We start from the raw sequence: 56,567 nt of genomic DNA, 5'->3' as shown, positions 1-56,567 counted from the left end.
TGGGGCTGACTACGTTTGGTGTCGACACCTCTTCCGCGATGGTCGAGTTGGCTCGACAGGCCTATCCGGGCCTGCGGTTCGACCTGGGCTCGATGGCCGCGTTGGACATCGCGGACGGCGTGCTGGGCGGCGTACTCTCACGTTGGTCCATCATCCACACGCCGCCGCAGGAACTCCCGGCCATCCTGGCGGAGTTCCATCGGGTGCTGGCACCTGGCGGCCACCTTCTGATCGGCTTTTCGGCAAGCGCTGGCCCGTCTCACCCGACGCAGGTCTTCGATCATGCAGTTGCGCCGGCCTATCGGTGGTCGCCTGATCACCTCGCCGCGATGCTGCGCAAGTCCGGGTTGGCCGAGGTGGCTCGCCTGGTTCGCGAGCCTCAGCCGACCGACCGACGGCAGTTCCAGGAGATTCAACTGCTCGCCCGCAAGGCCTGAACAGGGACTGCCTGGCCGAACACACGGGGGCCGACCTGCCGGACAGGGGTCTGCCAGGTTCCAGGCGTCGATTCGTGATCAGGGCTCTCCCTCGTCCGCACTCCGATGTGGGGCGAACGAGGGAGAGCCCGAGGCGTGGTTCGGGGTCGGGACCGTTGGCGGGACGCGGGACGACGACCCTCGTGATGACGGCGAACTGCACCAGCCGACTCATGAAGGTGCCACGTTCGGCCACTCAGTCGAGACAGAACTCGTTGCCCTCGATGTCCTGCATCACGAGGCACGACTCGTTGAATCCATCGGCAAGCAGCAGTTGCCCACGTACAGCGCCGAGTGCGACCAGTCGTGTGCACTCGGCCTCAAGTGCGGCCAGGCGCTCTTCACCCACGAGCCCAGTGGCGACGCGCACGTCGAGATGCAGCCGATTCTTGACGACCTTGCCTTCGGGAACGCGCTGGAAGAACAGTCGAGGGCCCACACCTGAGGGATCCTTGCATGCGAACGCCGAACCCTGACGCTCAGGTGGCAGTGCGCGATCGAAGTCGTCCCACGTGGCAAACCCGTCCGGTGGCGGCGGTACGACGTACCCCAACACCTCGCACCAGAAACGGGCAACACGCTCAGGTTCCGTGCAGTCGAAGGTTATTTGGATCTGCTTGATCGACGCCATCGGTCCACTATAGAGACGGGGCCTTTCGTCGTCTCCACAGGCCGGCCCCCTGGCCAGTGCCATGTGATGTCGTCCGTGGCCCTCGCCAGGGACCGGATGCAGATCAGCAACAACTGTGGCTGCGTCAACGGCTGGATCAGCCACGGTCGTGTCTCTGGACCAGCCACGGTCGTGTCTTGGGGTATCTGTGTGGCAGTCGACGGCGTCACCCGGTGGATCCCCGGCGGCGCGCGCAGGCGGTGCTGCTGCCCGCTCGGGGCATGCCGGTCACGAGGATCGGTTGGCGAGCCGTCCCCGAGCTGCGGCTATGCCCCAGCTGGTCGGCCTCGGCATACCGGTCCTCACCGACCCCGCACCCCTGCCAGGAGCAGTCGAACCCGGCCCTGCGCCCGATTCTCGTTCGGGTACGTCCACCTCCTCGCACGCCCGGACAGCACTCCGGCCGCCGATGCCGCCGAGCAGTAGGATCATCCCGCAACACGACGCGAAGGGGAGCTCAATGGCGCGGGTTGCAATAATCGGTGGGGGCATCAGCGGGCTGGGCGCCGCGCTCATGCTCGGCCGACGGGGCCACACGGTCGCGGTGTTCGAGCAGGACGTACGGCAGGCCGGAGACGACCTGAACCGGGACTTCTTCCACTGGCACAGGCCCCGAGTTCCGCAGGCGGTCCAACCTCACTCGTTCCTCGCCCCCGTACGCACGGTGTTGCGCACCGAAGCCCCTGATGTCTACGAGGACCTGCTGACGCGCGGAGCCCAGGAATACCACGACTTCGACTGGTTCGATGAGCATCCGCCCCACCGTTCCGGGGACGAGGACTTGGTGACCCTGCGCACCCGCCGCATCGTGCTGGAGGCCGCCTTGACCGCGGCTGTGCGGCGGGAACACACCGTTGACGTGCGACGAGGCCGACGGGTGAGCGCTCTCACCTTCGAGGAGGGCCGCCCTGCCCGGGTCTCCGGTGTGCGGGTGGGGGCGGAAACGCACCAGGCGGATCTTGTGGTCGATGCGTCCGGTCGCCGCTCGCCGGTTCCCGGCTGGCTGACCGCGGCCGGCTGCCGCCCGCCCGTGGTCGACAGCCATCGGACCGGGATCGCCTATCTGTGTCGCTGGTACCGCCTGCGTGCCGACGGTCCGCGTGACCCCGGTCGGGTGCAGACCGGCTCCTCCGCTCCGTTCGCGCTCGCCGGTGTCTTCCCTTCCGACAACGACACCTTCGCGCTGCACCTGGCGCTCTCCACCGGCGACCCGACCCGCGGCGCGCTCACCGACCCCGCAGTGTTCGAGGCCGCCGCGCGCCGCTTCCCCGCCACTGCCGCCTGGCTCGACCTGGCCCCCGAACCTCAGTCGGCCGTCCTCGCGATGGCCGGCCTGGACAACCGATGGACCTCCCTCACCGACGATGACGGCCCCGTCGTCACCGGCCTGGTCAACGCCGGGGACAGCCTCATCCACACCAACCCCACCCTGGGCCACGGCGCAGCCCTGGGACTGCGCGCCGCCCAGCACCTCGCCACCCATGTCGACCAGATCACCGCGGATCCTGTCGTTTACCACGACTGGACAGCACAAGCCCTCCGCCCGTGGTTCGACGCGCAGGTAACGGCCGACCGTGCCAACGAGCAACGCCTCGCCGAGGCCTCACCCCGCTCGGATCGGCGGGCTGCCGCCCTGGCGGCCTGCGCCTTCGATGATCCTGTCGTGATGCGGGCCCGAGCCCAGGTACGCCATCTCCTGCAACCGGCCCACGACGCCTACGGAACCGACGAGGTGGACCGACACCTCACCGCCTGGCTGGATGCCCGCCCGGACTTCTCGCCGACGTACGACGGTCCGACCCGGGATCAGTGGGAAGCGCTCATCCCGGGCCGGGTACTTGCCTGACACCTCGGCAAGACAAGGACGGCGCCCCGGAAGTTCAAGCGGTGTGGCGCCACGGACGTCTTCGGTGTCGACATCTCCGTCGAGATGACCACCGCCGCGCGGGAGTTCGAGCAGCGTGCCCCGCTGGGTGTGAGCTACGAGGTCGGTGACGTGGCCGAGTTGCGGCCTCCCGACCGGCGCTTCGACATCGCGGTCGGGGTTCAGTGCCTCAACTACGTCGAGAACACCGCGTCGATGGAGCGGTGCCGCAACATCCACCGGCGTCTGGTGCCGGGTGGCGAGTTCTTCGTGGGAGATGCTGCGCTGCCGCACCCGACCGCCGCCCGGCGCGTCGTCGTACAAAGGCGGCGCCCTGTCCGCAGCGAAGGCGGCCTGAACTCTGTTCTGCTGCCCGGTAGGCCCGCCGTTGCCCGAGGTTTCGCGGCTGGTGGTCCGGCGTGCGAGGACCGGCGCCGGAAGGGCCTGACGGCCGCCCACCCCCTCGGTCTTACCGGTCCAGCTGACACCGCTGTTGCCGGGCGGCGCATCATGGACGTCTCCGAGTGAGGGAGGGATGGCATCCACAATGACCGATGCGACCGATGAGCAGGGACACGCTGGCGCGCCCACTGTCCCCGGAAGTGCGGTGTGGCTCAAAGGGGAGCTGCTGGAGATCACTTCCGCGCTGTATCCGGACCGCCGACCGATGGTGGTCCGCGAGTGGACTGATCCGGTACGGCTGCGTGACCCCGCGCCGGTCGGCCACCGCTTCTTGTTCCTCCTCTGCGCCGACGGGGACGATCGCCCCACGTCTCCAGGATTCGACGACGCCCTGAACGCCTTCTCCGCGGCCGGCTGGACCGTACAGCGACGGCCCTCGGACCACCCCGGGGAGAGGGGTGCGACAGTACACCGCGAAGAGTTCGAGGTGAGGGTCTACGAGGGCAGCGGGCGGGGAATCGTGACGTTCACCGGCTGGACACCGGTCGTGTACACCGAGCGGCATCTGCGCCAGCCGCCCTTCACTCCGAGCACGGCCCATGGGGTGTTGTGCGATGACTGCCACGGCTGGGGAATGTGCCTGGAGTGTGAGGGCAGGCCCTACAGCGGTGGCAGCGGCGGCTACGGGCGATGTCTGTGCGCCGCGAACAACGCGGGGCCGGGCAGATGTGTGGAATGCGGCGGGTCGGGCCTTCTCACCGCCGAGGAGACATCGTGGAAGCGGAGGCAGTACGGACTGCCCGATACCGACGGTGGTGACGCCTTGCGGCAGATGCCGCCTGAGGGCGGTCACGACTCCAACACCAGCGCGTTCATCAGCGTCAGCCAACGGTCTTGCGGGTGCGGGGAGTTCCGCTGCTTCTGGCGCAACATCCTTACCGAGGCCGACGATCACTTCCTCTCCCGGTTCGTCGGCACCTGCCAGGGATGCGCCGCACAGCGCTCCTACACGTTCACCTTCCCCTTGCGGGGGCTTGCCGCCTCTGCGGATCCGCCGTCACCTCCGCCAGGCCCGCGCAGTCGACGGTCGCCCCAAGTGCCGGGCGGTGCCTGAGAGTGGCGGAGCGGCCTTCCGACCGAGAGACCGCGAAACGTGTCTCGCTGTCCTGAGCTCCTGTGCCCCTGTTCTGCGGGACATCGCCGGGGCAGACTTCGGGCGACAGGTAGCGACGACGCTCTCCGATGTGCACCGCTGGCGGCCATGACAGGCGTCGGGCGGGATCGCAGCCGCTCGGTCGAGGATCATCAGCCTCTCCCCCGGTACGGCGTGCCCGGCTTCTTCCACCTCGTCGGGGTCAACTCACGTTGCCCGCCAACCGGTTTCGGCGGCCCATCGTTCGGCCCCAGCCATCAGGACTTCCGTGGCAGGGGCCTTGATCTGCCCATTCTCCAAGAGATCCGGGACGCTCACGGCCGGTCTCTGCTTGAACGCGCCCCAGCGGCGAAGCCGCGCGAGGAACCGGTGATGAACCAGGTGCGGATGTGTGTACTCACATCTATACCGAAACACGGTTGCACTAATCGCAGGACCGGCCACCCGCAGCAAGACCGCGGTTGCGTCATTACCAAAACCATGTTTCGTTACACTGAGCTCATGGCCAAAGCTGAATTCCTGCGCGCCCGCAGTCCCGAGACCAAGCGCGCCCGCGAGAACGCGATCCTCGCGGCGGCGGAACACCTCGCTACGTCGAAGGGAGTCCGGGAGGTGACCGTGACAGCCATCGCCGACGAGGTCGGCATGCACAAGTCGGCCATGCTCCGTTACTTCGAGACGCGCGAGGACATCTTCCTGCGTCTTGCGGCAAGTGCCTGGGAGGACTGGTCAGCCGACGTACGCAGCCGCCTTGAGGCCGTCACCCCCTGCCCCGCCGCCGGCGATCGCGCGTGGGATCGCACGGCGCGCTCGATCGCCGACACGCTGGCCCGGTCGCTGGTGGCGCGCCCGCTGTTCTGCGACCTACTGGCCCACACCCCGCTCAACCTGGAGCGCAACGTCTCCACCGGCATCGTCCGGGTCTTCAAGAAGGGCGCCATCGCGGAGGTCGCGAAGATCAGTGCCACGCTGGCCACGATCGCTCCCCTCGATGTCGACCAGGCGCACGACGTCGTGACGACCGCCACCTCGATGGCCGGGGCCCTGTGGCAAATGGCCGCCCCTGGCACGCAGTTGCGTGCCTTCTACGAGACAGACCCCGAGCTGTCCCACACCATCGTCGACGTCGAACCGCGGCTGGCCGACATCCTTGCAGCGCTGCTCGTCGGGTACGCCGTCGCCCGGAACGGTTGAGGCCGCGGCTCCGGCCCCGCGGGCTCCGTACCGGTTCGCCCCCGCCAACCCCGGGCAGCCGGTGAACCCGGACCCGCCGCCGGCCTGGCGCAGGGGACTGCGGCTGCCTGCCCGTCGGGCGGACCAGGAAAATGATGTTCGTCGGCGAGGTTCCCCGATCCGCCATCGCCGACTGCCGGGCTCGGCCGAAAGCACCCCTGTGCCGATGAGTTCCGGCCCGGTCGCGAGTCTGCCCCGGTGGCCGTCGTACGCCGTGCGACGCTGCCCGGTACGAGACGCCAAGGAGCACAGCATGACGATCACGCCCGGCAACACGAGCAGCGACCTCCCCGGCAAGCCACCAGTCGTCGACCTGGCCACCTGGCAGGCTGCGCGCGAGGAGTTGCTGGTCCGCGAGAAGGCACACACCCATGAGGGTGACGCGATCGCCGCGGCCCGGCGGCGGCTGCCGATGGTCGAGCTCGACGGCACGGTCGAAGTCACCGGCGCTGACGGGCCGGTCCCGTTCCTCGACCTGTTCCAGGGCCGCGACGAGCTCGTGGTCTACCAGCACATGTGGTACGACGGCGCACCTCACCAGGGTCAGTGCGAAGGCTGTACCACCATGGCCTGGCAGGTGAAGGACGCCGTCTACCTCAACGCCCGGGGCGTCTCGTTCGCCATCCTGACCTCGGGGTCGTGGGGCGAGGTGGCTCCCTACGTCGAGTTCATGGGCTACACCCAGCCCTGGTACTCGGTGCGGGACGTGGAAGCGCCGGTCGGCGGGGAAATGGGGCACATCACCTGTTTCCTGCGCGACGGCGATCGCGTGTTCCTCACCTACTCCACGACGGGCCGTGGCAACGAGCCTGTCTCCGGATTCTTCGCGCTTCTCGACATGACACCGTACGGCCGCGGCGAGGCGTGGGAGGACCAGCCCGAGGGCCGTCACCTGACCGGCGGTGGCAGCGAGGCCCCCTCGCCCGAGGGCCACCACGCCTGCTGGTACTGGCGCTCGGACGCCGATGGCGTCGCCACCTGGGGCCCGACCAGCCGACCCGTGCCGCAGTGGACCCGCCCCGGCGCGACCCCCGTGGAAACGCTCGGCCGGCACGGCAACCACCGCTGACGCGCTTCGTCGACGGCGGTGGTTCGGCGGCTGCGGCTCCGGCTCCGGCTGTAAAAGGTGTTGGCGCCCTCAGCCGGTGTGAAGGACCCGAAAACGATCCGGTTCCGCCGGATCGCGGTCGACGACCTGGACCGGCGTCCAAGCCCATTGCCACACGCTGATACCTGGTACGCGGGAGAACTGGATCTGCCCGCGGGTGCCTTCGACTGCGACGCGCGGCCAGGATTCGGCCGTGCGCACCCGGTCCACGCCGTGAGAACGCAGCACATCGGCGAGGACCGCGACTGTGTCGTAGCCCTCGAAAGCGACGAAGGAGGGCGCTTCGGCCAGCTCCTCGCGAAGGGCCCTCTCGACTCGTTCACCAAGGGGGGTGAGCCGCTCGGGCAGGTAGCGCAAGAACGGGACCGCTGCGCCGTCCTTGCCCAGCGACGTCGCCCATTCGGCGAACTCCGGCTGCCCGGCCGGAGCACCGATCATGATCGCGGCGAGGCGCGGGTCACGGCGGACGGACTTGACGATCGACACGGCCGGCTCAGGGTGGCCGACCAGAAGGAGGAGGGCAGTTGCGCGATTTTCGACGAGTTCGTCGCACACGTCCGCAGGAGCGAGCGCGCTCATGTCGATTTCGATGACGTTGCCGCCACGTGGAGCGAGGTAGTCCCGCAGGATGCGCGCCCCGGATGCCCAGTAGACACTCGGCTGGGTCGCTACGGCGATGCGGCTGTGGCCCGCGCCGAGGAGGAAGTCTGCGTAGATCTGCCAGCCGTGGGACTGCGCCGGGGCGAGACGCGCGACCCATTCCGTCGGCTGTTCGGTGAGCGCGTCGAGAACCGCTGACGAGCAGAGGAACGGTAGGCCGAGGGCGTCGGCCCTGGCGGCAGCGGCGCGAGCGACGACGCTGTGGTACTCCCCCGCCAAGGCAGCCACGCCCAGGCGAGCCAATTCGTCCACGGCCGCCGCGGCCCTCCGAGGATCAGCGGCGGTGTCTCGGACCACCAGTTCAAGTGGCCTTCCGCCGATCCCGCCGACGTCATTGACTTCACGAACGGCCAACTCGAGTCCAGCGAGCAGGTGTTGACCCGCCTCGCCCCAGCCAGGACGGGTCAGGGGAAGGAGAGCGCCGATCTGGACGGATACCCCGTCAGTCCGCTCCGCCCCAGGTGGCGATGGTGGCGTATTCATACGTCGGCGTCCCCTTTGTGAAGATTTGATTGCCGTGTGCCCGGCTCACGGAGCGGCAAGGCCAGGCCAGGCAGTACGTTGTCATCGCATCACGCCGCGGTGGGCGCATCCGGACGACCCTGCCGGACATTGCATACACCACCATCGCCAACGGGCAACCGATTATCTGTTCGCTGAGCTGTCGGGCTCAAAGAGTCTTCCCGGACGATCGCCAACTCGACGCCCCGTCTCCGGCACCCGCGCGGGCCCTGGACGCTGCCGCCCCGGATCACGGCCGGCGTGTTCACCACCGGGCAGTCCGTGGAGTGCCGTCCGCGGTGCCGCACGCCGCGCCGTGCCACCCGCCGGACACGCGGAGCACCTCACTGGTCCCGGTGGTTCGGGGTGAGAACGGCCAGCACCGTGGCGGCCAGTGCCCAGCCGGCGAGGACGGTCCAGGCTCCGGTGGTCGTCCACTGCCACGGGTCGGTGGGAGAGGGGTCGAAGCTCAGGCGCCGCCAGGCTTGAAGGACCGTCGTGTGGAGGATGGTGACCGTGAGGTGCTTCCGGCTGCTCAGCAGAGACGGCAGGACGAAGAGCAGCACGACCGTGGCCACGATGGTCAGCACGCTGTGCCGGATCACTGCGGCCATCCCCATACCCACGAGTGCGGACACCGGCGACAGCGCCGCGGATGCCGCGAGCAGGCGAAGTACGCCGTGATGGCCGAGGCCGGCGTCGGCGCCCCGGCCGGAAAGGATCAGCTGGGCCACACCGAACGAGAACAGCGCCACGAGCACGCCGAGAACGCCTGTGGCGGCGGCGACCACCCCGACCTTCGCGACCATCACCGAGCGGCGGGCCGGAACGGCCGTGAAGGTCGTGCGGATCAGGCCGGTCGTGTACTCCCCGAGAACGGTGATGGCGCCAATGGCACCGGCACCGAGAACCAACAGAGTGGCACTGCCCATGGGGAACGAGTCACCCACCGCCCCGAACATGCGGAAGTACTGCTGGTGCTGCGCGCCATACCCTGGCCAGTTCTGGTAATCGGCGTAGGCAGCACTGGCGGTGACGCCAAGGACCGCCAGCATGGTGGCCGTAAAGGCCCAGATGGTCGAGCGCAGCGACCACAGTTTGATCCACTCCGCGGCGAGCAGATCGGCGAACCGGGCTCGGGGTTCCAGGTCCGGCACCTCGGCCGCCACGGTCATCGGCGTCGCCGGTGCGGGTGTCGATTCCGGTGCGGGTGTGGGCGTCGGCTCAGTCACTGGGTCTCTCCTGCGAGGTACTCGATGCTGTCGGCGGTCAGTTCGATGAACGCCTCCTCCAGCGAGCCGGTGCGCTTGGTCAACTCGTTCAGCAGAATGCGGTGTTGGAAGGCGATCTCGGCGATCCGGTCCGCATGGAGTCCGACCACCGTGAGCCGCCCGTCGGCCTCGTGCTGGACCGACGCGCCCTCGGCACTCAGCAGCGGCGACAGACTCGCGGGAGCCGGCGTACGAACCAACACGCTTCGGCCGGCCCCGCGGCCCGCGAACTCCGCCACGCTCTCCGCGGCGATCAACTCACCACGGCCGAGGACGATGAGCTGGTCGGCGGTGTGCTCCATCTCGGACATCAGGTGGCTGGAGACGAAGACCGTGCGTCCCTCACCGGCCAGTCGGCGGAACAGGCCACGCATCCAGTACACGCCCTCCGGGTCCAGCCCGTTGAGCGGCTCGTCGAACAGGAGAACCGGTGGATCTCCGAGCAGCGCGGTCGCGATGCCGAGCCGCTGCTTCATGCCCAGCGAGTACCCGCCGATCAGACGGTCCGCCGCACCGGTCAGCCCGACCTCGCGCAACACCTCCTCCACCCGGCTCCGCGGGATGCCGTTGCTGCGGGCCAGGGCGCGCAGGTGGGCCCGCGCGCTGCGACCGCCGTGCACGTCGCCGGCGTCCAGCAGCGCCCCGACATGCCGCAGGCCCCTGGGCAGCGAGCGGAACGAGCGGCCACCGATGGTGACGGACCCACTGGTGGGGGTGTGCAGACCGAGGATCAACCGCAGTGTGGTGCTCTTGCCGGCTCCGTTGGGGCCGAGGAACCCAGTGACGTGGCCGGGATTCACGGTGAAACTCAGATGGTTGACCGCCGGCTTCCCGCCGTAGCGCTTCGTCAGTTCGTGGACTTCGATCATGCCCTCAACGGTGCCCCGTTCGAGGCCGACGGGCATCGAACCAGAACCGACACCCGCCGCACCGCCTGTCGACCCTGGTTGTACAACCGTGGTCCGATGCCCGCGGGAAGGCACCTCGTTACGATCACGACATGTCCGTGACCCCGGCCCTGCCGTTGCTCAAGCGCGTGCCACCGAGCGCCTGGACCGCTCTGGCCTGGTGCGTGTCGGTCGCGTACCCCACGGTCGTTCTCGGTGGGACGCCGGACCGTTCCCTCTCCCACGCGGGAGGCACCGCCGGGCACCGGGACTGGGCGCTCCTCGGCGCAGCGTCCCTCATCGCGTTCAGCGCTGCCGCCCTGCTGAACCGGCGGCCACTGCTCTCGATCGCCCTGCTGACCGTGGCCACCCTCGCGGCGACGGATGCGACGCGCTCGAACGTACAGCTGCCACTGACCGCGCTTCTGTCCGTCGACGTGGCGCTCTGTCTGGTCACGGCCGCCCAGCCGCGCCGGACCTCCCGCGCCGCCCTGGCCATGGTGCTGGTCGTGCTGTTCCTGCACCTGGGTCTGACGCCCGCCAACACCTTCGGGCTGACGACTGCCACGTACGACGGTGCTCCGGCGCCGGGAACCCTGTTCGTCGTCGATCATTTCCAGGTGACCACCAGCCTGCCGCACATCGGCGTCTCGGACGAGGGCGTCCTGGCCGCCGTCATCGCCTGGCTGGTGGGCCGGTCGATACGCCAGTCCCGTGAGCACACCGAGATGTTGAGCACCCAACTGGCCGCGCAGGCGGTCACCGCCGAGAGGTTGCGGATCGCCCGGGAGATGCACGACACGGTGGCGCACAGCATCGGCATCGTCGCCCTGCAGGCCGGCGCGGCGCGGCGAGTCATCGACAGTCGGCCGGACCGGGCACGCGACGCGTTGACCGAGATCGAGACCGCGGGGCGGGAGACGCTGTCGGGGCTGCGGCGGATGCTCGGCGCGCTGCGCCGGGCCGAGCAGGACGCCGGCGCCGGGACCACCGCGTCGCGTCGGCCGCCGGGCCTGGCCGACCTCGACCGGCTGGCCGCCGCGACGACCGCGGCGGGCGTGCGGGTCGACGTCCGGTGGCGGGGCGAGCGGCGCCCGCTGCGGCCGGAGGTCGGCCTGGCGGTGTTCCGCATCGTCCAGGAGTCGGTCGCCAACGTGGTGCGCCATGCCGAGACCACCTCCTGCCAGGTGTCCATAGACTGCCGGACGGGCGACGAGGTGGCCGTCGAGATCACCGACCGGGGCGGCAGCCACGGCGCGACGCCGGGAAGTGGCTACGGCCTCGCCGGACTGCGCGAGCGGGTCGCCCTGCTGCACGGGGAGTTCCACGCAGGTCCCCGGACCGGTGGCGGCTTCCGGGTCTCGGCCCGCCTGCCCACGGTGGGCGAAGCGCCATGAGCATCCGCGTCCTGCTGGTCGACGACCAGCCGCTGGTGCGCGCTGCCCTGGAGATGGTCATCTCCGGCACACCCGGCGTCGAGGTCGCCGGGGAGGCCGGAACCGGCAGGGAGGCGGTTCGGCTGGCCGAGGAGCTGCACCCCGACGTGGTGGTGATGGACATCCGTATGCCCGGCATGGACGGCATCGAGGCAACCCGGTTGGTCACTGCGGGCCCGCGAGACACCCGCGTGGTCGTGCTGACCACCTTCGACGACGACGATTACGTCTACGCCGCGCTACGCGCGGGGGCGTCCGGTTTCCTGGTCAAGGACATGGCACTGGACGACATCCTCACCGCGATCCGGGTCGTCGCCGCCGGAGACGCCCTGATCGCTCCGAGCGTCACCCGCCGCCTGATTGCCGAGTTCGCCGGACGGCCCGAGACCGCCCCGTCCGCTCCTGCTCCCGCCTCCCGGAGAATCAGTGGCATCACCGGACGGGAGCGGGAGATCCTCACCCTCATCGGACGCGGCCTGTCCAACACCGAGATCGCCGCCGAGTCGGTCATCAGCGTGGCCACCGTCAAGACGTACGTGACACGGCTGCTCGCCAAGCTCGACGCCCGCGACCGCGTTCAGCTCGTCATCCTCGCGTACGAGACGGGCCTGGTGACGCTGCCCCGCTGACCACCGCACCCTGTCCGTCACGGGCCGAGCGGGCCGCAGACGGGAACAGTGGTGTCCCTGACGGCCTGAACTGGTCGTGGCCACGCGGCGGAAAGCAGGGCGAGGCCGGTCGAACGGGTGCTGATGGGCTCGCCGGGCCCGCTGGAGACGGGGATGATCCGGATATGGATATCCGCCTGTCCACGGCCCAGGGCCGCTGGGTCATCCTCACGACCGTGCTGGGCTCCAGCATGGCGCTGCTGGACTCCACCGTCGTCAATGTCGCGTTGCCTCACATCGGCGACGACCTGCACGCCCCACTGGCGTCCTTGCAGTGGATCAGTAACGCGTACACGGTCACGCTGGCCGGGCTGATTCTCCTGGGTGGCTCGCTCGGCGACCGTTACGGCCGCCGCAGGGTCTTCGTCATCGGGGTGGTCTGGTTCGCGCTCGGCTCGCTGTTGTGCGGTCTCGCGCCGACCACAGGAGTGCTGATCTTCGCGCGTGCCCTGCAAGGTATCGGCGGCGCGCTGCTGACGCCGGGCTCTCTCGCCATCATCCAGGCCAGCTTTCATCCCGACGAGCGATCGAGGGCCGTCGGCATGTGGTCGGGCCTCGGTGGCATCGGATCGGCGATCGGCCCGTTCGTCGGCGGCTGGCTCGTCGACGGACCCGGCTGGCGCTGGGTGTTCCTGATCAACCTTCCGCTCGCGGCGCTGTGCGTGCCGGTCGCCCTGCGACACGTGCCGGAGACGAGCGATCCACGGCACCACGGCAGGTTCGACGTGGGTGGGGCCTCGCTCGGCGCGCTCGCGCTGGCACTCCTGGCCTACTCGCTCATCGCGCAGAACGGGTGGGCCGGGGCGCTCGGTGTCGTAGGAGCGGTGTCGTTCGTGCTGGTGGAGAAGCGGCGATCGGACCCGATGCTGCCGCTGTCGATCTTCTCCTCCCACCTGTTCTCCATGGTCAACATCGTGACCCTCTGCGTGTACGCGGCTCTGGGCGGCTTCTTCTTCCTCGGCACACTGCAACTTCAGGTCGTGTCCGGCTACTCACCGCTGGCGGCCGGCACGGCCCTGCTGCCGACAACGGTGCTCCTGTTGCTGTTCTCGGCGCGGTCCGGGCAACTCGCGGACCGCATCGGCCCGCGGCTCCCGCTGACCGTGGGGCCTCTGCTGTGCGCAGGGGGCATGCTCCTGATGCTGAGGGTCGGCAGACACGCCTTCTATCCCACCGACGTGCTCCCCGCGCTGGTGGTGCTCGGCGCGGGCCTGGTCACACTCATCGCCCCGTTGACCTCGACGGTGCTGTCCTCCGTCGAGACTGCGCGGGCGGGCCTCGCGAGTGGCGTGAACAACGCGGCGGCGCGGGCGGCCGGCCTGATCGCGGTCGCTGCGCTGCCGTTCCTCACGGGGATGGGACCAGAGGCGTACCACTCCGCCACCGCCTTCGACCGGTCGTTCGACAAGGCCATGCCGATCTGCGCGGGCATCCTGATCGTGGGCGCACTCGTCGCCTTCCTCACCATCCGAAGGCCGACCCCCGCGGACCTGGCCCAGGTGCGCGCGGAGCCCGAGTGCCGGATGAGTTGCGGGCTGTCGGCGCCCCCACTGGAACCGGTCACTGCCGACGCACCTCCCGAACGACGGTAGGCCAGGTTGTAGGCGGCGTATCTCGTGGCGGTACCGGAGTCGCTCGAACCGGTGGAGCCAGGCGATGGTCGGCTCGACGCTCCAACGGGACGTTCCCAACCAGGAGCTGTGGGCGGCGCCCGGACCTGCGCCCGTTCGGCGCAACCTCCAACAGCCTTGCTCAGACGCCGGCTTCGACCCGGAACAAGCGTCAATTACAGGTTGACGACCCTCAATCGTCAACTTAAGATTGACGCATGAGTCCACTCGACATCAGTCTCGCCGACCTGATCGCCCGCCTCGACGAGGAACTCCCCGACGCCAACGGACTGTCCCGCATCAGCGAGGCGCGACTGCGCGCCCAGACCCTCTCCGACCTCGGTGACCAGCTCATCGACCACTACGTCAGCAAGGCCAAGCAGACCGGCGCGTCGTGGACCGCGATCGGCGACGCCATCGGGGTGTCCAAGCAGGCCGCCCAGCAACGCCACGCACCCGGCCCTTTCGAGCGGTACACCAACCTGAACCGGCACAGCATCGTGCTGGCACAGGAGGCCGCCCGCACACACAAGCACGACTTCATCGGCACCGAACACATCCTGCTCGGCCTGCTCGGCGAGCCGCGGGGCCTGGCATACGAGGTGCTGATCGCGAGGACCGAGTCGGAACAACTCATCCGCGACGCCATCGAGGAAGCGATGCCGCCGGCCGGCGAAAAGGCGCTGCGGGGTCACATCGCGTTCCGGCCGGAGAGCAAGGAGGCCATCGAGCAGGCGCGCCGCGCGTCGGCCGACCTCGGCCACGACTGGGTCGGCACGGAACACACGCTCCTCGGCCTGATCCAGGCCGAGGAGAGCCCAGCCGCGCAGATCCTGCGCAACCTCGGCTTCACGTCGGACGAGTTGCGCGAGACGATCAAGACCGAGATCACCAAGCGGTCCACCGCGCGCGACAAGCAGTGACGAACGAGCGGGCGGTCCGCACTCGATGGGACGCCCGCCCCCGCCCGCCGGTTCGAGGAGGCCGCGCCCGAGACGCCGCCAGCCTGACCGTCCAGGAGCTCGACGTCACCGGACCTGGCAATCGGTACATGTTGTCCCGCTGCACACTGACCTGACCTGCTCAAGGGGTGGGGTCGGGGCGGGAGACCCTGACATCACGGTCGATCAGCCGCGAGGGCTGCTGATCCGTTCGGGCTGGATCACATAGATCACCCGGACTTGCTCACGGCCGCCGAACCACGGGTAGGGCCCGCCGAGGTACTTCTGCGCGAGCGCCTCGATGTGGTCGACCGCCCCCTCAGTGGTCATACGCACCACACGGCCACGGATCTGCACGTAGGAGGTGGGATCCGAGGGGTCGGCGAGCGCGACGGCCACCCGCGGGTCGCGCGCGATGTTCCGGGTCTTCTGGTGCGACTCAACACTGTTGATCAGGACGTGCTCGCCGTCGGTGTCGACCCACGTCTGGGTGAGTTGGGGCGAGCCGTCGGGCATCGTGGTAGCGATGTAGCAGGTGATGGGGCGGCGCAGCAGCGCCACCACGTCCTCGCCGAGGTCTACGGGCACGGGGTTCTCCAGGGGTCGCTTCGCTGGGGTGCTGGGGCAACGGTAGCCACAGCGGGGAACCCGTTCCCCACCCCCTGGGGGCTTCGCGAACAACCCCCGTACGCTGCCCGGCCGTCAGCGCAGGACGACGCGACATGCGCCGGTCAGGTTCACGGCGCGCGTAAGTCGCCGGCAAAGGGCCACAGCATCGTGCAGGAGGGTCAGGCCCCCGCATCGTTTCTCCGCGGGGGCCTGACGCCTGCGTATCCGGAGTCAGTCGAGCGGGGCACTCTCTACCTGTGTGCCCGCCTCCACCTGAACAATGCCGAGCGCGGGTCAGGGACAGCCGGAGGAGATCTCCTGGAAGTTGTCGTAGTGGTCGCCCGTGTACCAGACGGTGCGGGTGTCGGGATCACGGACGAGGCGTTCCGCGTCGCGATGGGTGCCGGGGGTGCGGGGGTTGACGTCGTATTCGCGGTAATGGCCGTTCATGGGGAGGTCGTGGGAGCGGTTGCCGTAGACATTGCTGCCACGGATCACGAGCGGGGTGTTCACCACGGGGTAGTCGGTGGGTCGTTTCGCTGCCGGCCAGTCCATCTCCTTCCAGATCTCGCAGGCCTTCTTGACCTGCCCCGGAAACGCCTCGACCGGCTGCGGCGGGTCGATGACACCGACGACTCGGAGAGTCTGGCTCGACGGAGCACCGCTGGGTGTCCCGGCCGTCGCGGAAGAGACGGCCGGGAGAACGAGCCCGGTCACGAACAGAGCGGCGGCTACCGCAGCGCGCCGATTACGGATGAGAGTCATACCGACTCAAACCGGAAAGTGGCTGCCTTGGTAACGGCCGCCGCCGACGCGGAGCTTGGTCCCGGACCGGCCGTGCGAAACCGCCTTCTGCCGAAGGAAGATCCGGCAGGAGCCCAGCGTCAGCGGGCAGGACACCGTCGCGAACCCCCTTGTACGAGGCGAGCCGCCTGCTGAGTGCGGTCGGCTGCCGGTCAGGACAGGAGCCAGGCCTGGTTCTGACGACCACTGCACGGCTCGTTGTGGACCTTGTCGGAGTTGGTCACGTTGGCGAGGCAGTACGCCTGTGCGTAGCCGAGTTTGATCGTCGCGTTGCGGTTGCCGGTGGCCGACACCAGCCACGCCTGGTTCTGCCTACCGGTGCACGGCGCCGTATGGATCTTGTCCGTCTTCGTGTCGTTGGTCAGGCAGTAGCCCTGCGCGTAGCCGAGCCGGATCGTGGCGTTGCGGTCTCCTGTACGGGTGACGAGCCACGCCTGGTTCTGCTTACCGGTACACAGAGCGGTGTGGACCTTGTCAGTGTTCGTGTCGTTGGTCAGGCAGTAGCTCTGCGCGTATCCGAGCCGGATCGTCTCGTTGGGGTCGCCGGTGCCGGCGGCGGCGCTGCCGGTCAGGGCCGTGGAAGCCAGAGTCAGAACCGCCGCGGCCGTTGCGGCGACGCGAGTACTGGCGCGAAAGGTGGCGGTGCGGATGGTGACGGACACAGGGCAACTCCCGGAAGCAGACAGGGCCGTGTCCGCGCGGCGGAGGGGCACGCCCTCCCCCGCGCGGATGGGGATGGGGATGGGGATGGGGATGCACGTCAACCTAGCCACCACGTCGGGCCGTGCCCGGTCGAGACCCGACGATCTCACCCGCACGGCGCATTGCTGGGGCCTGTCAGGTCCGCTCCGCAGTCCCGGATCCCCGTCGGAGACGGCCCGGCCGTGTGTGTCCGTGGAGCCGATGTCAGAGGTAGGTCCTAGCCTCGTCCTCAGAAGGCTGACGCCGATACCCGGAGGGCTGCACCATGGCCGTGACGCCGCAGAAGATCACCACTTTCCTCATGTTCGAAGGCAGGGCGGAGGAGGCGATGACCTTCTACACGTCGCTGTTCGACGACGCGGAGGTCGTCGACATCTCCCGCTACGGCGCTGACGGCCCCGGTCCGGCGGGCACCGTTCAGCACGCCACGTTCTCCCTCGCCGGACAGCAGTTCATGTGTATCGACAGTCACGTCACACACGATTTCGGGTTCACCCCGTCGATGTCGCTGTTCGTCGGGTGCGACACCGAGGCCGAGCTCGACCGGCTCTACGCTGCCCTCGCCGAACAGGGCACGGAGCTCATGCCGCTGGGCTCGTACGGCTTCAGCGCCAAGTTCGGCTGGGTGAACGACCGCTTCGGCGTCTCCTGGCAGCTGAACCTGCCCGAGTGACAGTGAACTTGGCGCAGGAACCGGAGAGAGAAGGGGGACACGCTGCCACGCCACCCCGAACGTCGTGGCAACGTGCGTTTCTCCGGCGCCCCGGGCCGCCCGCTATCTCTCCTTCGGCGTCGCGTAGGCCCGCAGCCGCTCCTCACGGCTCGTCAGACAGCAGCTCGCACAGCGCACCGCCTCCGCGCTCGTGTAGTACAGACAGCAGGTGTTACGCAGATAGACCAGCCGCTCCGGACCGTCCGGAGACCGCCGGACCCGTGCCACCTCGCCCAGCGCCGCGAGTCCGCCGGGTGCGGTGTCCGCGAACTGCCGCCAGCGGGCGGCCAGCAGATCCACCTGGGCGCCGTACGCGCACAGCGCGGTGGCGCAGCCGTGGGCGATCCCGCCGCGCAACTGCCTGAGCCCGGCGCGGGTACGGCGGTGCAGCGCATCGGCGATCGGCAGCAGATGCCCGTCGAGCACGGTGCGGTGCAGCAGCCGTACGGGGTCCTCCCCGGCCCGGGGCACCAGCAGCCGGGACCGGCGCACCCGGACCCCGGCGATCCCGTGCGCGGCGGGGCGCAGCAGCCCATTGCCGGACCGCATGTCCGGGACCTCGTCGTACAGCGCCCAGTGGAGCACGGCGGCAGCGGTGACCCGGCCCGCGTACACCGCCATCAGGGTCAGCGCGGTCGCATGGCCGGTGCGGTGGCCGCTGCCGGCGCGCTCGCTCTCCAGCAGCCTGGACAGCTCGTCGCCCGCCGGGTCGGCCAGTCGGTCGGCCGCCAGCCACGGCCCGGCTCGGCCCGTGGACGGTTCGCCTTCGGTGACCTGCCAGCGTGGCCCGTGCGGCAGAGGCGTCCAGACAGGGAACGTGTTGTCGCTCATGACAGCGGGAGGTAGACGACGTGGGGAGCGCCGGTGACCGGGTGGACGCCGATCCGGGACCGCACCCCGTAGACCTCGGCCAGCAGTTCTTCCGTCAGCACCGCGTGCGGGGAGCCGGACGCCACCACCCGTCCGGCGCTGAGGACGAACAGCCGGTCGCAGTAGGAAGCGGCCAGGTTGAGATCGTGCAGCACCAGCAGATTGGTGGTGCCCAGCGTCCTCACCAGGCCGAGGATCTCCAACTGGTAGCGGATGTCCAGATGGTTCGTGGGCTCGTCGAGCGCCAGCAGTCCCGGGTCCTGGACCAGGGCGCGGGCGATCAGGGCCCGTTGCCGTTCCCCGCCGGACAGTTCCTCGAAGCGCCGGTCGGCCAGGGCCGCCGCGCCGACACGCCGCAGCGCCCGGTCGATGCGGTGGGCGTCGTCGGCGTCGTCCTGCTCCCAGAACCGCTTGTGCGGGCTGCGGCCCATCGCCACCACTTCTCGCACGGTCAGGCCGAAGGCACCGGGGCTGTCCTGCGGTACGACGGCGACGTGCCGGGCCCGTTCCTTCACACCGAGGGCCGCGGCGTCCGCCCCGTCCAGCAGGACCCGCCCCGCCACGGGGCGCAGGGCGCCGTACACGCAGCGCAGAAAGGTGGTCTTGCCACTGCCGTTCGGCCCGACCAGGCCGACCGTCTCGCCGGGGGCTGCGTCCAGCGCGACCCCGTCGAGCAGGGTGCGGCCGGCCACCTCGTAGCTGATCCCGTCGGCGGTGAGCGCCGTCGGGGACGGTGCCGGGCTCATCCGGTGATCCCTTCGGTACGGCTGGAGCGGCGCAGCAGCCAGAGGAAGAACGGGCCGCCCACCAGGGCGGTGACCACCCCGGCGGGGATCTCCTCGGGGGCTGCCACCGTCCGCGCCAGCAGATCGGCCAGCAGCAGGAAGACCGCGCCGCCGAGGGCGGTCACCGGCAGCAGTCTGCGGTGGGACGCGCCGACGATCAGCCGGGCGGCGTGCGGGATCATGAGGCCGACGAAGCCGATCGCCCCGCTGTAGGCGACCAGCACGCCGATGATCAGCGACACCAGCACGAAGACCAAGCCCCGGAAGCGGCCGGGGTCCAGGCCGAGGCTGCGGGCCCCTTCCTCCCCGGTCAGCAGCAGATCCAGCGGACGGGCCAGGCTGATCAGGAGTACGGCCCCCACGCCCAGGACCGCGGCGGGCAGGGCCAGTTGGTCCCAGCGGGCGCCGCCCAGGCCTCCCAGGGTCCAGAACATGATCGCCCGCACATGCTCGGCCCGGGAGGACAGCACCAGGATCAGGCTGGTGAACGCGGACAGCACGTACTGGATCGCCACCCCGGCCAGAATCAGCCGACCCGTCGTCATGGTGCCGCCGCGCCGGGCCATCGCGTAGACGGCGACCAGCGCGACCATGGACCCTGCGAACGCGGCGGCGGGCAGCGCCACATCGGTGGCCGCGCCCGCGCCGACCCCCAGCACGACGACCACGACGGCGCCCGCCGATGCCCCGGAGGAAGCGCCCAGCAGAAAGGGATCGGCCAGCGGATTGCGCACCAGCGCCTGGAGCACCGCGCCCGACAGGGCCAGCCCGGCGCCGACGACGGCCCCGAGCAGCACCCTGGGCAGCCGTACCTCCCACACGATCGTCGGGTAGGCACCGGTGTGTTCGCCGCCCAGTACGGTACGCAGCACCTCGCCCGGCGGAATCCGTACCGGGCCGAGCGCCAGGCCGGCCACCACTGCCGTGAGCAGCAGGACCGTGAGGACACCGATCACGACGGGTGTCGAGCGGAGGACGGTTTTCAGGCGGGTGCGGGCGGACTCCGCGCTCACGGGGTATCGGGGTGCAGCTGCCCGGCCAGGTCCTGCACGGCGTCGGCGACCCGGACGCCGAGCACGGCCGAGGACAGCGGGAGTACCGCGAACCTCTTGTTCTTGATCGCTGGTACGTCCGCGAGCGCCGGGTCGTTCAGCAGCCGCTTCTTCTTGGCCGCGACCGTGGTGCCACCGTAGTCGTAGATCACGACCACCTCGGGCCTGCGCTTGATGACCTGCTCCCAGGACACGTCGCCGAAGGTGTCGTCGAGGTCCGCGAAGACGTTCCTGCCCCCGGCGAGCCGGACGATCTCGTTGCCGATGCCGTTACCGCCCGCCGTGAACGCGGAACTGTCGCCGGAGTCGTACACGAACACCGAGGGATGCGAGGAGCCCTTGAGCTCTGTCTCGACCGCTCCGATCTTCTGCCGCTCCTCGGCGATCAGCTTCTTGCCGCGCTCCGGTACGCCGAAGGTCCTGGCGACCTGGGTGATCTCGGTGGCGAGCTGATCGATACCGACCTTTCCCCCGGTGCAGTTCTCGACGTTCAGCCGGGTGTTGATGCCGCTCTGCTGAAGTCCCGCCCGGTCCTCGCCCTTGGCCTTGTCGAAGGCGCTGCTGTATCCGCCGTAGACGAAGTCGGGGTTCGCGCCGAGCAGCACCTCCTTCGAGGGGTACTCCTTCGCCAGCACCTTGGTTCTGGCGTATGCGGCCCGGTACTTCGGCAGAATGCTGTCGTCCAGGTAGGCGGTCCCGGCCAGCCGGTCCTGGAGGCCGAGGGCCAGCATGACTTCGGTGGCGTGCTGGTTCATGGTGACGGCCCGCTTCGGCGGGGCGTCGAAGGTCGTCTTCGTGCCGCAGTTGGTGACCGTGTAGGGGAAACCGTCGGCGACCGGTACGGCCGCTGCCTTGTCCGCGCCGCCCGTGCCGGAGCCGCAACTGGTGAGCGGTAGCAGAAGCAGCGGTATGAGCGCGAGTGGTACACGGCGGATCCGGGGCATGGCCGAGCCTTTCCGGGGGATGTCCTCGTCCCCTGGTTGTACGGAGAAGGCGGCGCGGCCAGTGTCTGACTTCCGGGCTGTTGCAGCCCGGTCACAGTGGCGGGACCGTACCGGATTCACACCGGTTTCCTGACGCGCGTCGCCTGAGTTTTCGGGGCTCAGTCTGTCAGACCGCATATGCCGTTACTTTCCGGGCCGCGACAGGCGGTCGGAAGAGCGGTGGCGAAATGACGGCCGGGTACGGCCCGGCGAGCACGGCGCCGAGCTTCCAGCCGGGGTTCATCGTGTCGCCGACGCCGAGGTTGAACCCCTGACCCCCGAACGGCGCGTGCACGTGCGCGGCGTCGCCCAGCGGGCCGCCGCCTCTGCCAGGTGTCGGCAGGGGCGGCGGTGGAGGTGGCTTCAGGCGGCGGGAAGGGGCTGGAAGATCGCGGCCTGCTGCGGGACGCGGCGGGCGCTGCGGTAGGTGGTGATGCCGATGGCCAGGAGCCAGTAGCTCAGCAGGCCGCCCATGAGGGCGGTGGTACCCCAGCCGTTGGCGGCGTAGAAGTGGGCGGGGGCGTTCCCGAAGAAGAGGGACGGCATGAAGGCCAGGTTGATCCCGGCGAGCGTGTAGGCGCTGCGGTGGGCCCAACGGGACAGCAGGCCGCTCTTGCTGACGGCGTAGCCGAAGCTGCCCAGGAACATGGCCAGGAGCATGCGGGAGATCGTCCCGTAGAGGATGTAGGTGCCGGAGACGCTGATGGTGGGGTCGATCGGGTGGTCGGTGGCGATGACGGCCCCGGCTTCCAGGCCGCTGGAGACCAGCGTGACCACGGTGTAGGCGAGGCCGGACGCGAAGGCGAGCGTGCCGGCCCATTCCGCCTGGGGAGCAGCCCTCTTGACGAGTTCGCGGAAGGCGGTGGCGAAGACCAGAACGAGGCCCAGAGCGAGGATCCCGATCAGCAGGCGGGCCAGCACATTGGCTTGCGGCGGGGGGCCCGAGTAGACGAAGTACAGCGGTACCTCCAGGATCAGGCCCGCCGCTGCGGCGATCCCCACAGCCCCCGTGAAACGCCGGGCGACGATCTCGTTCATCGGATTCCCCTCAGTTCTCAGCGATGCGCTGCTGTCCATAAGGAGAAGCCTGTGCCCCGCGGGCCTCACAGTCTCTGGGCCTGGAACCCGTATCCAGGGGTGGGCCTGACACCACCCCTGGGCGGTCGCCCCGGCCGCGGCCCGGACGGACGAACGCTGACCTCAGGCAGGTGTTCTTGACCGGTCGCCACGTGAGGTCGAGTCGACATCGACGCGCCTCGGATGCCGCCCGGACTGGACGAACTGCGCGCCGAGCGGGACGCGCAGCGTGGGTGTGAGGGTTTCGGCGCATTCGCGGACAGGAACGTCGTGCACCTGCGGCGTGACTGGGACGAGGAGGACGATGAACCGGTCGTCTCGATGGTGCCCTTCTCGAAGCCGGGACCCGTTGCGCGCGAGAGGGAAGTCGATCTCCGAAAACTGGCAGGATCACTCGTACGGGATGGGCCCGCCGGCCTCTCGCACGGAACAATCCACACCGGGCGGACGCCATGCCGCCTGAACATCCGGTCGGCCGCCCGGCGCTGGCGTCACGGTCGGGGTTTGTTCGCGAACACCCATCGGTTGCCCGCCAGCGCGTCGTTCTGTTCGGGCAACGGGCCGCGTCCGTGGTGGCGGGTGAAGTCGAAGGGGGTACGAACCGATGTGGACCAGCCCTTGCTCCCCAGATCACCGGCGGAGTCGGGCCGCGGCTCTCTGTCGAACAGGTCGAGCAGGTCGATGCCGATCTGGTGTGTCGTCGAGGTGTAGAGCGGGCTGTCGCGGTACTCCAGCAAGTCCTTGTCGAGTTTGACCTCGAACGCCAGCGCGCTTCCTCCCGTGCTCAGCCGGTCCACCGTGTCGATGAGGTACGTCTCGGCGGCGGATGGCAGGTAGAACAGCAATCCCTCGGCCAGCCAGATGCTCGGTGCTGCCGGGTCGAAGCCCGCGTCGGCCAGCGCTCCGACCCAGTCGGCCCGCAGATCGACCGGGACGGGTACACGCGCCGCCTTGGGGGTGGCCGACAGTCCGTCGAGCACCTTGTGCTTGAACGCCAGCACGCCCTCCCTGTCGATCTCGAAGATCACGCAGCCGGGAGGCCAGTCGAGCCGGAACGCCCGGGAGTCCAACCCCGCCCCGAGCAGCACCACTTGGCGGGCGCCCGGCTGCACCGACCGGAGGAGGAAGTCGTCGAGGACCCTCGTCCGCAGACCGAAGTAGCGCGCGAATCGCCCCCACAGCGGGTTCGCGTCCCCGTCCGGAACCTGTTGCATGCGGACCGGCCAGCCGGCGGATGCCGGTGCGGCGAGCACGAAGTGCTCCGCGTAGATGTCCCGTGCCAGCGTGTCGTGGCGATGTGTCTCGATCGCCCGTGCCGCGGCGACCATGAGAGCGGTCAGGCCTACCCCTCCTTCCACGCCATCCACGCCATCCACACCGATGTTCCCGGGCGTTGTGCCGGCCACGTGTCCTCCATCGAGCTAGTTGCGACCACGAACAGTGAGGGACAGGAATGCTGGATCAGCGGCGGACGCACGGCGCCACCGCTCCGGGCGCCCGTTCCTCGGGGAGCGCCCCGTAGCGAGCAGCCCTGCGGCCACCCGGTTCCTCGGCCCGGCCGTCTCGGTGCGGGCGGTTCAAGGACCTGCCGTCATGCTGCCCGGTGACGGTCGATCGGCGTCGACCGGATGGGCAGGGGCATTGAACGCTTCGCTCATCGGCTCCTCCCCTCCGGAAGCAGAACCGGTTTGACCACGCGGCCCGCCTCGCAGTCGCGTTCGGCTTCGTTGATGGCGGCGAGCGGGTACGTACGGATCAGCTCGTCGAAGGGAAACCGCCCGGCCTGCCACAGCCCGGTCAGCCGCGGGATGAGCAGTCCCGGCACCGCGTCCCCCTCGCAGATGTGGGAGATTTCCCTGCCCCGGTCCAGTGCCCCCGGTTCGAGTGGCAGCGTGCTGTGGAGCCGGGCCACCAGACCGAGGTGGCCGGTCGGACGCAGGGCCCGGAGCGCGTCGTTGATCAGCCGGGCAGAGGCCGTGGTATCCAGCGCGAACTGCGCGCCACCGTCGGTCAGTTGCCGGATGCGGCCGGGCAGGTCGGTCGAAGCGGCGTGCAGCGGGATCGCGCCGAATCGTTCGGCGAGGGCCAGCCGTTCGGAGTGCCGGTCGACGGCCACGGTCACCGCTCCGGAGACCGCAGCCGCCATCACCGCGGCCAGACCGACCGCTCCTGCGCCGAAGACCGCGAAGGTGTCGCCGGGCCCGACACCCAAGGAGTTGAAGACCGCTCCGGCGCCGGTGAGGAAGCCGCAGCCGAGCGGTCCGAGAAGTTCGACGGGCAGCGAGGGGTCGGCCCGGACGGCATTGCGGGCCGGAACCACCGCGTACTCGGCGAAGGAGGACTGTCCGAACCACCGGGGGGCCAGTTCCTCCCCTGCCGCATCGGTGAACCGCGCGGCGTTCTCCTTGCGCCCTCCGAAGAGGTTGAGCGAGGCGAACGAGCCGCAGTAGGCGGGGGCAGCGTCCAGGCAGTTCCGGCAGCGTCCGCAGGAGTCGAAGCTCAGCACGACGTGGTCGCCGTTGCTCAGGCCGGTGTGCGGGCCGCCCGTCTCCACCACGACCCCGGCCCCCTCGTGGCCGAGCACCGCCGGCAGTGGCGAGCGGCCCGCCGAACGCCGGACCGCGAGATCGGTCCGGCACATCCCGCAGCCCGCGATCCTGACCAGGATCTCGCCGTCGGCCGGTCCCGTGTTCAGGATCACCTCCTCGACGGCGAATCGGCTCTCGTACGAGCGCAGTACCGCCGCGCCGAACCTCATCGTCATGCCTCCTCCGGACGGTGGACGACGAACGGTCTGAGGTTCCCGTAGAGCCCCCATGGCCCGCCCGCGACGCCGACGCCGCTCTCCTTGATGCCCGCGAAGGGCTGAGCGAGGGACAGTTCGGCGTGGTGGTTGATCCACGCCGTCCCGCACTCCAGCCGGTCGGCCACAGCCTCGGCCCGGTCGAGGTCCGTTCCCCATACCGATCCGCCCAGCCCGAAGGAGGTGCCGTTGGCGGCCTCGACGGCTTCGTCGGTGCTCCCGTACGGCAGCACCGGCAGGACCGGACCGAACTGTTCCTCCGTCACCACCGGGCTGTCGGGCGGGACATCGGCGAGGATCGTCGGGGCGTAGAAGTAGCCCGGCCGGTCCAGCCGGTGGCCACCGGCCACTGCTCGGGCACCGGCTGCCAGGGCCTGGGCCGTGCAGCGCTCCACCCGGGCCAGTTGGGGGGCGTTGTTGACGGGGCCCAGTTGCGTGCCCGGGTCGAGGCCGGCTCCGACAACGGCGGTCTTCGCGCGCTGCGCGAGGGCCTCGACCACGTCGGAGTAGAGCCGGGCCGGGGCGTAGACACGTTTGACCGCCATGCAGACCTGTCCGCAGTTACGGAACGCCGCCCAGAACAGCCGGTCCGCGATCCGTTCCACGTCCACGTCCTCCAGCAGGACGGCGGCGTCGTTGCCACCCAGCTCCAGGGTGACCCGGGCGAGCGACGCCGCCGCTCCCTCCGCGACAGCGCGTCCGGTGGGAATCGAACCGGTGAAGGTCACATGGCGGATCCCCGGATGGGAGGCCAGGCGGGCGCCGAGGGGTTCATGACCGGTGACGATCGTCAGTACGTCCTCGGGGAGGGCCGTGGCGATGACGGACCCCAGCACCCGTGTGGCCAAGGGCGTGAAGGGAGAGGGCTTGAGCACCACCGTGTTGCCTGCGGCGAGCGCGGGCGCGAACTTCGCCGACGCGAGCTGGAGGGGAAAGTTCCACGGGACGATCGCGGCGACGGGCCCGAGCGGTCGCCAGCGGATCTCGCTGCGTACCGGTCGGCCGTCCCTGATGGGCCGTGGCCTGGGGGCCAACTCCGCGAAGTAGCGCAGGCGGGCTGCCGTGCGGGCGATCTCCGCGTACGACTCGGCCAGGGGTTTGCCCTGTTCACGGGTGAGCAGCGGAGCGAGGTCGGCCCCGGCCGCCTCCACTGCGTCGGCTGCCGCGAGCAACGAGGTGGCACGGGTGACGGGGTCGGCCCGCCAGCTTCGCCAGGCCTCGTGGGCCCGGCCTACGACGGCATCCAACTCCTCCGGCTGCTGCTCGGGAGCCTCTTCGAATGCCTCGCCCGTTGCCGGATCGAGGACAGCGAAGCACTCGCCGAGGGTTCCGGGAGCGTGGCAGGGCTCACGTGTCGCCATGCCGGCGGTCAGCTCGCGGTGACGGCAGCTGCGGCTTCCCGGGCGTGACGGTCCATCTCCGCCCGGAAGGCGGCCACCAACTGCGGCTGGATCCTTCCGGTGTTGCGGTCGCCCCCCTCGCAGACCGCCCCACGCACCCCCACGATGTCCGTGCCGATGCGGGTCAGCACGCCGAGGTCGCCCGCCTTCACGCTGCCCGCGAGTGCGGCGAGCAGACCGGCCTCGTGAGCCAGCCGGACGAACTCCGCGCAGGCCTCCGGCGGAACGTGGTCGAACAGCCGCGTCCCGTCCTTGACAGCGGTGTCGAGCATGGCCGCGTCGCAGCCGGAACGACGGGCGATGTCGGGCAGTGCGAGCGGGTTGACGCAGCCGATCCGGTGCGCGTCGGCGTAGCCCGATGCGACGACGAGAGCGTCCGGCCGATAGTCCTTCACTGCCCGGACGACCCCTCGCATGACATCGATGGCCTGATCGGGCGTCGTACATCCGTAGAGGCCCACCTTGATGTACGTGGCTCCGGACACAGCAGCACCGAGCGCCGCCTGGGCCACCGTGCCGGGCTTGTACGGCACGTCTCCCACGGTGGCGGACACCGGTTTGTCCGCCGGGACCGCGTCGCGGATCTCTCTGATGACCCACGGATAGTTCGCGCCGAGCGAGCCCTCGTCGGGCTTCTTGACATCGACGATGTCGAGATGCTCCGCCGCCTTCGCGCAGTCGAGGGCCTCCTCGACGCTGTCCGGGGAGATGAGAAGCAACAACGTGGACTCCTTCCCCCGCATGTCCACCTGGCCAAGAGGCAAGTGCGCGGAGTCGACTGGATCCCTTGCGGTCGGCTCATCATCACTGCGGCCCGAAGGCACCGGTAGGGCGTGCGGAGTCCGGGCGGGTGTTGGCACGGTGTACCCAGTGCGCCGTGCACGCCGGTTCGAACCCGCTCCCGCCGAAACACGACAGAGCAAGCCGCGGACGACCTGACCGACGCCTCCGCCACGCTGAACGACGTCACTCAGCCGACGGACCGGATCAGCCGGCACGAACGGCCTGATCCGGTCCCACATCCCCTCACCGGTCACCAACCGGACAGACACACCCGATCAGCCGACCGGCCGAGCAAAGAGGCACGGGCTAGCCGACGGCCTTCCAATGGTCGTACGCGCTGACCATCTGGTAGGTGCGGTCGGGGCAGTAGAAGGAACTGTCCGGCGAGTCGTAGGTGGTATCGGAATTGGCCGACGACGCGGGAGTCCAACTGCCGTTGATCCGGACCGTGATGTTGCTGGACTCGAAGGTCTGGCCCGCCATGGCGTCGCAGGAATAGGCGCGGCCGGAGCTGCCCACCTGGGAGTACAACTCGTTGATGTCCCAGCCGGTGTCGCGGCCCGACTGGTTCTGGCCCGACTGGGTGAAGAGGGTGTCCCAGGAACCGGTCCGGTAGTTGTACAGCGCAGCGGTCCAGGAGTTGGTGGTCGCGTCGGTCTTCACGACACGGCCGGTGTACGCGCTGGAGGAACCGTCCGTGTAGGTACCCAGGAAGGCACTGTCGATGGGCACCGATGCCTCGAAGGTGACGCTCTGGCACCAGTCCCAGGCCGAGACCGATCGACCGGACAGCGTGTAGACGGTGACCAGTTCGACGCACGAGCCACCGGCCGGGTACATCGTGGGGGTGTAGATCGTCGTCGAGCCGTCCTGGATGTTCAGCTGCGTGGACACGGACTGGGTGGCGCAGGAGCCGTCACTGCCGTTGATCGCCTTGAAGGAGGTGCCCTGGGCCGGGTGTATGTCCGTCAGCAGACCGCGGTCGGGCGCGCCACCCCCCAACGGGCCCTTGTCGGCCACCCCTGAGGCGGGGTATCCGCGGGCCTCACGGTGGGCTCCGGTCAGGCCGGAGAGCTGGTGGTGCACCTGGTCGCGGGACAGCGCCCCGTGAACCGGGCGGCCGGAGTTGGCGGCTGCGGACGTGCAGACGTTCGCGGCCTGTTGCCGCGTGGTGGCGGCGTGACCGCCGGTGGGTGCCGCGGCTGCGGAGGCACTGCCGAGACCGCAGGCCAGGATCAAAACAGTGGCGGCGCCGAGCGCGGCCGCCATGGAGTTCAGACGTCTCACGGGGTGCGTTCCTCTCAAGGGTGGGGGCCAAGGAGTACGCAGAAACCATGCTCATGACAGAACGCGGAGTCAATCGAAACAGGAATCCTTGCCCAGCTCTTGTCCGATCAGCGTCACGACGAGCACGAGGAGCGGACCGGAGATCGCACCGAGGTTGCCCGCCATGCGCCGCGCCGCGCTCCGGGGACAGGGCACATGACGAAGTGTGAGGGGGATGACAACACTGCGGGCGCGCAGCAACACAGGTCTTGTTCCCACCCGTTGGGGTGGTGGGTCCCGGGACCCGGCCCTGTCGGCGCTTCTCCGTTCACCAGGTCAGGGAGCGACTGTGTCACGGATGGCCTGGAGCGCGGCTTCGAGGGTGGGCGCGGTCAGCTCGTGGCCGGAGAATCCGTCGTCCTCGCCGGGGTCGACGGTCCAGCCCCAACCGGTCTCCGGGTGCCCGTCGATCGTCGCGGCGTGCCGGCCGACGTGGACGGTGACCGACAGGTTCCCGGCGGGGAACTCCTTCACATCGGGGTGCGTGTCGCCGAGGACGCGGCGGATCGTGTCGCGTGCTTCCTGCTCTGTGGTCATGGGGTTCCTCCGGGGTGACGGTGAGGACGGGCGTGCGGCCGTCCGGATCGTGAGGGTGCGCCGACCCACGGTCAGGGTCGGGGAGCCGGCTCCGGGTTGTCGGTCGGTGTCCCAGCGGGTGGGAACCAGGTATCGACGTCCACCGGGAGACTCTAGAGGCCGGGGCCGTCCTGTGATCGCGAACGGGGCCGAGATCGGATCACTCCGATCGTGACTGTGCGGTGGAAGGCGCAGACCCCTTCTGCCGTGCCGGACGGCGACGGTTCGGGGGTCTTGAATTGGTTGAGCGTGCGCTCGGCCTCGTTGCGGCTTCTACGGATCTCGCCGTCGACGGTGGCGGGCCGGCCGCCTTGCCCCACCGGTCAGATGTGACGAGGAAGGCCAACGACCGCATCCGCCTTCACCGATGAGGTGGCCCTTGCAGGTCGGTCCCCCGGGATCGCCCGAGTCGCAGAAATCGCTCTCGACGTGATCGTCCAAATCCCGGATCGGAGCGACATTATGCTGTCCACATGGTTGAGTCGTTGCCCTCCGTGGTCGCGGGTCGGTGGCGGCCGAGTGCCGGGTTCGTCGTTCGCGCAGGGCGTCGCACGCTCGTCGAGTCGTTGTATCTCCTGACCGCGCCTTTCACCGCCGCCGCCGGTCTGCTGCTGATGGTCGGCGGCCTGTGCGTCGCAACGGTCGGTTCGTTGTTGCCGGGAGGATCGCCCGTAGCGGCCCGTTCTCTGGCACTGGCGCGGTGGTCCGGCGATCTGGAGTGGTGGCGGATCGGCACGGTGCGTTCCCGGACCGACGGCACACGAGGAGCGGGCCGGCGGCCCAGGTCGAAGGAGACGGCCGACGCGACCGGCCCGGGGCTGTGGCTCGACCTGGCACACGCGGTGTCGGTGCTCCCCGTCGTACTGGTCACCTCGGTGGTGACGGTCCTGTGGTGGTTCGTGGGAGCCGCGACCGCCACGTACCCCCTGCGCATCCAGGTCACCCCCGGGTCGCTGCGGCCCATGACCCTGTACGCGGGCAGCGACCGGTCCCACATCGCCTTGAGCCTGGGACTGACGGCGCCGACCGAGCGGCTCGTCTTCGCGATCACGGTCGGCGTGCTGCTGCTGTTCACCCTGCCGCTGGTGACCCGGGTGTGCGTCGCCGCTCAGGCCGGTCTCGGGCAGGCGCTGCTGTCCAGCACGTCCGTGTCGCACCGCCGGACCGGCAGATCGGGGCAGGGGCGCGACACCGCCCGTGGACAGGCCGCCGCAGCGGTGACGGCCGAGGCGGTCGCCCTGCGCCGGCTCGAACGCGACATCCACGACGGCCCCCAACAGCAACTGGTCCGGCTGGCGATGGAACTGGGCCGCGCCCAGCATCACTTCGACAGAAAGCCGGAACTTGTCCGGGCCGCACTCGCCGACGCGGTCGTCCAGACCCAGGAGGCGCTGGACGAGCTACGGGCCCTGTCACGCGGCATCGCCCCGCCGGTCCTCACCGACCGAGGACTGCGCGAGGCGCTCTCCGCTCTGGTCGCTCGCTGCGTCGTACCCGCCGAGCTCGACGCCGGTCCGCTGAGCCGCCAGTTGGACGCCGGCGTCGAGACAGCCGCGTATTTCGTGGTCGCCGAGGCGCTGACGAACGTGGCCAAGCACAGCCACGCCCGCCGGTGCACGGTCGGTATGCGCCACACGGGGGAAATCCTGCGGGTCCGGGTGACGGACGACGGAGTGGGTGGTGCGGCGTTGGCCAAGGGACACGGGCTGCAGGGGTTGGCCGACCGGGTGCACGCGGTCGGCGGCCGACTGCGCGTCGACAGTCCCGAGGACGGCCCGACGACGGTCACCGCGGAGCTGCCATGTCGCTGACCTCGGACGAAACAACGCCTGGAGCACCGTCGTACCCCGCGCACCGGGATCCGCTGCGGATCGTCGTCGCCGATGACGCGGTGCTGCTGCGCGAGGGCCTGGTCCGGCTGCTGACCGAGGACGGTCACGAGGTGGTGGCGGCGGTCGGCGACGGCCCTTCCCTGGTCGAAGCGGTGCTCGCACACCGCCCGGACGTGTCGGTCGTCGATGTCCGGATGCCGCCGACGCATACGGACGAGGGCCTGCGGGCGGCGGCCACCGCCCGCAGACAACTGCCCGGCACCCCCGTGCTGGTACTCAGCCAGTACGTGGAGGTGTCCTACGCCGCCGACCTGCTCGCGGACGGTTCCGGCGCGGTCGGCTATCTGCTCAAGGACCGGGTCGCCAAGGTCGAGGAGTTCCTGGACACCCTGGACCGCGTGGCCCGTGGCGCGACGGTGCTCGACCCACAAGTCGTCGCCGAGTTGCTGGCCGGACAGCGGCGGGACGACCCGCTGGGCGCACTGACCGCGCGTGAACGGCAACTGCTGGCGCTGATGGCCGAGGGCCATTCCAACACGGCCATTGCCCGGCGAATGGCGCTCTCCAACAGCGGGGTGGAAAAGCACATCGGCAACGTCTTCGCGAAGCTCGGCCTACCGCCCGATGACACCCAGCACCGCCGGGTGCTCGCCGTTCTCGCCTTTCTCAATGCCTGACGGCGGCCTCTCACCATCCGCCTTCGAAGAAGGCCAGAAGCGCAGGTGCCGGGTCGGCCGTGGTGGTCGTGTTCGCCACAGCGACAACGATGACGACCAGGGACAGCAAGGCCGAGACAAGACCGAACGACCTGAACACGCGCCGTGTTCGTCTGTCGGACGCCCCGGTTCTCGCAGACCTCTTCCACGACACCGCACTCATCCCGATGAGGACGACCGCCACCGTCGTGGCGGCCACGGCTATCACCGCGTGGTACCGGGAGAAGTCACTGACCATCACCTCCAGAGCAGGCGGAGTTCGGTCACCGGTATTCGGGTAGTCGGCAAGGTGCTGCCTGACCTGGTGGAGCGTATCGGCGAGTTCCCCGTGGGGCCCGTGTACCGGCAGCATCGACAGCAGCGAGGAGAACGGCGCCGTCGCACCCTGGATGTTGGCCATGACCATCGCCGACGAGAACACCGCGAGCGCCGTGACGACAGCCGCGGCCGACGCGAGAGCGAACCTGCTTGCCGCCCCCAGCCCCCCGGCCCGCAGAAATGCCTTCCAGAGAAGAGCGCCGAGCGCGATGAGCACGGCCAGCAGCATCGCAGCGATCACGGCTTTGACCACGTGGTAATGACGCCAGTAGTCGACGGCCCGCTCCAAACCGGGGGGAAAGGTCCGGTCGCCGGAACTCCAGTAGTCGACGAACGACTTGGAGAGGCTGTCGATGAGGCCTTGCTGACCGCCGAAGCCGCCGCCCGACGTGCTCGCCGCCAAGGGGCGAGGGGCGAGGACGAAGGCCGGGACGAGGGCCGTGGCGAGAGCGCCGAGCACAGCGAATGCGCGACCGGAACTGCCTCCGGATCGAGAGGGTCCGTGCCTGTGGGTGGGTCGTGCCGTTGTTGTCATGCTGATGACCATTTCGCAGCGGCGCTCGCCCGGTCACTGCGGTCCGCCGCCCACTTGGGGTGTGGCCTGCCACACCCCCCAGCCATGGTGTGACTCCGCGATGGCGTGAACTCCGCATGTGAGTCCGCCGTTCTGTTCACGTGGCCGGTGAGCGGCGACTGCACAGCCCACGATCCGACCATGACGACATCTCGAACGGCCGTCACCAGCAGGTTCATCAGAAGGCTACGAGTTGGCCCAGGCGCGCGTGGACAGCACCAGCAGATAGCCGTCCGGGTCCTGGACCGTCACACCCCAGGTGTCCCAGTACGGATTGTGCGCCGGCACTCGCTTCCCGCCATGGCGTTCGAGCCGGTCCACCAGCGAGTCGGGCACCGGTTCGCCGAGGTAGATCACCAGCAGGTCCTCGGGGGTCGGCTGCGGGTCCACGGGGGCGGCAGGGTCGTGGACGAGTTCCACATGCCAGGCGGCATCGGGCCAGCCGACCATGAGGAGCGAGTTCCTGCCCGGAGTGCCGTCCGCCTCATGCCGGTACTGGACCTCAAGGCCGAGACCCGAAATCCAGAAATGCTCCGCCGCACGGATATCCCGTGTCGGACGGGCGATGCGAAGGTGAGCCGTGGCGTTGGCCGGCATGTGCTGCCTCCTGGTGGCGTTCGCTCTCCACGGGCTGATGGGTGTCACAGAGCCTAGAGACCAAGTGATCGCGCGCCTATCGGACGCTGGTCCTAAGCCTGGCGTGATCGTGAGAAGCCGCCGTCTCGGGGATGCGGCCGTCGGGCACGACCGCGACGCCCTCGTACGGACCGCAGCCGGGTGATGGCCAACATGCGCAGGCCGCGGCCCACACTCACCGGCAGGGAGCGGGACATCCTGGCGCAGCTCGCGCAGGGCCTGGGCAACCGCGACATCGCGAAGGCTCTGTTCATCAGCGAGACAACGGTCAAGACCCACCTCGGCCGGATCTACAACAAGCTCGGCGTGGACATCCGTACCGGGGCGGTAGCGGTGGCGAAGGAACAGCGGCTGCTGTCCTGAGACGGGTTTCCTTGTGGGCGAGAGAGGTGGTCGACGACATCAGCCACGAGGTTCTGCGCATCCGGTTCCCTGAGTTCCGCCGCTACTCGGGCTCGCTCTACCGACCGGCGGTGCGGATCGCGGCCGTCCAGGAGTCGACCCGCCGGCACTTCTTCGTGGTGACACCGTCGAGAATCACCTACCACGCGACACTAGCTTATTAGAATGCTAGCATCACCTTGTGAGTGACGAAGAGGTCAAGCAGTTCAACGTGTACTTGCCGGTCGGGCTGATCAAGCAGGTCAAATATCACGCCATCGAGTCGGGCTCGTCCCTCTCGGCGTTGGTCGCAGACGCCTTGCGCGCCTACCTCGACGACACCCATCGGCAGCGGCAGCAATCGTCCGAGAAGGAGATCTGACATGGCGACCGAAGGCATCGAGGCCGTGTTCTTGACGACCCACAACTGGGGCAAGGCGGCGAAGTTCTTCCAGGCACTGGGCTACGAGTTGGAGTTCTCGACCGACCACAACTCCGGTCAGCTCCGCAATGGCGACGGACCCTACGTCTTCATTGCCGAGGTCCCCGAGGACCGGGAGCCCCAGACCCAGATCGTGCTGAAGGTTCCGGACGCAGGCACATTCCGTCCCGATCCTGCCGTCGAGGTGGTCACGCCGTTCACGGACACCCATTTCGGGACCAAGGAGATGACCGTCCGCGACCCCGACGGCCGGCTGTGGAGCCTCCAGGCTCCCGCCGAGAAGTGACCGCGACGAAAGGGGAACACCATGGCTGACGAACAGAACGAAGCGCCGGACGGCACCGCAGTACGGACCGCCCTCTGGCGGGCGCTGCACGTACAAGCAGACCCGCCGCCGCACGTGATCGAGGACGAGGTCGGCCTGCAACTGGTGGCCCCCGACGACGGCTGGCGGCGGCGCCCGGACATGGACCCGCGCGGCACCAGCGGGTTCCGGGCAGCCATCGTGGCCCGCGCCCGCTTCATCGAGGACCTGGTCGTCGAGCAGGCCGACCACGGCGTCACCCAGTACGTCGTCCTGGGCGCCGGGCTGGACACCTTCGCCCAGCGCAGGCCGGAAATCGCCTCCCGCCTCCGGGTCTTCGAGATCGACCAGCCGGGCACCCAGGCCTGGAAACGTCGACGCCTGATCGAGCTCGGTTACGGGATTCCCGACTGGCTGCGGCTGGTGCCGGTCGACTTCGAGGCGGGCGGCGACTGGTGGCGGCAGCTGTCCGAATCCGGTTTCGACCCGGGCCGGCCGGCGCTCGTCGTCTGTACCGGCGTCACCATGTATCTCACCAAGGACGCCACCGCGGCCACCCTGCGCAGGTTCGCCGGGCTCGCCCCCGGCTCGACGCTCGCCATGACGTTCATGTTGCCGACCGAACTCATCGACGACGCCGACCGCCCCGCACTTGAGGCGACCAAGCCACAGGCACGGGCAGCCGGAACACCGTTCATCAGCTTCTACACCCCGCACGAGATGCTGACACTGGCCGGTGACAGTGGCTTCGAGGACGTGCAACACGTGCCGGGAACCGTGCTCGCCGAACGGTACTTCGCCGATCGGTCCGACAGCCTTCGCCCGTCAAGCGGCGAGGATCTGCTGGTGGCCACCACCTGACGCTCCTCGGCCGACCACCTGCCCGATAGGACGAGTTGGGGACACCGCCCGCCGGCGCGGGAAGGTGTACGAGAATTCGAGTTCCCCAAGCGGTTGCATGCGCTGCGACAACTGGCGCTCGGATGTCCGCCGAACCGCAAACCGCCTCCTGGCCCCGGATCGGCAGCCCCGGGCCGGGAGGAACAAGACGCTCGTAGGGAGGTGCGTCAGCGCCTCACGGCCGGACCACCAGGGCGGCCGTGCCCCCAACGGCACAGCAGTCCGCATCATCCCTGCGCGAGGCCACACCCCCTCACCGGGCCGTACGGAGACGACTGCACCACCACCCCGCCACCGCACCCACCAGGAGAGGGGCACTGACGAGTCCCAGGGCCAGAGTGCCCGAGATGTACACGGCCACCGGAACCGATGAACGGACGTCAGGATCGCCGGGGACGGTGAAGTCGAGAATCCAAAGGGCCGGCCCCGAGACAGCACACGTTGCCAGTGCCCAGCAGGCGCGAGCACGCCCCAGGAGCGCCCCCAACAACAAGGAAGGCACACTGCCGCAGACCACCATGCTCAGCATGACGGCAACGCCCGTCAGATCTGCGACGCCCGCAGCCGTTGGCAGCCAAGGGCCGACAACAACCACTGTCGCCCATGCCAGGGATGCCGAGAGGAGTCCGATGGATCTCCCCACGGTCGCCGCTTCGTGACACGCTGTCCTGCGTTCCATCCTCGCCCTCCCTGAACTGTTGAGCAGGATGCTCTCACTGGATTTGAACACGTTCAATCCATGGGAGTGAATCGACGCCGTTCCGGCCCGTTCCGGCCCGGCCGAGCCACCTGACGCGTGACGCGTGACGCGTGACGCGTGACAGGACGTCACAGGTAAATCGGAGTGCCGGGATCGGCGTGCGCCGATCGCGGCGCCGACGCAGCGACTGCCCGGGACAGGCGATCGACCGACAGCACACAGCGATGGGCGGGGCTACGGAAGGAGTACCCCGCCGTCGCTGATGGCGAAGCCGTACGCAGTTACGGAGAAGCACGCACCCCGTTGTCCCCAGCGCGCGGTGGGCCTGGAACCCCTTGACCTTGACCCTGACCCTGGCCCTGGCCCTGGCCCTTCAGGAGAGCAGAGGCGAGAATCGGGGGCTTCCACGCCGGTACGGGTCGCGGACACCACGTAAAGGGGGGAGGGTTTCTTCCCGGGAGAACTCCTTCCCAGGATGAAACCCTCCCCTTTTCATGATCCCCACCCGGCGCGAGAGTCGATGGTGCGGATGCCGGAAGGCGGCGCAGTCACCCCGCAGGTACAGGGAAGCGGGAAGCCGTCAGGCCCTGGCGAGTACACCCGGCCCTGGCCCTGATCTCACCCCGTACACAGGAGTAGCCCCCCCCCATGAGCAAGATCATCTTCGTCACCGGTGCCGGTCGCGGGCTCGGTACCGACATCGCCCGCCAGGCCCTGGCAGCCGGCCATGAGGTCGTCGCCACGGGGCGCCGCCCCGAAAGCGTCCTGGACGCGCTCGGCGGTGAGCAGGACAACCTGCTGGTCACGGCCCTGGACATCACCGGTCCGGACTCCGCCCGGTCGGCGGTCGACGCCGCGGTCAGCCGATTCGGCCGTATCGACGTGCTGATCAACAACGCCGCTACCTTCCAGGCCGGATATTTCGAGGAGATCTCCGACGCCCAGATGCGGGCCCAGATCGAGACGAACCTGTTCGGCCCGATGAACGTCACCCGTGCGGTCCTGCCCGTCATGCGCGCCCAGCGCTCGGGCCATGTCCTCACCATTTCCTCGATCGCCGGACTGGTCGGCCAGGAGTTCTGTGTCGCCTACGCCGCCTCCAAGTTCGGCGTCGAGGGCTGGATGGAGTCTCTGCGCCACGACCTGGAGCCGTACAACATCCGCACCACGATCGTCGAACCCGGCTTCTTCCGCACCGAACTGCTCGTCGACGCCTCCACCAGCTGGGCAGAGCTCTCCATCGACGACTACGCCGAGCGCACCAGGGCCGCCAAAGCCATGTGGCAGTCCATGAACGGCCAACAGGCCGGCGACCCGGCCAAGCTCGCCGACGCCCTGCTGAAGGTCGTCGACCTCGGTGAGCCGCCGCTGCGGTTCGTCGCCGGCGACGACGCGATCGCCACCGCCGAGGCGCGCGGCAAGGAGATCAGCGAACAGGCGACCGCCTCCCGCACCCTGGGCGGCGCCCTCGCCCACGACGACGGCGCCGCCTGACCCACTCGTCGCACCCCCTCCCCTGCCACGGACAAGGAACACGCCATGAAGACAAGCCACCTGTCGTTGTCGGACCGGTCCCCGCATGGCGCCCTGGGCAACAGCGCCACATTCGCCGACCGCGACGCGCACCTGTCGGCACTGCGACCAGCCCGACCGCCACCGGCGCCGTAACGACGACGCGGGTCCGGGTCCGCGATGTGGCAGGTACAGCCGACCCGTTAAGGATGGGCGCGCGGATTCTGTGTACTGCGTTCCGCGCGCGCCGGATCGAAAGGGGTCGCTTTCCCGCCCCGGCGATTGCCTCCACGAGTGATCAAGTTCGATGGACCATTCGACCAGCAGCGCCAAGAGTCCTCTGCCCGTGTGGGCAGGATCCCTCTCGCACCAATCAGAACCCTTTTGTCGCAGAAGAGAGGAATCTCATGAAACTCATCATCCGGACCTGGCTCACCACAGCGGTGGCGGTCGGAGCCCTCGCATCGGCCGTCGCCCCCGCCTCCGCCACCATCGGTACCGGCAACGCCCGCGTGGTGACCAGTGCCCACACGGTTGCGGCGAACCCGAAGGCGATCAAGCCTGCCGCGTACAACCAGGCGCGGAGCATTCTGGCCAACGCCGGGAGCCAGACGGCGGCCAAATCGCATCCCGTTCACGGTAAGGACGATGTGCCGGTCGGCTACGGAACCAGCCTGCTGGCCGCGGCACGTGACGAGTTCCGGCAGACCGACCAGCACCTTCCACCGAAGCAGAAGAAGTCGGACATGTCGATTCCGCACTACAACGCGATCCACAGTGCGGCGAAGACGATGGGCATCGACCGGTGGTGAGGCGGTAGACGTCGGTACGCAGAGCGTCGTTGCGGGCGTTCCGGGCGAATTCCAGGGCCTGTCCGGCAGATCCTGCCGGACAGGCCCTGGGTCCCGAGGAGGACTCAGCGCTTGAGCGTGAAGGTGAACTCGCCTGAGACCTTGCCGGTCAGCCGGACTGCCGAGACCAGCTCCCCCTCCGTGATCAGTCGCCCGACCTCGGCCCGCGAAAGACCGCAGCCTTCAGCGATCAGTCGCACCGGCCTGACAGGGATCCGCGCGGCGAAGCAAACCCTGACGTCGATCACCTCGCGGTCCAGGTGATCCGATCCGCCTGTGTCGAGGCGCCAGGCGTTGTCCCAGTCGAGGGCTATGCGATTTCGGCGCCACACGACCGGATCCCGGAGCAACTCAGCTGTCAGACCAGGGTCGTTGTCATGCAGCCGGTCCAGCAGCTCAGGTCGTACGGAACGCACATTCATCCGCTCCAGAACTGTGAGCTTTGCAGTTTCCCCACAAGCGGTACAGAGGACGAGGAGCCAGGCGTCGATGAGCTTGTGGTGTGCGTTGACGCGAAATTTGCCGCTTGCCCGAAAGCGCTCGGCCGCACACGTATGGCAACGACGGAGGACGTGCGGCAGGCAGGTGGGCGTGACCATCCAGTTGTTGAGCATAGAAGTACACCGGTTTCAGTGAGAAATCCGCAGCAAAAAGGAGCGCGGCGCAGATGTGCGACGCGCGACGATTCAGCGCTCGGGAGGTCTCACAGGGTGTACAACGGGACGTCCTTGCCTGGACAACTCGGGTCGGCAGTACGGTAATGGCGCACTGCGGCGCTGTTCCACTGATTTTCGAGCGCCTCACCGCCAGGGTCTGTCCGGTGGATCGTGGGCGAAGCCAGGGCCGGATCACGGCGACGGTGACAGTGCGTGGAAGACGCGAGCCCGGCTGATCGGACAGAAACCTGATGTGGGCCGACAGGGATCTCCTGCATCCTTCCTCACATGCCCGCACGGAATCGAAGATTGCCCAGGCACCGTTCCTGGCCCCTGACGACCACCGACATCAACGAGTGTCTCGGCAGCTACATGACCCGAGTCACGGACCTGGGCTTCCTCACCGGGCATGACAGCGGGACCATCGTCCTGGGGGCAGAATGGGTGCCTCCGACCCCCCGGAACTACGGCCGGGGCGTCCACCCGGACCTCGTCGGCTTCCGCATAGACGTTCACCCGGTCGATGCCACCGAACGTGCCGCCACCCGCGCTGTTCTACGTGCGCAGGCTCTCCCCCAACTCCACGAGTGGATCACGCAGGCAATCGCTGCCGACGAGACCTGGCAGCTGACTCCCCACCAGCACTACTGGCGGCTCAGCAACGGCCACCTCACACACCGCGACGAAGCGTGATCCGCCTCCGGACGTCACACACCTCGCACGGATTCGACCGGCTCAAGCAGGAACAGCCACCCTGCTGGGCCGTCGCCGGCACCACGTCCGCCCCATCGAGGTGACGTCCCGTCCTGGCTCAGCATCTGTGGCTGTCGCATGGGAGCCCTTCAGGTCAAGGCCCTCTGCAGCGCCAGCAATTCGGACTCCTTCGCCCCGTGCGCCAGGAGATAGCCAGGGACGGACCCGTAGTGGCTGCGGATCCAGATCATGGCGTGGAGGAGGTGAGTCACTGTGACGGTGCGCGGGTCGCGTGGCCGGTGCCGGCTACAGCCTCGCTGAGGCCCAGGGTCACGTTCGAGCGGAGGAAGTCCACCGGGTTCTGGCCGTGGGAGCCTTGCCCGCGACGAACCTTGACGTGTTCGCAGCGCCGGCACGGCACTAGAGTGAATCGGTGACCTCTCTGCCGGAAGACTCGCCGACGCTGATCAGTGAAGACGACCGCGACACGGCTGTGCAGCGCCTGCAGGACGCGTACGCCGAAGTGCACATCTCGCACGAGGAGTTGGACGAACGCCTCCACCAGGCGCTCACCGCAAGAACGCACGGCGAGCTCGCGTCGGCTCTGGCCTCGCTCCCGGAGGAGAGGGCGGGCACCACATCCACGATTGCCGTCGCCGGCGGTCGGATCCAGCGGCGGGGCGTATGGCGCGTACCTCGGATCCTCAAGGTCGAGTCCGCGTTCGGAAGGGTGCATCTGGACCTGTCCCGGGCGGTCTTCGAGCATCCGGTGATCGACATCGAGCTTCAACTGGGCACCGGCAGGGCCAAGATCACGGTGCCTCGCGACGCGATCGTCGAATTCGAGGATCTGCGCACCGGGTGGAAGGACTCCCGGCACAAGACCCGGCGGAGCTCCCGCCCCGGTGGGCCGAGGATCCGTATCTCCGGGGCCATGGGGTTCGGACGGTTGAAGATCCGCCACGCACGGCGCTGAGCCCTGTCCGGCCCCAGTACCACCTGATGCACACTCTCGAAGGAATCACCGTGGGCACCGGCCTGGACCGGGGCAAGGGCGCCTACCCCCAGCTGGTGAAGATCGGCGGCTTCCTCTCCGAGACGCCCCGTCCCGGCGACGCCCGCCCCAGCGGTACCCGGAGCGAGCGCTACCGCAATGCTCGTCGGCATCCTACTGAATGCTCCAGCGGTGCGGATGTCCGGGATCGGCGGGGCAGGCGAAGACGTTGAGTTCGCCGGACCGCCCCACGACGACCTGGGTGGGCGTAGCGCCCGCATACGGGGCGAGATCCCGCTCTTCCAACGGCTTCCAGCTCCGGCTACCGCCATCCCACTCCGAGCTGTCGATGGTCAGCAGCAGTTCCATCGGAGCCCCGCAGGCCTGGCAGTCCATCGGGGACGGGTCGGTACTGTGCCAGGAGGCGAATCCGCCGACGCGCCAGCCGGGCGGGATGGACAGGTCGTACTGGTAGCCGACCAGCTCGTCCTCGTCCTCCCCCGACTGTTCGGCCTCCGCTTCGAGGGCCTCCTCCCATGCATCGATCCTGGCGCACAGCGACTCGGGCAGCAGACCGGCGAACGGGTAGGTGACCACCTGTTCCGGGTGCAGTACACAGGGTTCGGGTACGTACACGGCGGATCCGACGAGCGGCGGCAGCGGCGGTACGGCGAGCACGTCACCGACGTCTGCGGACCTACGCCAGCGCAGGTGGAGCAGCATTCCGTAGCGGCTCGGGCCGTGCGCGTCGAAAGGGCAGCAGAACACTTGGAGCAGGTCGCAGTCGGCCGGGCCCGGAAGAAGGTCGGGGACATCGCGACGGTACAGCTGGGCGAGTCCGATCAGGGGAAGCGGATCGGACTCACGGGCCCCCGGGTCCCGGTGCCCGCGGCGCAGTTCGTCCAGGTGCTGACGTTGCTCCTGTGTCAGGCCCGAGGACCAGCCGTCGGCGCGCACGGAGGCGAGGATTTCCCGCTCCTGGTGGATATCCGCGATGCGTCGGCCATGTCCGCGGCCATGCGCTTCGTCGCAGACCGGCCACGGCTCATCCGCGGGCCACAGCATCGGACCGCCCACCGAACTCGCCGACGCGTCCGGGTTTCCCGGCCGCGGGTGCAGCCGGGTGGTCGTGCCCCGGTACCCGGCCAGTTCCGGGAAGAGCTCCTCGACATCGAGCGGGCGCGGCGGCGTGGTCCTCGTCATGCACGAGACCATAGAACCTGCACGGTCCGAGCGGTCACGGAACCCACCTCAGCCGCCCCTCCCGCTCAGTCGGTACGGGTGAGTCGCCACACGTTGTCCGTCCGGGTACCGGGCTTGCCGTCGGGCGATGCCAGGGACCGCTCCACGGCCTCCAGCGTCTCCACCTGCCAGGTGTGCGGCAGAGCGAGCCTCGCGAGCAAGCCCTGGAGCGTGGGGAAGACAGCGTCGAACGGGTACTCGTGTTCTTCCATCCAGGACGGCCATCCCGCGTGCATGACGACGAGAAGGGTGCCGCCAGGCGCGACCGCTTCGGTGGCCCGTTCGAGTACGCCGTCCTGGTCCAGTGCGACAGGTGACTGAAGGAACTGGGCGCTGACCAGATCGAAGCTTCCCTCAGGGAAGGTCACTCCGAGTTCGTGCTGCTCGAACGTCAGCTGCTCGGCGAGACCAGCCTCCGCAGCATGGGCCGCCGCCCGCTCCAGCGCTGTGGCGGCTATGTCCACCCCGGTCACCCGCCAACCGCGCGAGGCCAGCCATAGCGCGTCGCCCCCCTCACCGCAGCCCAGATCCAGAGCATTGCCCGGTTCCAGGGAGCTGGTCTCCCGTACGAGGAGTGGGTTCGGGTCCCCGCTCCAGATGCGGTCGCTGGAGCGGTAGCGCTCTTCCCAGAACTGTGTCGGGGCAGGGGGCTGCGGTGTCGGCATCAAGGCTCCTTCGGGTCTGCTGCGCGGTGTCGGCGGCACCTGGGTTCAGGGTTGCCGCATGGGACGATGCACGTCAAACATGGTTGCCGATTCGGCAACAAGTGGGTGCAGGAACAGATCCGCCGCCCCGCCGGCCCGTGTCCGATCGTCCAGCGCGATGACGGCGCCGTCGCGCGCCGCCGATCCTGTTGGGTTTTTCGCCCATGAGACGCCTTATGCGATCGGCTCTCGCAAACAGATGATTGCGGATCGATCGGCTATGGAAAAGCCACCGGAACCAGCCCGGGAAAAGCATGGTCGCCCTAATGAAAATACTCTCAACTGCCTGTATTTTCACGCCTGTTGATCGAAGATCGAATACTGCAGCACTTTACACAACGCTGCACTTCTCTTCACTGAACAAGGCTTCAGCGAGCATCGGGAAAGTGTCTTACTGGGATGCGCTACGCGCGTTGCGTGCATCCCCGACCACGAGGAGAGTCCCGGTGCGCCCCACCCACCGTCTCGTACCCATGCTGGCCGCAGGCGCCTTGGCCGCGGTTGCTGCCCTTCTGCCCGCCACCGCCCACGCCACGAGCGCCTACTCCCTGGTGATCCTGCCGGACCGGAAGGAGGGCCCGATCTACGACTTCGTCAACTCGGCGAAGAAGTCCATCGATGTGACGATCTACGAGCTGCGTGACACCACCCTCGTCAACGACCTGGTGAAGCAGCAGAAGGCAGGCGTGAAGGTCCGCGTGGTCTTCGACTCCCAGCACACATCCATCAACGGCGCCGCCTACGATGCGCTGTCCGCGGCCGGCGCCGGGGTGACGTACTCGTCCTCCGCGTACGTCTACACCCACCAGAAGACGATCACCGTGGACGGAGCCAAGTCCTACATCAGCACCGGCAACTTCGACACGAAGTACTACGCGACCTCGCGTGACTACGGAGTGTTCGACTCCGACCAGGCCGATGTCGCAGCGATCGAGAAGGTCTTCGACGCCGACTACGCGAAGACCTCCGTCACCCCGTCCGACGGCACCGACCTGGTCTGGTCCCCCACCGACTCACAGAGCCGTCTGCTGGCCCTCGTCAAAGGCGCATCGCACACCCTCGACGTCCAGCAGGAGGAGTTCGGTGACGCCACGCTGGTGAATGCGGTCGTCGCGGACGCGAAGCGCGGCGTCGCCGTTCGCGTCGTCGCGGAGAACCAGTCCTCGAAGTACAGCAAAGAGCTGAACAGTGTCACCGCAGCGGGCGGCAAGGTCACCACGTACACAAGCTCCACCGGCTTCTACATCCATGCCAAGGCGATCGTCGCCGACTACGGCACACCTTCGGCGAAGGTATTCGCCGGCTCGGAGAACTTCTCCGACAACTCCCTCAATGACAACCGTGAACTCGGCCTCATCATCAGCGACTCCGCAGTCATGAGCGGTATCGAAAAGGCGTTCAACGCCGATTTCGACAAGAGCTCCGGCACAGCCTGACCCACCCCGGTCCCCTGTCGGCCCCGGCGGACAGGGGACCGGGCCCATGCGACCGGGTCCGGGAACCAGCCCCGGAAAGGTCTGCCCGTGGCGTGAGTCCGCCGGTGAACGGGACGTGCCAGGACACTGTTGCCTGCCGAGTGTGTGTCACCGGGAAAACTGAGCGAACGATGTTTACGGTGGGGCGATGCGACGTGCCCCCTGGTGGGTCCTGCTCTCCTCGGGCGGCGCCCCTCTGCTCCTGGTCAGCGGTTGGACGATTGCGCAGCTGCTGCAGGGACCTGCTTATGACCCCGTGGGCGACACGATCAGCGTGCTGGCGTCCCACGGCAACCGCAGCTACTGGCTGATGACGGGCATGCTGATCGTGCTGGGGGCGTGCTACATGGTCACGGCGCACGGGCTGCGGGAGGCCACGCTCGTCGGACGGCTTGCCCTGGCCGGTGGCGGCGTGTCCGCAATGATGCTGACGTTGGTGCCCGCGCCCGTTCGTGGTGGGGCGCTGGGGCACGGGACGGTGGCGGCCGTCGGCTTCGTACTGCTCGCGGTGTGGCCTGCTCTGGCCGCGGGCCGTCGGGGACGGATGGCGCCGTGGGGGCTGCGGTTCAACGTGTCGGTCATGGCGAGCGCCCTGATGTGCGCGGGCGCGTTGTGGTTCGCGATCGAGCTGCAGACCGGGGAGGCGCCGGGCATTGCGGAGCGGGTGGTGACATTCGTTCAGGCCGTGTGGCCACTGGTGGTGGCCGTCTCCTGCCGGCTGTGGCCCGGCGTCTCAGTGGCGACGGGGCTGTGACGTACGGAACAGACAGGGCCCGAGGGGCAAGGCGGGCGCTGTCCGCGATCAGGCCGCCGATCGCGCACGCCGCCTGAAGCGGAAAAGCGGCCCCTGACCGACGTTGCCGCCGGCCAGGGGCCCTTCTGACGCGATCCGATCAGGTCAGCCGTCGGACTCCGCCGACGGGATGTACGCACCCGGCACGTCCTGGGGCGCGAAGATCTTCTCCTCGCCGGGGTAGGCCCGCTTCCAGTTGTGTGTCTGGTACCAGGTGAAGTGGTTCATCTGTGCGGGGTTCGCATAGTCGGCCACGGCGTTGGGCCCGGTCAGCCGCTGCTGCGACTTCCAGTGGTCCCACTGCGAAGCGAGCGGCTGCATGTCCGCCGGCACCTTCGCCGAGGGCACGGCCGCCGCCTTCGGGTTCTGCGGAGCCGGGGTGTCCAGGCCGCAGGAGGGCGGGGTCGCCAGACCGTCGGTCAGCGATGTCCGGTTGGCCAGGGCGTTGAACGGGGCGAGGTTCGCCTTTTTCGTGAACGCCCCGGTCATCGGGGTGGCCGCACTGTCCTTCTGGTTCATCGGGTGGATCCCGAGGATCTGCTCGATGGTGCGGATCATCGTGATCTGGGAGTAGTAGTGGCTGTCGACGACACCGTGCTGCGCGTAGGGGCTGATGACCTGGATCGGGGCGCGGTGGCCGTCGACGTGGTCGAGGCCCGCCTGGGAGTCGTCCTCGGCCACGAAGATCGCCGAGTCCTTCCAGTACGTGCTGTGCGAGATCTCGTCGACCATCTTGCCGACGGCGAGGTCGTTGTCCGCGACCTGGGATGCCGCGTTCGCCGGTCCGCCGGTGTGGTCGCTGGAGAGCCAGAACATGTTCAGGTTCGCAGGGCCGTTCTTCTCGAAGTCCTGCTTCCAGATCTCCTGCCGGTAGACGTCCGGGACGCTGGTGTCGAACTTCGGGAAGCCGTGCACCGAGACGTCGTTGAGCGACGGGATCGGCGAGGACGAGACCAGGGGGTAGGCAGTGCCCTTCCCGGTCGCCGCCATGTTCTTGCTGTCGCAGTACAGGTTCTGCCAGCTGGCGCCCGCGGGTTTGGTCAGGAACTGCTGGAACTCGCCGAAGTCGCGTACGGACTTGTCGGCCGCCTGCGCGCCGGTCCAGAGGAAGCCGCTCTTCTGGTGGCCGAGGGCGTCGTCCTCGGTGTCGTAGCTGCGCAGGTACTCACCGGCCGAGGACTCCGTGTATTCGGGGTTGTCGGCCTGCATGAGCCAGTTGTGACCTTCGGCGGAGTTCGTGCCGATGTCGTAGGTGTTGTCGTACAGACCGAACTGCTCGGCGAGTGCGTGCTGGTTCGGTGTCACGTTCTCACCGAACTGGGTCAGGGACGGGTCGCCGTTGCCCTTCGGGATGTCGCCGAGTACCTGGTCGTAGGTCCGGTTCTCCTTGACGATCAGGAAGACGTGCTTGATGGTCGAGGGGTCGCCGAGCCGCGCGGGGACCGGTACGGGCTTCGCCCTGCTCTTGCCCTTCGCCACCTTGACGGAGCCGTTGGTCCAGCCGTTCTGCTTGAAGACCTTGGCCGTCTCGGACTTGATGGTCCGGTCGTCGGGCAGCGTGAACCGCGTCAGGCTCGACGTCGTGTCATGGGTGCTGTGTCCGGCTCCGGCGGTGGTGCGGCGGGCGTCGATGCCACGGGTGTGGGAGACCACCACCTGGCTGCCCACGGTGGCGATCTCTGCGGGGAAGTAGTCCGTCGGGAGCAGGCCGACGTAGCTGACCGGCTCCTGCGGGCCCGTGTACCGGTAGACGGCGACCGCGTTCGCGCGGCCGAGTGTCACGAGCAGGTGGCCGTCGTCGGTGAGTGTCACCGCGTCGGGTTCGTACCCGACCGACGCCTCCGGCCACGGCCGGGTGGCGATGGTCTGCACGACCTTGTCGTTGGCGGTCCTGATGACCGACACGTCGTTGGTGGCGGTGTTGGTGACGAACACCGCCCCCTTCTTGGCGTACATCGCGGTCGGGTGCAGACCGACGCTGATGCTCCCGACGGCGGCAGCCGGTTTCTTCAGGTCGATGACGCTGACCGTGCCGGTGGTGGTGGCAGCGGTCACCGGGTCGGCCGGCACGGGGGTGTTGTAGGAGTTGACCGTGGTCTCGCCGGGCCTCGCCGGACGCCCGCCCTCGTTGCTGACGTAGAGCTTGCCGCCGGCCTCGACCATGCCGCGCGGGGCGTTGCCCACGGCCCAGCTCTGCTGGATGGCCCCGGTCGCCGCGTCGATCGCGACGACCCGATTCTGGCCGTTGACCGCGGAGTACACGGTGGCGCCGTCGGGTGAGAACACCGCCGCGGCCACCAGCGCGTGCCTGGGACCGTCCGCCGGGATCTTGACGTACGTCGGGTCGGCGACGCTGCCGTCCGGGTTCACGGTGAACCTGGTGTAGCCGTCGGTCTGACCCAGCCACAGCTGCTTGCCGTCGGGCGAGTACGTGGGGCCTTCCTGGCCCACGTCGTTGCCCTTGATGCGCGGTTCCGACGACGCGGCGTTGCTGACGAGCTGCTGCACCTTCCAGTTCTTCAGGTCCACGATGGACAGCGCGGCTCCGCCGTCGGTGACCGAGGCCGCGAGGTGGGTGCCGTCCGGGCTGACCGAGGACGACATGATCTTGCCGTTGTCGAGGGCGAGACGGTCGCCGTACGGGGCGATGTACTGGTCGCTGGAGATGACCTGGCCCTGACGGGTGGTCCGGCCGACCTGATCGGTGCCGAACTGCTGTGTCTGGGCGAAGGCGGTGCCCGCGGCAGCGACGGCGACAGCGGTGATGCCTGCCGTCGCCACGGGTATCCGGCCGATGCGTCTGCCGAGGATGCGTCTGCCGAGAAGGCCGGGTCGGCCCTCCTCGACATGCCTGCGGCGGCGTGTTACCTGCATGGAGTCATCCCTTCGTGGTGCCGAGCAGTCCGACATCGGCGTCGAACTGCCAAAGCGGGTTCGGTGTGTCCCCGTTCGGGGTCCGCACCAGGAAGTAGCCGTTCACTTCCTTCGGTCCGTCGCCGTCGGCCACGAACCGCCCGTCCGGAGCGACGTCGAGCTGGTAGACGGCCGTCCCTGTGGCCTCGACGTCGGGGAGGTGCCAGGAAACGACGCAGCGCCAGTCGTTGCCCGGCCCCTGGGCACCGTCCGAGACGTTGCCCTTGGTGCACGTCGCCGTGGCCTTCAGCTGCGCTTCGGTGACGGCAGGACGGTTGAGCTGCTCGGTCTGCATGCGGTACAGGTGGGCGAACGCCGTGGCGACCGAGCGCTGCACCTTCGCCTGCTCGATGCCGGAACCCGTGGCCGTCGTAGTTCCGGCGACCACCCCGACCGTCACCGCTGCCAGTGCGGCGAGCGGGAGGACTCCGGCGGTGATCGCCCGGCGCGGCGAACCGTCGTCGGTCGGGTTGGTGAAGTCCCGCCGCAGGAAGAGGAAGTAGGCCAGCACCGTCGCGGTCACGGCCCATACCAGGCTGACCGTGATGCCGATCAGGAGCGGGCCGATTCGGCCGGGGCCGGTGAACAGGCCGTTCCAGGCGATGAAGGCGTAGCCGGGCAGGGCGAGGCGCACGGCAACGGGGAGCGGCAGCATCTGCGCGAGCTGCATCGCGAGCGCGACGAGTGCGGGCAGCAGCAGCCCCATCGGGGACCGTCCGAGTGCGACGGACCCGAGGAGTCCGACGGCGGCGAGGGCCAGGGTCGGGGCGAGTACGCAGACCCAGGCGAGCAGGACCTTGACCGCGGTGTCGCCGGGCGTCAGCAGGTGGCCGTCCAGGCCGGCCAACGGCTGGTTGCCGACCGTCAGCAATCCGCCGACCGCGCTGGAACAGGCCAGTCCTGCCACGAGGAGCAGGATGACGGTGAGGCTGGCGAGTGTCTTCGTCACGAAGATCCGTCGAGGCGACCGGACGGCCACGAGCAGGTGGCGCCAGGTGCCGAGCCGGTCCTCGGCGGCGAACACATCGCCGGCGACGACCGAGGTAAGCAGCGGAAGTGCCCAGGTGCCCGCGAAACCGAGCGTCACCAGCGGTCCGGCCCATCCCGTGGCGTGCATCCAGCGGCCGAAGAGGGTGTCGACGGGGAGCGAGCTCTGCTGACTCACGGCGGCGACGAAGAGCGCCGGCGCGATCCAGCAGGCGAGGACCAGCAAGCGGATCCGCCACTGGGAGACCAGCTTGACCAGCTCGAAGCGGTAGCCGCGCGCCACCGACACCTTGGCGGTGGCAACCGTGTCGTTCTCGGTGACGGTCGCGGTCATCGGCCTGCCTCCTGCTGCTCGGTCAGTGCGAGGAACGCGGCCTCCAGCGGCGACACCACGGGGGCCAGCTCGCGCAGTGCGATGCCCGCGTGCACGAGCTTCACCACCAGTTCGTCAAGGGCGGGCGCCAAGGCGCGCACGAGGAGCACCTCGGCGTCGGACCGTGCCGCCGTGACGTCGCCGATCCGGATCCCGGCCGTGTCGGCGGCCAGCCGACGAGCGGCCGGCGGATCGGAGGTGATGACCCGGTAGTCGAGTTCGCGGTTCTCCGCGGCCAGCTTGCCCAGGGGTCCGGAGAAGACGACCCGTCCGGTGGCGAGGATGGTGACCTCGGAGCACAGCGCCTCCAGGTCGTCCATGCGGTGGCTCGACAGCACGACGCTGGTTCCCTCCGACGCGAGCCGGTCGAGGACACCGTGCACGTGTCTTTTGCCGGCCGGGTCGAGACCGTTGGAAGGTTCGTCGAGCACGAGCAGGCGGGGCTTGGTGAGCAGTGCGGCGGCCAGCCCGAGCCGCTGACGCATGCCCAGGGAGAAGCCGCGGGCCCTGTCGTCGGCGACATCGGTGAGCCCGACCTGGTCGAGTACGTCGTCGATCCCCGCCGTTCGCGCGTCGCGGCCTCGGAGGGCGGCCAGCGCGGCGAGGTTCTGCCGGGCGGTGAGCGAGGGGTAGAGACCCGGCCCGTCCACGAAACCGGAGATGCTGCCGGGAGCGGCGAGCGCCCGCCCGACCTGCGTACCGAGGATTTCGAGGCGACCGCTGTCGGCGACGGCCAGACCCAGCAGAAGACCGAGCAAGGTCGTCTTGCCCGCGCCGTTCGGTCCGGCCAAGCCGTGGATCTGCCCTTGTGCCACATCCAGATCGATGCCGTCGAGCGCGACGACATCGCCGAAGGACTTGGTGATCCCGCGAGCCCGGATCGCGAGGAGTGCGTCCATGAGTCCCTTCCCTGAAGAACCTCCGAGGACCCTAGATTCGGCGCATATCCCGCTCAGGGACGGCGAGTTGAACGATTGAGGAACGGGAGACGACCGGCTGCAGCCACGCCGACGGCTTCCGTCCGTTTGTCCGGTTCGCGCCCCATCACGTCCACGGAACGCACCCGAATCCGATGATGCGTCAGATCTCAACTGGTCCTCGCCTGCCTGATACCGGGCCCGTGCCGGCCCGTCGAGCCCTGTACGGTCCGGTCGTGGACCAATTCACCTACGCACAGGTAGGCGCGAGCCGAGAAGGACGCTGCCCCGAGGGCTTCCAGCCGTTGCGGGTGAGTACCCGGCTGGGTACGGGAGAAGACCTCGTGCGGAGGGCCGGCGAAGCCGTGTTGAGCTGGCGGATGCACCGGGCAGTGGGCGTGTCCATGGAAACGCAGGCACCGGTGGCGATCGAGGGTGCGCGGGTGGTCGTGGGGCTCGGTGTGGGCTCCTGGCGTCTTCGGGCGCCGTGCCGTGTGGTGTGGACCGCGCAGGAGCCCCGGCGCGTGGGGTTCGCGTACGGCACCCTGCCGGGTCATCCCGAATGCGGTGAAGAGGCGTTCGTCGTCGAGAGGCGGGACGACGGCGTCGTGTGGCTGACCGTCTCCGCCTTCAGCCGTCCCGACGCTTGGTGGGCCCGAGCGGCCGGCTCTCTGGTCCCCGTGTTCCAGCGGGCGTACGCCCGCCGGTGCGGGCGGGTGCTGCGGCGGCTGGCTGCGCAGGGTGGAGCGACCGCCACGTCTTGACACGACCCGTCCCACCGGAACGTGCACCGATCCGGTGCGGCAGGCCTTGATGCACCGCCGGGACGTCACCCCCGGCGCGGGCACGCCCACCAACGAGTGGATGGATGGGCGGAGGGGCGCCGAGCCGCTATCTCTTGGCTCGCCGGTACGGATCGCCTGACCGCCGTCGCACCGGCCGGCGGGAGCCGAGTGCCCACCCCCGGGCCGTCGCCCCCTCCCCGTGCTCCATCCACCGTTGTGAAAGGTGTCCGTCATGAGCCGTGGTTTGATCGTCGTGGATGTACAGAACGACTTCTGCGAAGGAGGGAGCGTCCCCGTCGCGGGAGGCGCGCGCATCGCCTCGGCGATCGCCGATCTGGTGGAGCAGAGCGCGGGGCGTGACTACCAGTACGTAGTCGCCACGCGGGACCATCACATCGATCCGGGCAGCCACTTCTCCGAGAACCCGGACTACCGGGACAGCTTCCCCGTGCACTGCGTGGCAGGTGGCGAAGGCAGCGAGTTCCACCCCCACTTCGCACCCGTCGTCACGGACGGCAAAGTGCAGGCCGTCTTCTTCAAGGGCGCCCGCAGCGCCTCCAAGAGCGGCTTCGAAGGTGCGGACGCGGACGGAACCTCCCTGGCGGACTGGCTGAATTCCCGCGGGGTCAAGGATGTCGACGTGGTGGGCATCGCCACGGATCACTGCGTGCGTGCCACCGCGCTGGATGCCGTCGCGGCGGGGTTCCGTGCCCGAGTACGTCTCGACTACTCGGTCGGGGTCGCGCCGCACACGACGACTGCCGCCGTGGACGACTTCCGCCGGGCAGGCATTGACGTGTCCGGCGAGACGCCGGCACCGGAATAGTCCCCCGCTCGGCCGCTGCCTCCCGCGTCGGGTCGCCTGCCCATGCCCGGCCCGGGGCAGCCGGGTGAGGATCTGCCGGCTGCCCCGGGCTTGGGAAGTTCCTGCTGCCGCACCGACGTGACTACGCAGCAGCGCGGGCTTCCTGCTCGGGCCGTTCCGCCTCCGGATGACGCGCCGTCACCTGCAGTGTCTCGTCGGCCACATCGGCGACGAGCGTGTCTCCCTTCTCGACCTCCCCCGCGAGGATCATCGTGGCGATACGGTTGTCCAGCTCCGTCTGGATCGTCCGGCGCAGTGGACGGGCGCCGAACTCGGGCCGGTAGCCGCGGGCGACCAGCAGTTTCTTCGCCGCCCCCGTGACCTCCAGCTCGAAGCCCTGGGCCCGCACCCGCCGCCGGCTCTGCTCCAGCAGCAGGTCGACGATGCTGGACAGGTCCTCCTCGGTCAGCGCGTGGAAGACAATCGTCTCGTCGAGGCGGTTGAGGAACTCGGGAGGGAACTGGCCCTGCAGCACCGTCATCAACTCGTCCTTGATCTCGTCCACCTCACCCTTGTGGGCAAGGATCAGCTGTGAGCCGATGTTGCTGGTCAGGATGACCACGGTGTTGCGGAAGTCCGTGGTCCGGCCCTGCGCGTCGGTGAGCCGGCCGTCGTCGAGGACCTGCAGCAGCGTGTGGAAGACGTCCGGATGCGCCTTCTCCACCTCGTCGAAGAGGACGACGCTGTACGGCTGGCGGCGGACCTTCTCGGTGAGCTGTCCGGCCTCCTCGTAACCGACGTATCCGGGCGGGGAGCCGACCAGCCGGGAGACCGTGTGCCTCTCCTGGAACTCACTCATGTCGAAGCGGACCAGCCGGTCCTCGTCGCCGAAGAGCAGGCCTGCCAGGGCCTTGGCCAGCTCGGTCTTGCCGACGCCGGTGGGCCCGAGGAAGAGGAAGCTGCCCACCGGCCGGTCCGGGTCGCCCATGCCGGCCCGGCTGCGGCGTACGGCCTGCGAGATGGCGAGGACGGCCTCGCCCTGACCGACCACGCGGTCGTGCAGGGCGTCCTCCAGTTTGAGCAGTCGCTCCCTCTCGCTCTCCGTCAGCTGCGCGACGGGGATGCCGGTCTTGCGGGCGACGACGTCAGCGATGTCGTGCTCGGTGACCGCGACGACACCCTCACGTCGCTCCTCGACCTCCGTTATCTCGTTCTCCAACTCGCCGATCTGCTGCTTGAGTCCCTGGGCCCGGTCGAACTCCTCGCCCTTGACGGCCTCGTCCTTCTCCCTGCTGAGTCGCGCCAGGCGGTCCTCGCGGTCCTGGACCTCCTTGGACTTGCCACGCGAGCGCAGGCGTACCCGGGCGCCGGCCTGGTCCATCAGGTCGATTGCCTTGTCGGGCAGGTAACGGTCGGAGACGTACCGGTCGGACAGCTCAGCAGCGGCCACCAGCGCCGCGTCGGCGAAACGGACCTGGTGGTGCGCCTCGTAGCTGTCGCGCAGGCCCTCCAGGATCTGGATGGTCTCGTCGACGCTCGGCTCGGGCACCTGTACCGGCTGGAAGCGGCGCTCCAGCGCGGCGTCCTTCGCCACGTACTTGCGGTACTCGTCGAGCGTGGTGGCGCCGATGAGGTGCAGTTCGCCGCGGGCGAGGGCGGGCTTGAGGATGTTGCCCGCGTCCATGGCGCCCTCACCGCCCGAACCGGCCCCGACGACGGTGTGCAGCTCGTCCACGAAGAGGATCACCTTGTCCGAGGCCGAGGTCACCTCGTCGATGACTTTCTTCAGGCGTTCCTCGAATTCACCGCGGTACTTGGAACCGGCAACCAGCCCGGCCAGGTCGAGTTCGACGACCCGCTTGCCCTCCAGTGTCTTCGGGACGTCTCCGGCGACGATCCGCTGGGCCAGGCCCTCGACGATGGCGGTCTTGCCGACACCTGGTTCGCCGGTGAGCACGGGGTTGTTCTTGGACCTGCGGGAGAGGATCTCGACGGTCTGCTCGATCTCCTCGGCCCGGCCGACGACCGGGTCCAGGCTGCCGGCGTGGGCGTCGGCGGTCAGGTCGCGGCCGTACTCGTCGAGGGTCGGCGTCTCGCTGGGGGGCTGCCCGGTCTCGCTGAGGGCGGCGGCCTTCGCGTCGCGGGTGACCCGGCCGGTGTCGACGCCGAGGTTCTGGGCAACGCTCGCGGCCTGGTCGTTGCCGGGGTCGAACAGCGCCTGCAGGATGTGCTCAGGGCCGATGTAGGAGGACCCGGCGGCCTGCGAGCGGGTATGTGCATCGATCAGCACCCGTTTGGCAGCGGGGCTGAGCCCCGGTTCGGCCGAGGGGGTGCTGGAGCCCGCGGGCAGCGAGTCCTCGATCTCTCTGGCGAGTTCGTCGGGGTTCGCGTCGGCGCGGGCGAGCAGTGAGCGCGAGGGTTCGACCTGGGTGGCCGCCCAGAGCAGGTGCTCGGTGTCCAGATCCTCACTGCCGTCCTGAGCTGCCTTCTGCGACGCTCGTGCGATCAATTCACGCGAGGACTCGGTCAGCAGCCGTCCGATCGGGACGCGCTGCACAGCGGGCGGCGAAGAGGCCGCGGACATGCCGAAGAAGCGGTTGAGCAGATCGGAGAACGGATCCGATGCCCCGAAGGATCCACTGGGGCCTATAGGCGGAAATGACATGAGAAATGCCCTCCTCATCCCCCTTTTTCCCTTTGTCGGAGTCTAGGTCAATCGCACCCCCCGGGCTTCCCGGCCCCGAGAGGGGGATGAACAGGGCATGCTCGGCCATATCCATCGCCCGCTCACCCGCCCGTCGGAATCGCACCCGTGCCAGGATGATGTACATGCCCGAACCCCAACCCGTACTCGATCCGCTGACCACCTCTTCCCTCTTCCTGGTTCTCACCGTCGACCCGGGCGGCGAGCCCGTCGTCCGGGAGTTGCTCGCGGACCTCACGGGAATGCAACGAGCAGTCGGCTTCGGGCATCCTGACGGTCATCTCAGTGTCGTCGCCGGGCTCGGCTCCGAGGTCTGGGACCGCCTCGTGGAGGGTCCGCGTCCGGCAGAACTGCACCCCTTCCCGGAACTGCGCGGCCCCCGTCACCATGCGCCGGCGACCCCGGGAGACCTGCTCTTCCACATCCGCGCCACCCGCCAGGACCTCTGCTTCCTTCTCGGCTCCGAGATCATGACCCGGCTGCGTGGCTCGGTCGCCCTCGCCGACGAGGTATCCGGCTTCACCTGCCTCGACCGGCGCGACCTGCTCGGGTTCGTCGACGGCACGGAGAACCCGGTCGGGCAGCTGGCCGCCGACAGCGTGCTCGTCGGCACGGAGGACCCCGACTTCACCGGGGGCTCCTACGTGATCGTCCAGAAGTACCTGCACGACCTGGATGCCTGGAATCAGCTACCGGTCGAACAGCAGGAGCAGATCATCGGCCGCCGCAAGCTCACCAACGTCGAGATCGACACCCTCGGCTCGCACGTCACGCTCAACACCATCACCGACCAGGACGGAACCGAGCGGAAGATCCTGCGCGACAACATGCCCTTCGGCAGCCCCGGCAGCGGCGAGTTCGGCACCTACTTCATCGGCTACTCCCGCACCCCCGCAGTGACCGAGGAGATGCTGCGCCACATGTTCCTCGGCGACGGGCCGTTCAGCCACGACCGCATCCTCGACTTCTCCACCGCTATCACCGGAACGCTCTTCTACGCGCCCCCGGCCGGCTTCCTGGAGGACATGTCGGACGAGGACGAACTGCCCGCCCTGGCCCAGGGTTCCCTCGACATCGGCGATTTGAAGAACCGTTGACAGGACCCTAACAAGCAACAGGAGCACCGCCGCCATGGACAACCTGCACCGCGAGCTCGCCCCGATCTCCGCCGCCGCCTGGGCCGACCTGGAACAGGAGGCCCGGCGTACGTTCACCCGGCACGTCGCAGCCCGCCGCATCGTGGACGTACCCGAGACGGCCGCCGGCCTGGATCTGGCGGCTGTCAACACCGGCCACCTGGACGACATCGAGGCACCGGCCTCCGGCGTGCGGGCACAGCTGCGCCGCAGCCAGCCGGTGGTTCAGCTGCAGGTGCCGTTCACCGTCGAGCGCCGGCAGGCCGACGCCGTGGCCCGGGGCGCGCAGGACGCGGACTGGGGCCCGGTGAAGGAGGCCGCTCGGCTCATCGCCTTCGCCGAGGACCGCGCCGTGTTCGAAGGATTCCCCGCGGCGGGTATCACCGGCCTGCGCGCCGCCTCCAGCAATCCGGCGCTGACGCTGCCCGAAGACCCCCGGGAGTACCCCGATGTGATCAGCCATGCCGTCAGCGAGCTACGCCTGGCCGGGGTGGGCGGCGCCTACACGCTGGCCCTGAGCGCCGACGCATACACGGCGGTGAGCGAGACATCGGATCACGGCTACCCGATCCACGAGCACCTGCGGCGCCTGCTGGACGGCGAGATCGTCTGGGCTCCGGCGATCGACGGCGCCTTCCTGCTGTCCACCCGCGGCGGAGACTTCACCCTTCAGCTCGGCCAGGACCTGTCCATCGGCTACCACTCGCACGACGCGGCCAACGTCCAGCTCTACTTCCAGGAAACGCTGACCTTCCTCGTCCACACGGACGAAGCCGTCGTCGCCATCGGGCCCGCGACAGCGAGGGTGTAACCCCTGCGGGGACATACCCACAGCTCCAGCCGAGTTCGGCTGCCCCGCCGC

Annotated in this window: 54 protein-coding genes, 3 pseudogenes and 1 riboswitch (1 of these 58 only partly in view); of the genes and pseudogenes, 28 read left to right on the top strand and 29 right to left on the bottom strand. The window is 68.9% G+C overall.

The genetic code is table 11. The annotated features are described in order from the left end of the window. Positions 1-437, top strand: the 3' portion of a protein-coding gene (locus NBY69_RS29740) for a class I SAM-dependent methyltransferase (RefSeq protein ID WP_250304992.1). 211 nt of this gene lie to the left of the window's left edge; the window shows 437 of its 648 coding nt (coding positions 212-648); its start codon lies beyond the left edge, outside the window; it ends in the stop codon at positions 435-437. A gap of 235 nt (positions 438-672) precedes the next feature. On the opposite strand, the gene NBY69_RS29735 is transcribed toward NBY69_RS29740, so the two are convergent. Continuing rightward, positions 673-1,107: a VOC family protein gene (locus NBY69_RS29735; RefSeq protein ID WP_250304991.1), complete on the bottom strand. Its 435-nt coding sequence runs from the start codon at positions 1,105-1,107 to the stop codon at positions 673-675. A 499-nt stretch (positions 1,108-1,606) separates the two neighbouring features. Between NBY69_RS29735 and NBY69_RS29730 the strand changes: the two genes are divergently transcribed. The 5 genes and pseudogenes from NBY69_RS29730 to NBY69_RS29710 all read left to right on the top strand — a co-directional run bounded on the left by NBY69_RS29730 (position 1,607) and on the right by NBY69_RS29710 (position 6,867). Next, on the top strand, positions 1,607-2,992 hold the full coding sequence (locus tag NBY69_RS29730) for an FAD-dependent oxidoreductase (RefSeq protein ID WP_250304990.1): 1,386 nt from the start codon (positions 1,607-1,609) through the stop codon (positions 2,990-2,992). A 66-nt stretch (positions 2,993-3,058) separates the two neighbouring features. Further along, a pseudogene (locus NBY69_RS29725) lies at positions 3,059-3,538 on the top strand (class I SAM-dependent methyltransferase); the annotation flags it as partial. A gap of 7 nt (positions 3,539-3,545) precedes the next feature. Next, positions 3,546-4,526 (top strand): hypothetical protein, encoded by a 981-nt coding sequence (locus tag NBY69_RS29720; RefSeq protein WP_250304988.1) that lies wholly within the window; start codon positions 3,546-3,548, stop codon positions 4,524-4,526. A 540-nt stretch (positions 4,527-5,066) separates the two neighbouring features. After that, positions 5,067-5,759 (top strand): TetR/AcrR family transcriptional regulator, encoded by a 693-nt coding sequence (locus tag NBY69_RS29715; protein WP_250304987.1) that lies wholly within the window; start codon positions 5,067-5,069, stop codon positions 5,757-5,759. Between the two features lie 292 nt (positions 5,760-6,051). Then, positions 6,052-6,867: a DUF899 family protein gene (locus NBY69_RS29710; RefSeq protein ID WP_250304986.1), complete on the top strand. Its 816-nt coding sequence runs from the start codon at positions 6,052-6,054 to the stop codon at positions 6,865-6,867. Between the two features lie 69 nt (positions 6,868-6,936). Here the strand turns inward: NBY69_RS29710 and NBY69_RS29705 are convergent, their stop codons facing one another. From NBY69_RS29705 to NBY69_RS29695, 3 genes are all read right to left on the bottom strand, one after another. Further along, on the bottom strand, positions 6,937-8,049 hold the full coding sequence (locus tag NBY69_RS29705) for an ABC transporter substrate-binding protein (RefSeq protein WP_250304985.1): 1,113 nt from the start codon (positions 8,047-8,049) through the stop codon (positions 6,937-6,939). A gap of 362 nt (positions 8,050-8,411) precedes the next feature. Next, positions 8,412-9,299 carry an ABC transporter permease gene (locus tag NBY69_RS29700; protein WP_250304984.1) on the bottom strand — a complete coding sequence of 296 codons (888 nt, stop codon included), beginning with the start codon at positions 9,297-9,299 and terminating at the stop codon, positions 8,412-8,414. Then, positions 9,296-10,207, bottom strand: coding sequence for an ABC transporter ATP-binding protein (locus tag NBY69_RS29695; RefSeq protein ID WP_250304983.1), 912 nt, complete (start codon positions 10,205-10,207; stop codon positions 9,296-9,298). The genes NBY69_RS29700 and NBY69_RS29695 overlap by 4 nt, the downstream gene beginning before the upstream one ends. A gap of 131 nt (positions 10,208-10,338) precedes the next feature. Here NBY69_RS29695 and NBY69_RS29690 point away from each other — a divergent pair, with 131 nt between their 5' ends. From NBY69_RS29690 to NBY69_RS29670, 4 genes are all read left to right on the top strand, one after another. Then, on the top strand, positions 10,339-11,622 hold the full coding sequence (locus NBY69_RS29690) for a sensor histidine kinase (RefSeq protein WP_250304982.1): 1,284 nt from the start codon (positions 10,339-10,341) through the stop codon (positions 11,620-11,622). Continuing rightward, a complete protein-coding gene (locus NBY69_RS29685; RefSeq protein ID WP_250304981.1) occupies positions 11,619-12,290 on the top strand; it encodes a response regulator transcription factor in 672 nt (223 codons plus the stop codon). The genes NBY69_RS29690 and NBY69_RS29685 overlap by 4 nt, the downstream gene beginning before the upstream one ends. Before the next feature lie 164 nt (positions 12,291-12,454). Next, positions 12,455-13,921, top strand: coding sequence for an MFS transporter (locus NBY69_RS29680; protein ID WP_250304980.1), 1,467 nt, complete (start codon positions 12,455-12,457; stop codon positions 13,919-13,921). A 236-nt stretch (positions 13,922-14,157) separates the two neighbouring features. Then, positions 14,158-14,862: a Clp protease N-terminal domain-containing protein gene (locus NBY69_RS29670; protein ID WP_250304979.1), complete on the top strand. Its 705-nt coding sequence runs from the start codon at positions 14,158-14,160 to the stop codon at positions 14,860-14,862. A gap of 204 nt (positions 14,863-15,066) precedes the next feature. Here the strand turns inward: NBY69_RS29670 and NBY69_RS29665 are convergent, their stop codons facing one another. The 3 genes from NBY69_RS29665 to NBY69_RS29655 all read right to left on the bottom strand — a co-directional run bounded on the left by NBY69_RS29665 (position 15,067) and on the right by NBY69_RS29655 (position 16,955). Then, complete coding sequence (locus NBY69_RS29665) at positions 15,067-15,468, bottom strand: PPOX class F420-dependent oxidoreductase (RefSeq protein WP_250304978.1); 402 nt, start codon at positions 15,466-15,468, stop codon at positions 15,067-15,069. A 315-nt stretch (positions 15,469-15,783) separates the two neighbouring features. Further along, positions 15,784-16,254, bottom strand: a complete 471-nt coding sequence (locus tag NBY69_RS29660; protein ID WP_250304977.1) for a ribonuclease domain-containing protein — start codon at positions 16,252-16,254, stop codon at positions 15,784-15,786. Between the two features lie 191 nt (positions 16,255-16,445). Next, a complete protein-coding gene (locus tag NBY69_RS29655) occupies positions 16,446-16,955 on the bottom strand; it encodes a ricin-type beta-trefoil lectin domain protein (protein WP_250304976.1) in 510 nt (169 codons plus the stop codon). A gap of 305 nt (positions 16,956-17,260) precedes the next feature. On the opposite strand from NBY69_RS29655, the gene NBY69_RS29650 reads away from it, so the two are divergent. Next, on the top strand, positions 17,261-17,668 hold the full coding sequence (locus NBY69_RS29650; protein ID WP_250304975.1) for a VOC family protein: 408 nt from the start codon (positions 17,261-17,263) through the stop codon (positions 17,666-17,668). Between the two features lie 102 nt (positions 17,669-17,770). Here NBY69_RS29650 and NBY69_RS29645 read toward each other — a convergent pair whose 3' ends face one another. The 13 genes and pseudogenes from NBY69_RS29645 to NBY69_RS29590 form a co-directional block, all read right to left on the bottom strand. Then, positions 17,771-18,538, bottom strand: a complete 768-nt coding sequence (locus tag NBY69_RS29645; RefSeq protein ID WP_250304974.1) for a (2Fe-2S)-binding protein — start codon at positions 18,536-18,538, stop codon at positions 17,771-17,773. Further along, entirely contained in the window at positions 18,535-19,323 is a 789-nt protein-coding gene (locus NBY69_RS29640) for an ABC transporter ATP-binding protein (protein WP_250304973.1), read from the bottom strand. The genes NBY69_RS29645 and NBY69_RS29640 overlap by 4 nt, the downstream gene beginning before the upstream one ends. Then, the gene (locus NBY69_RS29635) at positions 19,320-20,375 is read right to left on the bottom strand and encodes an iron ABC transporter permease (RefSeq protein ID WP_250304972.1); all 1,056 of its coding nucleotides are present in this window, start codon (positions 20,373-20,375) and stop codon (positions 19,320-19,322) included. Before NBY69_RS29635 ends, NBY69_RS29640 begins: the two co-directional genes overlap by 4 nt. Further along, entirely contained in the window at positions 20,372-21,358 is a 987-nt protein-coding gene (locus NBY69_RS29630; protein ID WP_250304971.1) for an ABC transporter substrate-binding protein, read from the bottom strand. Before NBY69_RS29630 ends, NBY69_RS29635 begins: the two co-directional genes overlap by 4 nt. A gap of 38 nt (positions 21,359-21,396) precedes the next feature. Next, positions 21,397-21,549: riboswitch (cobalamin riboswitch) on the bottom strand. A gap of 44 nt (positions 21,550-21,593) precedes the next feature. Further along, positions 21,594-21,707 (bottom strand): annotated as a pseudogene (locus NBY69_RS29625) (FAD-dependent monooxygenase); the annotation flags it as partial. A 53-nt stretch (positions 21,708-21,760) separates the two neighbouring features. After that, positions 21,761-22,435, bottom strand: a complete 675-nt coding sequence (locus tag NBY69_RS29620; RefSeq protein ID WP_250304970.1) for a hypothetical protein — start codon at positions 22,433-22,435, stop codon at positions 21,761-21,763. 530 nt (positions 22,436-22,965) lie between these two features. Next, positions 22,966-23,880, bottom strand: a complete 915-nt coding sequence (locus NBY69_RS29615) for a class I SAM-dependent methyltransferase (RefSeq protein ID WP_250304969.1) — start codon at positions 23,878-23,880, stop codon at positions 22,966-22,968. A gap of 248 nt (positions 23,881-24,128) precedes the next feature. Beyond that, on the bottom strand, positions 24,129-25,232 hold the full coding sequence (locus NBY69_RS29610; RefSeq protein ID WP_250305048.1) for an NAD(P)-dependent alcohol dehydrogenase: 1,104 nt from the start codon (positions 25,230-25,232) through the stop codon (positions 24,129-24,131). A gap of 2 nt (positions 25,233-25,234) precedes the next feature. Then, entirely contained in the window at positions 25,235-26,638 is a 1,404-nt protein-coding gene (locus tag NBY69_RS29605) for an aldehyde dehydrogenase family protein (protein ID WP_250304968.1), read from the bottom strand. Positions 26,639-26,646: 8 nt separating this feature from the next. Next, positions 26,647-27,399, bottom strand: coding sequence for a (5-formylfuran-3-yl)methyl phosphate synthase (locus NBY69_RS29600; RefSeq protein ID WP_250304967.1), 753 nt, complete (start codon positions 27,397-27,399; stop codon positions 26,647-26,649). Between the two features lie 367 nt (positions 27,400-27,766). After that, positions 27,767-28,747 (bottom strand): hypothetical protein, encoded by a 981-nt coding sequence (locus NBY69_RS29595; RefSeq protein ID WP_250304966.1) that lies wholly within the window; start codon positions 28,745-28,747, stop codon positions 27,767-27,769. A 69-nt stretch (positions 28,748-28,816) separates the two neighbouring features. Next, entirely contained in the window at positions 28,817-28,942 is a 126-nt protein-coding gene (locus tag NBY69_RS37435; RefSeq protein ID WP_266644643.1) for a hypothetical protein, read from the bottom strand. A gap of 120 nt (positions 28,943-29,062) precedes the next feature. Next, positions 29,063-29,323 (bottom strand): hypothetical protein, encoded by a 261-nt coding sequence (locus tag NBY69_RS29590; protein ID WP_250304965.1) that lies wholly within the window; start codon positions 29,321-29,323, stop codon positions 29,063-29,065. A gap of 512 nt (positions 29,324-29,835) precedes the next feature. On the opposite strand from NBY69_RS29590, the gene NBY69_RS29585 reads away from it, so the two are divergent. Both NBY69_RS29585 and NBY69_RS29580 read left to right on the top strand, forming a co-directional pair. Then, a complete protein-coding gene (locus NBY69_RS29585) occupies positions 29,836-31,173 on the top strand; it encodes a sensor histidine kinase (RefSeq protein ID WP_250304964.1) in 1,338 nt (445 codons plus the stop codon). 53 nt (positions 31,174-31,226) lie between these two features. Continuing rightward, positions 31,227-31,871, top strand: coding sequence for a response regulator transcription factor (locus NBY69_RS29580; protein ID WP_250305047.1), 645 nt, complete (start codon positions 31,227-31,229; stop codon positions 31,869-31,871). A gap of 10 nt (positions 31,872-31,881) precedes the next feature. Here the strand turns inward: NBY69_RS29580 and NBY69_RS29575 are convergent, their stop codons facing one another. Both NBY69_RS29575 and NBY69_RS29570 read right to left on the bottom strand, forming a co-directional pair. Continuing rightward, on the bottom strand, positions 31,882-32,688 hold the full coding sequence (locus NBY69_RS29575) for a hypothetical protein (RefSeq protein ID WP_250304963.1): 807 nt from the start codon (positions 32,686-32,688) through the stop codon (positions 31,882-31,884). 300 nt (positions 32,689-32,988) lie between these two features. Then, complete coding sequence (locus NBY69_RS29570; protein WP_250304962.1) at positions 32,989-33,399, bottom strand: VOC family protein; 411 nt, start codon at positions 33,397-33,399, stop codon at positions 32,989-32,991. 174 nt (positions 33,400-33,573) lie between these two features. On the opposite strand from NBY69_RS29570, the pseudogene NBY69_RS29565 reads away from it, so the two are divergent. The 7 genes and pseudogenes from NBY69_RS29565 to NBY69_RS29535 all read left to right on the top strand — a co-directional run. Then, positions 33,574-33,801 (top strand): annotated as a pseudogene (locus tag NBY69_RS29565) (response regulator transcription factor); the annotation flags it as partial. Positions 33,802-33,812: 11 nt separating this feature from the next. Beyond that, the gene (locus tag NBY69_RS29560) at positions 33,813-34,004 is read left to right on the top strand and encodes a hypothetical protein (protein ID WP_250304961.1); all 192 of its coding nucleotides are present in this window, start codon (positions 33,813-33,815) and stop codon (positions 34,002-34,004) included. Positions 34,005-34,021: 17 nt separating this feature from the next. Then, positions 34,022-34,201, top strand: coding sequence for a CopG family transcriptional regulator (locus NBY69_RS29555; protein WP_250304960.1), 180 nt, complete (start codon positions 34,022-34,024; stop codon positions 34,199-34,201). A gap of 1 nt (position 34,202) precedes the next feature. Continuing rightward, positions 34,203-34,547: a glyoxalase/bleomycin resistance/extradiol dioxygenase family protein gene (locus NBY69_RS29550; protein ID WP_250304959.1), complete on the top strand. Its 345-nt coding sequence runs from the start codon at positions 34,203-34,205 to the stop codon at positions 34,545-34,547. Positions 34,548-34,568: 21 nt separating this feature from the next. Beyond that, entirely contained in the window at positions 34,569-35,426 is an 858-nt protein-coding gene (locus NBY69_RS29545; RefSeq protein WP_250304958.1) for a class I SAM-dependent methyltransferase, read from the top strand. Between the two features lie 1,387 nt (positions 35,427-36,813). Continuing rightward, positions 36,814-37,659, top strand: a complete 846-nt coding sequence (locus tag NBY69_RS29540; protein WP_250304957.1) for an SDR family oxidoreductase — start codon at positions 36,814-36,816, stop codon at positions 37,657-37,659. A 425-nt stretch (positions 37,660-38,084) separates the two neighbouring features. Next, a complete protein-coding gene (locus NBY69_RS29535; protein WP_250304956.1) occupies positions 38,085-38,489 on the top strand; it encodes a hypothetical protein in 405 nt (134 codons plus the stop codon). Positions 38,490-38,593: 104 nt separating this feature from the next. On the opposite strand, the gene NBY69_RS29530 is transcribed toward NBY69_RS29535, so the two are convergent. Continuing rightward, complete coding sequence (locus NBY69_RS29530) at positions 38,594-39,142, bottom strand: DUF1062 domain-containing protein (protein WP_250304955.1); 549 nt, start codon at positions 39,140-39,142, stop codon at positions 38,594-38,596. 330 nt (positions 39,143-39,472) lie between these two features. On the opposite strand from NBY69_RS29530, the gene NBY69_RS29525 reads away from it, so the two are divergent. Next, positions 39,473-39,877, top strand: a complete 405-nt coding sequence (locus NBY69_RS29525) for a hypothetical protein (RefSeq protein ID WP_250304954.1) — start codon at positions 39,473-39,475, stop codon at positions 39,875-39,877. A 433-nt stretch (positions 39,878-40,310) separates the two neighbouring features. Beyond that, the gene (locus tag NBY69_RS29520; protein ID WP_250304953.1) at positions 40,311-40,853 is read left to right on the top strand and encodes a DUF1707 domain-containing protein; all 543 of its coding nucleotides are present in this window, start codon (positions 40,311-40,313) and stop codon (positions 40,851-40,853) included. 192 nt (positions 40,854-41,045) lie between these two features. On the opposite strand, the gene NBY69_RS29515 is transcribed toward NBY69_RS29520, so the two are convergent. Both NBY69_RS29515 and NBY69_RS29510 read right to left on the bottom strand, forming a co-directional pair. Continuing rightward, entirely contained in the window at positions 41,046-42,074 is a 1,029-nt protein-coding gene (locus NBY69_RS29515; protein WP_250304952.1) for a hypothetical protein, read from the bottom strand. 65 nt (positions 42,075-42,139) lie between these two features. Beyond that, positions 42,140-42,778: a bifunctional 2-polyprenyl-6-hydroxyphenol methylase/3-demethylubiquinol 3-O-methyltransferase UbiG gene (locus NBY69_RS29510; protein WP_250304951.1), complete on the bottom strand. Its 639-nt coding sequence runs from the start codon at positions 42,776-42,778 to the stop codon at positions 42,140-42,142. A gap of 485 nt (positions 42,779-43,263) precedes the next feature. Between NBY69_RS29510 and NBY69_RS29505 the strand changes: the two genes are divergently transcribed. Continuing rightward, complete coding sequence (locus tag NBY69_RS29505) at positions 43,264-44,253, top strand: phospholipase D-like domain-containing protein (protein WP_250304950.1); 990 nt, start codon at positions 43,264-43,266, stop codon at positions 44,251-44,253. A gap of 187 nt (positions 44,254-44,440) precedes the next feature. Next, positions 44,441-45,046 (top strand): DUF998 domain-containing protein, encoded by a 606-nt coding sequence (locus NBY69_RS29500; protein WP_250304949.1) that lies wholly within the window; start codon positions 44,441-44,443, stop codon positions 45,044-45,046. 144 nt (positions 45,047-45,190) lie between these two features. Here NBY69_RS29500 and NBY69_RS29495 read toward each other — a convergent pair whose 3' ends face one another. Genes NBY69_RS29495 through NBY69_RS29485 form a run of 3 tightly spaced genes read right to left on the bottom strand, consistent with a single transcriptional unit; the run spans position 45,191 to position 50,257 of the window. Then, the gene (locus NBY69_RS29495; RefSeq protein WP_250304948.1) at positions 45,191-47,959 is read right to left on the bottom strand and encodes a bifunctional YncE family protein/alkaline phosphatase family protein; all 2,769 of its coding nucleotides are present in this window, start codon (positions 47,957-47,959) and stop codon (positions 45,191-45,193) included. Between the two features lie 4 nt (positions 47,960-47,963). Further along, positions 47,964-49,319 carry an ABC transporter permease gene (locus NBY69_RS29490; RefSeq protein ID WP_250304947.1) on the bottom strand — a complete coding sequence of 452 codons (1,356 nt, stop codon included), beginning with the start codon at positions 49,317-49,319 and terminating at the stop codon, positions 47,964-47,966. Next, positions 49,316-50,257: an ABC transporter ATP-binding protein gene (locus NBY69_RS29485; RefSeq protein WP_250304946.1), complete on the bottom strand. Its 942-nt coding sequence runs from the start codon at positions 50,255-50,257 to the stop codon at positions 49,316-49,318. The genes NBY69_RS29490 and NBY69_RS29485 overlap by 4 nt, the downstream gene beginning before the upstream one ends. Positions 50,258-50,511: 254 nt before the next feature. Here NBY69_RS29485 and NBY69_RS29480 point away from each other — a divergent pair, with 254 nt between their 5' ends. Both NBY69_RS29480 and NBY69_RS29475 read left to right on the top strand, forming a co-directional pair. Beyond that, entirely contained in the window at positions 50,512-51,039 is a 528-nt protein-coding gene (locus tag NBY69_RS29480) for a DUF1990 family protein (protein ID WP_250304945.1), read from the top strand. Between the two features lie 253 nt (positions 51,040-51,292). Then, entirely contained in the window at positions 51,293-51,886 is a 594-nt protein-coding gene (locus tag NBY69_RS29475) for an isochorismatase family protein (RefSeq protein WP_250304944.1), read from the top strand. Positions 51,887-52,007: 121 nt separating this feature from the next. On the opposite strand, the gene NBY69_RS29470 is transcribed toward NBY69_RS29475, so the two are convergent. Further along, positions 52,008-54,530 carry an ATP-dependent Clp protease ATP-binding subunit gene (locus NBY69_RS29470; RefSeq protein ID WP_284349628.1) on the bottom strand — a complete coding sequence of 841 codons (2,523 nt, stop codon included), beginning with the start codon at positions 54,528-54,530 and terminating at the stop codon, positions 52,008-52,010. A 164-nt stretch (positions 54,531-54,694) separates the two neighbouring features. On the opposite strand from NBY69_RS29470, the gene NBY69_RS29465 reads away from it, so the two are divergent. After that, entirely contained in the window at positions 54,695-55,666 is a 972-nt protein-coding gene (locus NBY69_RS29465; protein WP_250304943.1) for a Dyp-type peroxidase, read from the top strand. Between the two features lie 34 nt (positions 55,667-55,700). Further along, on the top strand, positions 55,701-56,516 hold the full coding sequence (locus tag NBY69_RS29460) for a family 1 encapsulin nanocompartment shell protein (protein WP_250304942.1): 816 nt from the start codon (positions 55,701-55,703) through the stop codon (positions 56,514-56,516). The last annotated feature ends 51 nt before the right edge of the window (positions 56,517-56,567 follow it).

The sequence above is a fragment of the Streptomyces sp. A 4/2 genome (assembly GCF_940670765.1).
In the GTDB taxonomy this organism is placed as follows: domain Bacteria; phylum Actinomycetota; class Actinomycetes; order Streptomycetales; family Streptomycetaceae; genus Streptomyces.
This window is presented reverse-complemented; position numbering and strand designations above follow the sequence as displayed.

Coding starts and splice junctions, on each gene's coding strand:
- NBY69_RS29735 (WP_250304991.1), bottom strand. CDS start 1,107: ATGGCGTCGATCAAGCAGATCCAAATAACCTTCGACTGCACGGAACCT.
- NBY69_RS29730 (WP_250304990.1), top strand. CDS start 1,607: ATGGCGCGGGTTGCAATAATCGGTGGGGGCATCAGCGGGCTGGGCGCC.
- NBY69_RS29720 (WP_250304988.1), top strand. CDS start 3,546: ATGGCATCCACAATGACCGATGCGACCGATGAGCAGGGACACGCTGGC.
- NBY69_RS29715 (WP_250304987.1), top strand. CDS start 5,067: ATGGCCAAAGCTGAATTCCTGCGCGCCCGCAGTCCCGAGACCAAGCGC.
- NBY69_RS29710 (WP_250304986.1), top strand. CDS start 6,052: ATGACGATCACGCCCGGCAACACGAGCAGCGACCTCCCCGGCAAGCCA.
- NBY69_RS29705 (WP_250304985.1), bottom strand. CDS start 8,049: ATGAATACGCCACCATCGCCACCTGGGGCGGAGCGGACTGACGGGGTA.
- NBY69_RS29695 (WP_250304983.1), bottom strand. CDS start 10,207: ATGATCGAAGTCCACGAACTGACGAAGCGCTACGGCGGGAAGCCGGCG.
- NBY69_RS29690 (WP_250304982.1), top strand. CDS start 10,339: ATGTCCGTGACCCCGGCCCTGCCGTTGCTCAAGCGCGTGCCACCGAGC.
- NBY69_RS29685 (WP_250304981.1), top strand. CDS start 11,619: ATGAGCATCCGCGTCCTGCTGGTCGACGACCAGCCGCTGGTGCGCGCT.
- NBY69_RS29680 (WP_250304980.1), top strand. CDS start 12,455: ATGGATATCCGCCTGTCCACGGCCCAGGGCCGCTGGGTCATCCTCACG.
- NBY69_RS29670 (WP_250304979.1), top strand. CDS start 14,158: ATGAGTCCACTCGACATCAGTCTCGCCGACCTGATCGCCCGCCTCGAC.
- NBY69_RS29660 (WP_250304977.1), bottom strand. CDS start 16,254: ATGACTCTCATCCGTAATCGGCGCGCTGCGGTAGCCGCCGCTCTGTTC.
- NBY69_RS29650 (WP_250304975.1), top strand. CDS start 17,261: ATGGCCGTGACGCCGCAGAAGATCACCACTTTCCTCATGTTCGAAGGC.
- NBY69_RS29645 (WP_250304974.1), bottom strand. CDS start 18,538: ATGAGCGACAACACGTTCCCTGTCTGGACGCCTCTGCCGCACGGGCCA.
- NBY69_RS29640 (WP_250304973.1), bottom strand. CDS start 19,323: ATGAGCCCGGCACCGTCCCCGACGGCGCTCACCGCCGACGGGATCAGC.
- NBY69_RS29630 (WP_250304971.1), bottom strand. CDS start 21,358: ATGCCCCGGATCCGCCGTGTACCACTCGCGCTCATACCGCTGCTTCTG.
- NBY69_RS29620 (WP_250304970.1), bottom strand. CDS start 22,435: ATGAACGAGATCGTCGCCCGGCGTTTCACGGGGGCTGTGGGGATCGCC.
- NBY69_RS29610 (WP_250305048.1), bottom strand. CDS start 25,232: ATGAGGTTCGGCGCGGCGGTACTGCGCTCGTACGAGAGCCGATTCGCC.
- NBY69_RS29605 (WP_250304968.1), bottom strand. CDS start 26,638: ATGGCGACACGTGAGCCCTGCCACGCTCCCGGAACCCTCGGCGAGTGC.
- NBY69_RS29590 (WP_250304965.1), bottom strand. CDS start 29,323: ATGACCACAGAGCAGGAAGCACGCGACACGATCCGCCGCGTCCTCGGC.
- NBY69_RS29585 (WP_250304964.1), top strand. CDS start 29,836: ATGGTTGAGTCGTTGCCCTCCGTGGTCGCGGGTCGGTGGCGGCCGAGT.
- NBY69_RS29570 (WP_250304962.1), bottom strand. CDS start 33,399: ATGCCGGCCAACGCCACGGCTCACCTTCGCATCGCCCGTCCGACACGG.
- NBY69_RS29550 (WP_250304959.1), top strand. CDS start 34,203: ATGGCGACCGAAGGCATCGAGGCCGTGTTCTTGACGACCCACAACTGG.
- NBY69_RS29545 (WP_250304958.1), top strand. CDS start 34,569: ATGGCTGACGAACAGAACGAAGCGCCGGACGGCACCGCAGTACGGACC.
- NBY69_RS29540 (WP_250304957.1), top strand. CDS start 36,814: ATGAGCAAGATCATCTTCGTCACCGGTGCCGGTCGCGGGCTCGGTACC.
- NBY69_RS29535 (WP_250304956.1), top strand. CDS start 38,085: ATGAAACTCATCATCCGGACCTGGCTCACCACAGCGGTGGCGGTCGGA.
- NBY69_RS29530 (WP_250304955.1), bottom strand. CDS start 39,142: ATGCTCAACAACTGGATGGTCACGCCCACCTGCCTGCCGCACGTCCTC.
- NBY69_RS29525 (WP_250304954.1), top strand. CDS start 39,473: ATGCCCGCACGGAATCGAAGATTGCCCAGGCACCGTTCCTGGCCCCTG.
- NBY69_RS29515 (WP_250304952.1), bottom strand. CDS start 42,074: ATGACGAGGACCACGCCGCCGCGCCCGCTCGATGTCGAGGAGCTCTTC.
- NBY69_RS29510 (WP_250304951.1), bottom strand. CDS start 42,778: ATGCCGACACCGCAGCCCCCTGCCCCGACACAGTTCTGGGAAGAGCGC.
- NBY69_RS29500 (WP_250304949.1), top strand. CDS start 44,441: ATGCGACGTGCCCCCTGGTGGGTCCTGCTCTCCTCGGGCGGCGCCCCT.
- NBY69_RS29495 (WP_250304948.1), bottom strand. CDS start 47,959: ATGCAGGTAACACGCCGCCGCAGGCATGTCGAGGAGGGCCGACCCGGC.
- NBY69_RS29490 (WP_250304947.1), bottom strand. CDS start 49,319: ATGACCGCGACCGTCACCGAGAACGACACGGTTGCCACCGCCAAGGTG.
- NBY69_RS29485 (WP_250304946.1), bottom strand. CDS start 50,257: ATGGACGCACTCCTCGCGATCCGGGCTCGCGGGATCACCAAGTCCTTC.
- NBY69_RS29475 (WP_250304944.1), top strand. CDS start 51,293: ATGAGCCGTGGTTTGATCGTCGTGGATGTACAGAACGACTTCTGCGAA.
- NBY69_RS29470 (WP_284349628.1), bottom strand. CDS start 54,530: ATGTCATTTCCGCCTATAGGCCCCAGTGGATCCTTCGGGGCATCGGAT.
- NBY69_RS29465 (WP_250304943.1), top strand. CDS start 54,695: ATGCCCGAACCCCAACCCGTACTCGATCCGCTGACCACCTCTTCCCTC.
- NBY69_RS29460 (WP_250304942.1), top strand. CDS start 55,701: ATGGACAACCTGCACCGCGAGCTCGCCCCGATCTCCGCCGCCGCCTGG.